The sequence below is a fragment of the Pseudomonas arcuscaelestis genome, from assembly GCF_016881005.1.
GTDB lineage: Bacteria > Pseudomonadota > Gammaproteobacteria > Pseudomonadales > Pseudomonadaceae > Aquipseudomonas > Aquipseudomonas arcuscaelestis.
This window is the reverse complement of sequence record NZ_JACOPV010000004.1, coordinates 230044-285673: the sequence shown is the minus strand read 5'-3', so window position 1 is coordinate 285673 and position 55630 is coordinate 230044. Positions and strand designations below refer to the sequence as shown.

Below are 55630 nucleotides of genomic sequence, written 5' to 3'. Positions count from 1 at the left end.
GGGCTTGCAAGACGAACTGCTGGAGCTGCAACGCAAGCTGAGCAAAACCATTGTTTTCGTCAGCCACGACCTGGATGAAGCACTAAAGCTCGGCAGCCGTATCGCCATCATGAAAGACGGCAAAATCATCCAGTACAGCAAGCCGGAAGAGATCGTTCTGAACCCGGCCGATGAGTACGTGCGGACCTTCGTCGCCCACACCAACCCACTCAACGTACTGTGCGGCCGCAGCCTGATGCGCACGTTGGACAAGTGCAAACGGATCAACGGTTCGGTGTGCCTGGACCCAGGCGGCGACTCCTGGCTGGATCTGGCCGAAGGCAATACCATCAAAGGTGCGCGTCAGGGCGCCAACGGCATGGATCTGCAGAATTGGGCACCGGGTGAGGCGGTAGAGGAACTGGGCCGCAAACCGACCCTGGTGAGTGCCAGCATTGGAATGCGCGAAGCACTGCAGATCCGTTACCAAACCGGTAACAAGCTGGTGCTTCAGGAAGGTAATACCGTGGTGGGAATTCTCGGCGACAGTGAGCTGTATCACGCGTTGCTGGGCAAGAATCTGGGCTGAGGCTATCGCGGGGCAAGCCCGCTCCCACAGGGAGCGGTTTTGCCCCGCGATAGCGGCATCAGCGAACGACGATCCCCTGCTTGGCCATGAAGGCCTTGGCTTCCGGCACGGTGTACTCGCCGAAATGGAAGATACTCGCCGCCAGCACTGCGCTGGCATGTCCTTCGATAATTCCGTCAGCCAGGTGCTGCAGGTTGCCCACACCTCCCGAAGCAATCACCGGAATACCCAAGGCATCGCTGATGGCCCGGGTAACACCCAGGTCAAAGCCATTCTTCATGCCGTCCTGATCCATGCTGGTCAGCAGAATCTCGCCGGCACCCAGGCCTTCCATCTTCATCGCCCACTCAACCGCATCCAGACCGGTCGGTTTGCGACCACCGTGGGTGAAGATTTCCCAGCGCGGGGTTTCACCCGGCCCGGACACTTTCTTGGCGTCGATGGCAACCACAATGCACTGGGAACCAAAGTGCGCGGCAGCTTCGCCGACGAACTCCGGGTTGAACACCGCGGCAGTGTTGATCGAGACCTTGTCGGCACCGGCATTGAGCAGGTTACGGATGTCCTGCACGGTACGCACACCACCGCCTACAGTCAGCGGGATAAACACCTGGCTGGCCATACGCTCAACGGTATGGAGCGTGGTGTCACGGCCATCGACGCTGGCGGTGATGTCGAGAAAGGTGATTTCGTCAGCGCCCTGTTCATCGTAGCGGCGAGCGATTTCAACCGGATCACCGGCATCACGAATGTTCTCGAACTTGACGCCTTTGACTACCCGGCCGTTATCGACATCGAGGCAGGGGATGATGCGCTTAGCCAATGCCATGTGGGAGTCCTCAGCCTTTGTAGCTGTCGCAGAAGGCTTGCGCCTCGGCGACATCCAGGGTGCCTTCGTAGATGGCCCGGCCGGTGATCGCGCCGATGATGCCCGGCGCCTTGGCGTCGAGCAGGGCCTTGATGTCACCCAGGTTGTGGATACCACCGGAAGCAATCACCGGAATCTTGGTAGCCGCGGCCAGTGCCGCCGTGAACGGTACATTGCAGCCCTGCATCATGCCGTCTTTGGCAATGTCGGTGTAGACAATGGCCGAGACGCCGTCGGCTTCGAACCGCTTGGCCAGGTCAATGACTTGCACCGAGCTGACTTCTGCCCAGCCATCGGTGGCAACGAAACCGTCTTTGGCATCCAGGCCGACGATAACCTTGCCTGGAAAGGCGCGGCAGGCTTGGGCGACGAACTCAGGCTCTTTAACGGCCTTGGTGCCGATGATTACGTAGCTGACGCCAGCCTTGACGTAATGCTCGATGGTTTCCAGCGAACGGATACCGCCACCGATCTGGATAGGCAGGTTCGGATAGCGCTTGGCAATGGCAGTTACCACTTCACCGTTGACCGGCTGGCCTTCGAAAGCACCATTGAGGTCAACCAGGTGCAGGCGACGGCAACCACCTTCGACCCACTTGGCGGCCATGCTCACCGGGTCATCGGAAAATACCGTGGAGTCTTCCATGCGGCCTTGGCGCAGACGTACGCAAGCACCGTGTTTAAGATCGATAGCGGGAATAATCAGCATGCTGTTTTCCTTCGTAAAAAGAGCTGCAAGTTGCTAGCTACAAGCTGCAAGCGTGCGCGTCTGTTCTCTTGCAGCTGGTAGCTTTCAGCTGCTTTTTTCTAGCGACCAGAGGTCACTTTCAATACTTTCGAAGCGTTCCTTGAGATGGTTCTGCACATCGAAAATCGCCCGATTGTAGTAATGCGGAGCGATTTTCTTGCTGAACAGGTCCAGAACCTCAGCGACCTCGAACGACCCCAGTTGCAGCTCGAAACGGTCTTCGAGAAAGCGCTTGAGTACATCCAGCGCTTCACGCTCCTGTTCCGGAGCAAGGGTGATAATCGGCGCCTTGGTCTTGGACTTGCTCATTACCAGTGGCCATCCCAGGCGGCGAAGTTCTGCAGCAACTGCAGGCCATGGGTATGGCTTTTCTCCGGGTGGAACTGCACCGCAAAGCGCGAACCTTCAGCCAGCGCTGCAGCGAAATCGACGCCGTAGTGACCACGCCCCACCACCTGCAAGGCCTTGGCCGCAGTGATGTAGTAGCTGTGCACAAAGTAGAAACGTGCAAGGTCAGGAATGTTGTGCCACAGCGGATGATCGATGGCCTGGGTGACTTCGTTCCAGCCCATGTGCGGCACCTTCAGGTGCTCGCCATCTTCATGCAGGTCCTTGCCGAAAAACCGCACATTGCCGGGGAACAGGCCAATGCAATCGACGCCGTCGTTCTCTTCGCTGTGGTCCAGCAGCGCCTGCATACCCACGCAGATGCCGAGAAACGGACGGTCCTGGCTGACTTCGCGCACCAGGCTGTCAAAGCCCAGGCGACGAATTTCAGCCATGCAGTCGCGAATCGCGCCCACACCCGGAAACACCACGCGATCTGCCTCGCGGATTACCGCCGCGTCACTGGTGATCAGTACCTTGCCGGCGCCGACGTGTTCCAGTGCCTTGGCCACCGAGTGCAAGTTGCCCATGCCATAGTCAATAACGGCAACTGTCTGCATTAAAGGCAACCCTTGGTCGACGGCATTTGCCCGGCCATGCGCTCATCCAGCTCGATAGCCATGCGCAGGGCGCGGCCGAAAGCCTTGAACACTGTTTCGATCTGGTGGTGGGTGTTGTGCCCACGCAGGTTGTCGATGTGCAAGGACACGTTGGCGTGGTTGACGAAGCCCTGGAAGAACTCCTGGAACAGGTCGACATCGAAACCGCCTACCGAGGCGCGAGTGAAGGGCACGTGCATTTCCAGGCCAGGACGGCCGGAGAAGTCGATAACCACACGCGACAGCGCTTCATCGAGCGGTACATAGGCGTGGCCATAGCGGCGGATGCCCTTCTTGTCGCCAATGGCCTGATTGAAGGCCTGGCCCAAGGTAATCCCGACGTCTTCGACGGTATGGTGATCGTCGATATGCAGGTCGCCCTTGCACTCGATGTCGAGATCAATCAGCCCATGTCGGGCGATTTGGTCGAGCATGTGTTCAAGGAAAGGCACACCGATATCAAATCGAGCCTTGCCGCTGCCATCCAGGTTAATCGAGGCCTTGATCTGGGTTTCCAGAGTATTGCGCTCGACGGAAGCCTTACGTTCGACCATCACCAGCTCCGCAAAATCATTGGGCGAAAAAGGCGGTCATTATAGGCCTAGAAGCGTCAGGCTTGGAACGAAGAAGACGCGTGGCGGGGAATTTATCGCAGGGCTTGCCCGCTTCTACCGGGTTGCTGTGACCCAGTGGGAGCAGGCGTGCCTCGCGATGAATCGATTAATTGAACAACACAGCCGTCTTTTGCAGCGTCACCCAGATTCCCCAGGCCAGCGGCACCCCGACCGCCAGCCAGGCTGCGGCCACCAACGGCAGGCTACCTGGGGCGGCATGCCACTCCAGAACACGGGCATTGCCGTTGCCCTGGTCATGGCTTAGCGCCTGCTCGGCGGCCAACTGCGCATCGGTCATGAAGTATTTGTCGGCAACCGGGCGTACCAGTGCATTGCAGATAAACCCCAGCACCAGCAAACCGGCCAGAATGTACAAGGTAATGTCGTACACCGCTGCGCGCTCCACGCCCAGGGCTAACTGGTACTCACGCAGGTAAGTGATCAGCACCGGCCCCAACACGCCTGCCGCCGCCCAGGCAGTCAGCAAACGACCATGAATGGCACCGACCATCTGCGTACCGAACAGGTCGGCAAGATAGGCCGGCACGGTGGCAAAGCCGCCGCCGTACATCGACAGGATGATGCAGAACGCCGCCACGAACAGGGCAACGTTGCCCAGATGGCCCATGTTCGGCACCAATGCGTACAGGGCAACGCCAAGGGCAAAGAACGCGAAATAGGTGTTCTTGCGCCCGATATAGTCGGAGAACGAGGCCCAGAAGAAGCGCCCGCCAATATTGAACAGGCTCAAAAGCCCGGTAAACCCGGCCGCGATGGCAGCAATCTGTGCCAGTTGCGTACTGTTGAGTTCGCTGAAGCTCAGATCATTACCGAGCAACTTGCCGGCAAACACTTCCTGCAGCAGCGGCGAGGCCATACCCAGAATGCCAATGCCCGCCGACACGTTCAGGCACAGTACCAGCCAGATCAATACAAACTGCGGGGTTTTCCACGCCACGCTTACGTGCACATGACGGTGGGTGATCATTGCATTGCTGGCTTTGTTCAGCGGTGCTGTCCACCCTTCGGGCTTCCATCCCGTGGGCGGTACGCGATAGGCCAGGGCGCCCCCCATCATGAACACAAAGTAGATCGCTGCCATCACCACGAAGCTTTGCCACACGCCTACGCCTTCGGGGCTGGCGAAATGGTTCATCAAGGCCGCTGCCAATGGAGCACCGACCATGGCGCCACCCCCAAAGCCCATGATCGCCATGCCGGTAGCCATGCCACGCTTGTCCGGAAACCACTTGATCAGGGTCGACACCGGAGAGATATACCCCAGGCCCAGGCCGATACCGCCAATGACACCCGACCCCAACCACATCAGCCACAGCTGATGGGTATAAATGCCAAACGCCGAAATCAGCAGACCACCACACCAGCACAGCGCCGAAACGACGCCGGCCTTGCGTGGCCCGGCGTGTTCCAGCCAGCCACCCCAAATAGCGGCAGAGCAGCCAAGAAACACAAAGAACAGCGTGTAGATCCAGCTCAACATCGAAATCTGCCAGTCACACTCGGCGCTGAACAGGCGCGCAAAGAAGCTCATGTCTGGGGCGCAGGCCAGCGGAGCCGTAATGCCGATGGCCTGCGATAACGGCAACCAGAACACCGAAAAGCCATACGCCATGCCAATGCACAAATGGATGGCCAGCGCGGCGGGCGGTACCAGCCAGCGGTTGAAACCGGGGGCGGCGATAATCCGCTCTTTCGACAAGAAGCCGGGGCTATTGCTGATAGCGCCCGCCGTGATACTGCTACTCATTATTGTGTTCCCCTCGTAGATGGTCAGCTCACGGCTCTCGATCTTGGCCTATCGGCAACTGATCGTTTTTGGCGCTTTTGCCCTACAAAACGCGACATTTCGCCGCAGTGGGCTGTGTGAGCGGCGCAAGAGTAGCATTCGCCTGCGGCTTTGAAAGCACACTGATGCTGTGTTTTGCACTGCAACTGAACTGTCGTTGCCTCCACTGTCGAAACTTTGGTCACGTTAACCTCGGCACCATCTGGGCCTGTTAGCGCTGTAGGAAAATTAAGCATCAACCTTCGACTAGCTCCAGTGACGACAACCACAGCGCTATACTCTGCGGCTAAATTTTAGAATCGGACTACAAGGACTCGCCCATGAAAGCGTTCGGCAAAATCCTGGGGCTAGTGCTTCTCGGGCTGTTGCTGATCATTGTGGCTCTAGGCTTTGCCTTGACCCACCTCTTCGATCCCAACGACTACAAAGACGAGATTCGCCAGCTTGCACGCGACAAAGCCCACGTTGAGCTAACACTCAATGGCGATATTGGATGGAGCCTGTTCCCTTGGCTGGGGCTGGAGCTGCATGAAGCCAGCATCGCTACGCTGAACAACCCGAAAGTCGCATTTGCCGATCTGCAGATGCTTGGCCTGTCGGTGCGCGTCCTGCCCTTGCTGCGCCGCGAAGTGCAAATGAGCGATGTGCGCGTCGAAGGCCTCAACCTGATTCTGAGCCGCGATGAAAACGGCCACGGCAACTGGGAAGACATCGGCAAACCGTTGCCGACGACAGCCACTGCTGCCGCCGACGGCGCCACCCCCGCACCTGCTGGTGAAAGTACCGCCAAGGCCGACAGTAAGGCCGACGCCAACGAGCGTCCGGTCAAACTGGATATCGACAGCCTGACCGTCAACAACGCCCGCGTTCAATACAGTGATGCGCGCAGCGGCCAGACGATCAGCGCTGAAAGCATCCAACTGACCACCGGCGCCGTGCACGAAGGGGTCAATATTCCGCTGAAAATGACCGCTTTCGTAAGCACCGCGCAACCCGCGCTCAAGACCCGTACCGAGCTCAGCGGCGAGCTGCGTTTCGACCGTCGCCTCAAGCGCTATCAGTTCGAAGACATGAAGCTTAGCGGCGAAGCGTCGGGTGAACCTCTGCAAGGCAAGACCCTGACCTATGCAGCCCAAGGCCAGTTGCTGGTCGACCTGGCCGCCAATGTCGCCGAATGGAATGGCCTGAAACTCTCGGCCAACCAGCTGCGCGCCCTGGGCGAACTGAACGTGCGCGATCTGGACAAAACCCCACAACTGACGGGCGGCCTGTCCATCGCCCAGATCGACCTGCGCACCTTCCTCGACAGCATCGGCCGCACCTTGCCCGCTACCGCGGATGCCACGGCGCTGAGCAAGTTCGAGATGGTCACCCGCCTGCAAGGCAGCCCTAACAGCCTGGCGCTGGAAGACCTGGCCGTAAAACTGGATGAAAGCACCTTCAGCGGCCGCCTGGCCGTGGAAGACTTCGCCAAGCAAGCCCTGCGTATCCAACTCAAAGCCGACAAGTTCGATGCCGACCGCTACATGCCGGCCAAGAGCGAGGCTGCCGCCAGCGCCACGGCTGCGCGCCAGGCCGAGGTCAAGAGCAAGGAGCAAAGCGCCCTGGCCAGCGCCGGCAACACCCCGCTGCCCGACGCCCCAACCCAGGTGGCCTGGAGCAGCGACAAACTGTTGCCGGTCGATCGCCTGCGCCAGCTCGACCTGCAGGCAGACCTGAGCTTCGGCCAACTGACGCTGGAAAAGCTGCCCATCGACAATGCCCACCTCAAGACCCAGGGCCAAGGTGGCCTGATCACCCTTGAAACCCTGCGCGGCGGTCTCTACGACGGCGACTTCGAAACCAAGGGCACCCTCGACGTGCGCCCGGCAGTCCCGCAGATAGGCCTCAACACCAAGGTCAATCGGGTACCGGTCGAGCACTTCATCAAGAGCCAGACTGAAACCCCACCGGTCAAAGGTCTGCTGACCCTGAGCAGCAACCTGACTGCCACCGGCAACAGCCAAAAAGCCCTGGTCGACACCCTTAACGGCAATGCCAGCTTCGTTATCAACGATGGCATCCTGGTCAATGCCAACCTTGAACAGCAACTCTGCCAGGCCATCGCCACCCTCAACCGCAAGACGTTGAGCGGCGAGCCACGCGGCAAGGACACACCGTTCCAGGAGCTCAAGGGCAGCCTGGTACTGCGCAATGGCGTAGCCAGCAACCCCGACCTCAAGGTGCGTATTCCGGGCCTTACCGTCAACGGTCATGGCGACCTTGATCTGCGTGTGCTGGGCATGGACTACCGTGTGGGCGTAATTGTCGAAGGCGACAAACGCGACATGCCGGATCCGGCCTGCCAGGTCGGCCAGCGCTATGTCGGCCTGGAGCTGCCACTGCGTTGCCGTGGCCCGCTGGAGCTGGGTGCCAAGGCCTGCCGCCTGGACAAGGAAGGCCTGGGCAAAGTTGCAGCCAAGCTTGCCGGTGACAAAGTCAGCGAAAAACTCAGCGACAAGATCGATGAGAAACTCGGTGACAAGGTCAGCCCTGAACTCAAGGACGCGCTGAAGGGGCTGTTCAAGCGATGAGCCCCGAGCAGTTTTCCAGCGCCGTGCTGGAGTGGTACGACCGCAATGGCCGTCATGACTTGCCCTGGCAACAGGGCATCACCCCTTATCGGGTGTGGGTTTCGGAGATCATGCTGCAGCAGACCCAGGTCAGCACCGTGCTCAACTACTTCGACCGCTTCATGCAAGCGTTGCCGACCGTAGAGGCACTGGCCGCAGCGCCGGAGGATGAGGTGCTGCACCTGTGGACGGGCCTGGGCTATTACACCCGGGCGCGCAACCTGCAGAAGACCGCGAAAATCGTCGTCGAACACTACGGCGGCGAATTTCCGCGCGATGTCGAAAAGCTCACCGACCTGCCTGGCATCGGCTTATCCACAGCCGGGGCCATTGCCAGTATCAGCATGGGCCTGCGTGCGCCGATTCTCGACGGCAACGTCAAACGCGTGCTGGCCCGCTACACCGCTCAGGAAGGCTACCCGGGCGAACCCAAGGTGGCCAAAGTGCTGTGGGCCAACGCCGAACGCTATACCCCGCACGCCAGAGTCAACAACTACACCCAGGCGATGATGGACCTGGGCGCCACCCTGTGTACCCGCAGCAAGCCCAGTTGCCTGCTGTGCCCACTCAAGGTTGGCTGCGAAGCACACTTGTTGGGTCAGGAGATTCGCTACCCGATCCCCAAACCCCGCAAGGAGCTACCACAGCGCCGCACGCTGATGCCGCTACTGGCAAACGGCCAAGGTGCCATCCTGCTTTACCGTCGCCCCTCTACGGGGCTATGGGGCGGCTTGTGGAGTTTGCCGGAGCTGGAGCAGTTGGAACAGCTCGACGACCTCGCAGATCAGCATGGCCTTACCCTTGTCACTCGCCAGGCGCTGGACGGCCTGACTCACACCTTCAGCCATTTCCAGTTGGCCATCGAACCATGGCTGGTCCGGGTCGATGACTCCCGGGCCCACATGGCCGAGCCCGACTGGCTCTGGTATAACCTCGCCACCCCGCCGCGCCTGGGCCTTGCTGCCCCGGTCAAAAAACTGCTTAAACGCGCGGCCGACGTTTTGATTGCAGGAGAGTCGTGATGACCCGCACCGTAATGTGCCGCAAATACAACGAAGAACTTCCAGGCCTGGAGCGTCCACCGTACCCGGGTGCCAAGGGTCAGGACATCTACGAGCACATCTCGCAGAAGGCCTGGGCCGATTGGCAGAAGGAACAAACCATGCTGATCAACGAGAAACGCCTGAACATGATGAACGCCGAGGACCGCAAATTCCTCCAGGGCGAGATGGACAAGTTTTTCTCCGGCCAGGAATACGAAAAGGCCGAAGGCTACGTTCCACCTGCCGAATAACCCCCAAAAATCGTAAGCGACGGAATTAATTTAAAAAATTTTCAAAAAGTGTTTGACCTAAACCTGAAAAAGCCTTTTAATGCGCCCCGTTGCCCAGATAGCTCAGTCGGTAGAGCAGGGGATTGAAAATCCCCGTGTCGGCGGTTCGATTCCGTCTCTGGGCACCACCTTTCGCTTTCAGGTGGTGTCAGCATCATCTGAAACACATAAAAAACCCGCCCTCGAGCGGGTTTTTTATTGCCTGAAATTCCTGCCCCTTTCCTGATTGGCCCAACTCACGCCGCAGCGACAAGCTAAGCGGCGCAACCGGCCTGCGCGCCTCAAGCCCTCAATGTAACAACGGGACGCGCACTCGTCGTTTCAACGCAGCTGAAACTTTAGGTTACCGAGCAAAATTGACCTGAGGCCGATCCGAACGACAAGCTCTGAGACTCGATGTGAAGTGATACAAGGATTTGTCATGCTCAAGGACAAGCCGAAAAAACCCTTGGACGATCAGTGGAACCAGCTTCCAAACGGTGGCGCCTCATGGGCCGGGATTTATCCTCCTCCGGAGCCTGCACCGGGCGAAAATGGGCCGGCTATGCATCTATGGATCAGTGGTTTTTTTGACGACGATGCTAAGGACGACTCGTTGAAGTACAAACTCACCGTTCAACCCGAGCATGAAGCCGCAGTCTTAAGGATTCTTGGTTGGAAAAGTCTCGAAGAGAGTCCAGGCGGAGAATGGTTGCTAACCTGCGAACAAGTAAAAGCGATATCCCTTGTGGTCAACGAGCGATTGCCGACGAATCTAGACATATTCATCGGAGTGCGGGCGTAGAGGTTGCATGCCAGCGAAATCCAGGCAAGACGGCCCCAAAATAGAATGGAGGTCAATGATGTTTCGTACGGTGACTCTAGTGCGGGCGAAAGCCCCCCTCTCTGAAGCATGAGATTCAGCGGGCGCCTGCACCGGGAAACCCCAAGGCTTTTGACCAACATCAGTACCTTCTCGCCGCACCCTCGTATGCTATTTGGTGGAAATTCGAAAAAACCAACAGGCCCACCTACATGAGCGAAGAATCCACAGCCCTGCCTCTGCCCGTGCCGACCCCAGATACTTCGGCCAACACCAGCCCCGCCCCGGCCAAGCCTGCAACCCCACGCCCACGGCGCGCGCGCACCACCCGCAAACCAGCCGTAGCAGCCGCTGAAAGCGAAATCGTCGCGATCAGCCAGCAACCTGCCGCTCTCAAGGTCGCGTCCGCCCCACGCGGCTCCAACGAAGACAGCACCGCAGCGAAGCTACCGGCCAGTTACCCCTACCGCACCCGTATGCGCCGGGGAGAATACGATAAGGCCAAGCACGATTTGCAGATCGAACTGCTCAAGGTACAAAGCTGGGCCAAGGAAACCGGCCAGCGTATCGTCGTGCTGTTCGAAGGCCGGGACGCAGCAGGCAAAGGCGGCACGATCAAGCGCTTCATGGAGCACCTGAACCCGCGCGGTGCACGTATCGTTGCCCTGGAGAAGCCTTCCGAACAGGAAAAGGGCCAGTGGTACTTCCAGCGCTACATCCAGCATTTGCCCACCGCCGGTGAAATGGTCTTCTTCGACCGCTCCTGGTACAACCGCGCCGGTGTCGAGCGGGTGATGGACTTCTGCTCGCCGCTGCAATACCTCGAGTTCATGCGCCAGGCGCCCGACCTGGAGCGCATGCTGTGCAATTCCGGCATTCTGCTGTTCAAGTACTGGTTCTCGGTAAACCGCGAAGAGCAACTGCGCCGCTTCATCTCGCGCCGTGACGACCCGCTCAAGCATTGGAAGCTATCGCCCATCGATATCAAGTCGCTGGACAAGTGGGACGAATACACCGCAGCCAAGGAAGCGATGTTCTTCCACACCGACACCGCCGATGCGCCGTGGACGGTCATCAAGTCCGACGACAAGAAGCGTGCGCGCATCAACTGCATACGCCACTTCCTGCATTCGCTGGACTATCCCGCCAAGGACCTGCGTGTGGCCCACCGGCCCGATCCACTGCTGGTTGAGCGCGCGGCACGGGTACATGCCGAGGAAGACCGTGGCGAGCTGGTACAGCCTGCCTGAGCGAGGCCGTCGGATACACTTGGGTTTCTTTGCCAACTAGGCTTCAATACGCAAAATTTTTTGACTCAGGATTCACCGATGGCCTCTAACAGCAAGCAGCAGAAACGCGCCAAGCGCGCCGCCAACAAGGCTCGTGAAAACCGCATGGTGCGTAGTGGCCAGGCAGTGAAGAGCAGCGGCGAAAGCTCCAGCGCCAGCGTTGAGCAGGTATTCAACAAGGCCATGGACTCGGGCAGCTACACCGCCCTGTTCGAAAAAATGAAGCAAGCCCAGGAAGGTGGGCTTGTTTCGTTGATTTCGGTGTTCCTGGTCGACCCACTGCTGGCCCTGGTACTCAAAGGCCACAAGGAAGAACACGCCACCGACTACATCGTCATGGTCTTCACGGCCTACCGCCAATGGCTGGACGGCGCCGACGAAGCCACCACCATGGCCTGGCTGGAAAGTGACGAGTTTCAGCAAGCCTACATTTCTGCCTCTGAAGCCGTGGCCAAGACCCAGCAGAAAATGTATGGCTAACACTCGGACCTGCTCGCGATAAGGCCGCCACAGGCCTGCGTGCAATGCCCAATAAAAAGGCCGCGATCTTTTCAGATCGCGGCCTTTTTACATTTCAGCTAAATCAGTTGTTCAGCACCGCACGCCCCGCCGCCTCGGCTTTGCGCTTGCGCGCCACCAGCAGGCCTGCCGCTACCACCGCTATGGACAGCAAGCCGGTGGCGACGATTTCGATACGGTGATCCGGACGGATCAGCATCACGGTGAGAATGCCCACGATGAAGGCGATGGTCGCCCAGGTCAGGCCCGGGAACAACCACATCTTGAACGCGATTTTCTCGCCACGCGCCATACGCTGGCGACGCATGCGCAGTTGCGATACTGCGATCACCAGATACACCAGCAAGGCAATAGCGCCGGAGCTTGCCAGCAAGAACTCGAACACCGCAGCAGGGGCCACATAGTTGGCAAACACAGTCAGAAATGCCGCCGCAGTCGACAGCACCACAGCAACGTACGGAGTGCCGCTGGAGGTGGTGCGCTGGGCCATGGCCGGGGCATCACCACGCTTGCTCAGGGAGAAGAGCATGCGCGAAGAAGTGTAAAGCGCCGAGTTCAGGCAGCTGGTTACCGCGATCAAGACAACGATGTCGACGATCAGCTTGGCATTAGGGATGCCCATCAGGTTCAGCACGGTCTGGTACGAACCCACTTCGGCCAAGTCGCTGTGGTTCCATGGCACCAGTGCCACCACCAGGAAGATTGACACGAGATAGAACAGGAAGATCCGCCAGATCACAGAATTGGTGGCCTTGGTGATCTGCTTGCCTGGGTCCTTGGACTCGGCAGCAGCAATAGTGACGATCTCGGTACCCATGAACGAGAACATGGTGGTGAGCATTGCCGCCAGTACCGCGCCGAGGCCGTTAGGCATGAAGCCTTGAGTGTCGAACAGATGGCTAACGCCGCTGACCTGGCTGTTAGGCAGGAAGCCAAACACCGCTGCCAGGCCAAGAATGATGAAGCCAATGATCGCGACCACTTTGAGCAAGGCGAACCAGAACTCGAATTCACCGTAGTTCTTCACGCTGAACAGGTTGGTAGCGGTTAGCAGCAGGGTGATCACCAGGGTAAATACCCAGATACCTACATCAGGGAACCAAGCATGCAGAATGGTTGCGGCGGCGTTGGCCTCCAGCGGGATCACCAGCACCCAGAACCACCAGTACAGCCAACCAATGGTAAAACCAGCCCAATGGCCGATAGCCCTGTCGGCATAGGTGGAAAATGATCCGGTGTCCGGGGAAGCAATGGCCATCTCGGCCAGCATGCGCATCACCAGAATCACCAACGTGCCGGCAGCAGCATAAGCCAGCAATACCGCGGGACCTGCCTGGGCGATGGCATGGCCAGAACCCACGAACAAACCAGCACCGATTACACCAGCAATAGACAGCATGGTGACATGCCGTTGTTTGAGCCCCTGAGCGAGGTCATTGGAATTGTGCGTACCGCTCATAAAACTACCTTTGAAGGGAGTGGCTTTCTACATCCTGATTTCGTCAGGCGCACACTTCGAAAAGCGCGCTACATCCTGTTGGCGGTGGATAAGGCAATAAATGCGCCAGCAGCATGACCGCTCGTAGTCACAACTCCTCAGGCCGCGGAAATCAAGGGTTCCATGCCCTTGCTGCCAAGATATGACCGAAAGGCCATCAAACTACAGCGGAAAAACACGATTACTGAAATACCCACTTACAAATACCCAGGTGCACCAAAATCCATCAGCGGTAACACCTCTCGCACATTTTTTGCGCAAAAAGGCGCAACCCGCAGGCGCAACCATTTGCCGCAGTTACGCGCCAAAGCTGTGCCCAAGGTCAGAAACGACTTTCCAGCACCGGCCAAAACTGGCACCATCGCGCCTTTTTTCATCAAGGCTCCGGCCCTGGAAACGAGGGAAGTGGTCATCGGCGCGACAGTCCGCTGCAGCGATGCGACACTTGCCCTCTTGGCAACTGCTTGCCCCTCCCGACCTTGTTGGCTGTCATTCCGCCGCTATGCTAGCTTGGCGCAGCCAGGAAGGCCGCCAACAAGCAGGAGCGCACCAGAACACATGAGGACCGCACATGGCTGAGGCCACGCCCGCGCTGGAAATCCGCAACCTGCACAAACGCTACGGCGACCAGGAGATCCTCAAGGGCATCTCGCTGACCGCCCGCGATGGCGATGTGATCTCGATCCTGGGATCCTCCGGCTCCGGCAAGTCCACTCTGCTGCGCTGCATCAACCTGCTGGAAAACCCGCACCAGGGTCAGATCCTGGTCGCTGGTGAAGAGCTGCGTTTGAAAGCCGCAAAAAACGGCGACCTGGTAGCCGCCGACAACAAGCAGATCAACCGCCTGCGCAGCGAGATCGGCTTCGTGTTCCAGAATTTCAACCTGTGGCCGCACATGAGCATCCTCGACAACATCATCGAGGCGCCCCGGCGCGTGCTCGGCCAGAGCAAGGCCGAGGCCATCGAGCATGCCGAAGCACTGCTCAATAAAGTAGGTATCCACAACAAGCGCCACAGCTACCCGGCCGAACTTTCCGGCGGTCAGCAGCAGCGCGCAGCCATTGCCCGCACGCTGGCAATGAAACCCAAGGTCATACTGTTCGACGAACCGACCTCGGCGCTGGATCCGGAAATGGTCCAGGAAGTGCTTAACGTTATCCGTGCCCTCGCCGAAGAAGGCCGTACCATGCTACTGGTTACACACGAAATGGGCTTCGCCCGCCAGGTGTCCAGTGAAGTTGTCTTCCTGCACCAAGGGTTGGTCGAAGAGCAGGGAACGCCGCAGCAGGTTTTCGAAAACCCGACCTCGGCGCGCTGTAAACAATTCATGTCCAGCAACCGCTAACGGAGCAACACGCATGCAGAACTATAAGAAATTCCTCCTGGCCGCTGCCGCCACGCTGGTGTTCTCGGCCAATGCCATGGCTGCCGAGAAACTGAAGATGGGCATCGAAGCGGCCTACCCGCCGTTCAACAACAAGGATGCCAGCGGCCAGGTCGTAGGTTTCGACAAAGACATCGGCGACGCCCTGTGCGCCAAGATGAAGGCTGAATGCGAAGTCGTCACCTCCGATTGGGATGGCATCATTCCAGCCCTTAACGCCAAGAAGTTCGACTTCATCGTCTCGTCGCTGTCGATCACCGACGAGCGCAAGCAAGCCGTTGACTTCACCGACCCGTACTACTCGAACAAACAGCAGTTCATCGCCCCGAAAAACGTCGACTTCAAAACCGACGACGCATCGCTCAAAGGCAAGACCCTGGGCACCCAGCGCGCCACCCAGGCAGCAATCTGGCTGGACGATCACGGCGGCATGGACGGCAACTTCAAGGTCAACCTCTACGACACCCAGGAAAACGCCTACCTGGACCTGACCTCGGGTCGTGTAGACGCCCTGCTGGCCGACAAATACGCCAACTACGACTGGCTGAAGTCCGATGCCGGCAAGAACTACGAGTTCAAAGGCGAGCCAGTGAACGAGAGCGACAAGGTCGGTATCGCTGTGCGCAAGGGTGACAACGAACTGCGCAACAAGCTGAACGCTGCACTGAAGGAAATCGTTGCCGACGGCACTTACAAGAAGATCAACGACAAGTACTTCCCTTTCAGCATCTATTGATTCGCCCCGACCGGCGTCGCCCCCGCGGCGATGCCGGTCCCTTGAACAAACCTGCCCATGAATATTGATCTATACGGATTCGGTCCGGCCCTGTTAGCCGGGACGCTGATGACCGTCAAACTTGCGTTGTCAGCCCTGTGTCTGGGTCTGGTATTGGGGCTGCTTGGCGCCCTGGCGAAAACCTCACCGTACAAACCCCTGCAATGGCTGGGCGGCTTCTACTCCACGCTGGTGCGTGGCGTACCCGAACTGCTCTGGGTGTTACTGATTTACTTCGGCACCGTCAGCATGATGAATCAGCTTGGCGAAGCCCTGAATATTCCGGGCCTTGAGCTCAGCGCCTTCTCTGCGGGCGTGATTGCCCTGGGCCTGTGCTTCGGCGCCTATGCCACCGAAGTGTTCCGTGGTGCGATCCTGGCGATCCCCAAGGGCCATCGTGAAGCGGGCCTGGCCCTGGGCCTGTCCAAGGGCCGGATCTTCTCGAAACTCATCCTGCCGCAGATGTGGCGCATCGCCCTTCCCGGCCTTGGCAACCTGTTCATGATTTTGATGAAAGACACCGCGCTGGTATCGGTGATCGGCCTGGAAGAAATCATGCGTCACTCGCAAATCGCAGTGACTGTAAGCAAGCAGCCATTCACCTTCTACATGGTTGCCGCCATCATCTATCTGGGGCTGACCGTACTGGCAATGACCGGCATGCACTTCTTGGAAAAACGCGCCGCACGCGGCTTCGCGAGGGCCAACCAATGAACTGGGAAGTCATTATCAAGTGGCTGCCACGCCTTGCCCAAGGCGCCACACTGACCTTGGAGCTGGTGGCAATCGCTGTCATCGCCGGCCTGATCATTGCTATTCCGCTGGGTATCGCGCGCTCATCGCGGCACTGGTATGTACGCGCCCTGCCTTACGGTTACATCTTCTTCTTCCGTGGTACGCCACTGCTGGTGCAACTGTTCCTGGTGTATTACGGCCTGGCCCAGTTTGAAGCGGTGCGCAACAGTTCCCTCTGGCCTTACTTGCGCGACCCGTTCTGGTGCACGGTGCTAACCATGACCCTGCACACCGCGGCCTACATCGCCGAGATTCTGCGCGGCGCCTTGCAAGCCATTCCTCGCGGCGAAATCGAGGCGGCGCGGGCGCTGGGCATGTCCAAAGCCAAGGCGCTGTTCTACATCATGCTGCCGCGCGCCGCGCGCATCGGCCTGCCGGCGTACAGCAACGAAGTGATCCTGATGCTCAAGGCCAGCGCCCTGGCCAGTACCGTAACCCTGCTGGAACTGACCGGCATGGCGCGAACCATCATCGCCCGCACCTACCTGCCGGTAGAGATCTTCTTCGCAGCGGGGCTGTTCTACCTGCTGATCTCCTTCCTGCTGGTGCAAGGCTTCAAGGTGCTTGAACGCTGGCTGCGCGTCGACGCCTGCCAGGGTCGCTAAACCTGTATAACGGGGCTGATCACAGCCCCGTTCGCTTGACTGCCTATGACCACGCCCCGCCCGCTAACAGATACGCACATGCTTGGCCGCTTCCAGGCCCTGGACAGCTTTCTGCGCGAGCATCAAGCGCTTTGGCGCCCTCGCCCCTTCACCCAGCGGCAATTGCCCTGGGAAAGCGAGCACCCGGCCTTGGCGAACTGGTTAAGGCAACGCTCGTTGAGCGAGGCAGAGGCGGCGCACAACCACCCCGAGCTTTTGCCTGCACCGCAGCCATTCCCGCAGTTGGCGCATGTGGCACGCCAGTTGTCCGAAGTCGGCGAGCTACCTGCCATCGAACTGCACTCAGCAAGCCATCGCCTGAATGTGGATGTGCCTGGTCGCAAGTGGCAGCAGATCGAGGCGTTCGCCAGTCACCTGGCGTTCACCCACGAACCACAACACTGGCTCGACTGGTGCTCCGGCAAAGGCCACCTGGGACGACGGCTACTGCAAGCCGACCGGCAAAAGCTGACCTGCCTGGAATACGACCCTGCGCTGGTGCAAGCCGGCCATGCACTCAGCCAGCATCACGGGCTACCGAGCCAGCACTTGCTCCAAGACGTGATGGCAGACCAAGCCTGCCGCCAGTTGGGCAGCGAACATACGGCGGTGGCCCTGCATGCCTGCGGCGATTTGCATGTGCGCTTGATCAAGCTGGCCAGCCAGCAAGGTTGTCGCCAACTGGCCATTGCCCCGTGCTGCTACAACCGCATTCAGGCCGCGCACTACCAGCCGTTGTCTGGCGCCGCGATTGCCTCGGGGTTGCAGCTTTCAATCGATGATCTTGGCCTGCCACTGAGTGAGACCGTCACCGCCGGCGCGCGGGTACGCCGCCAGCGCGACGAGTCGATGGCCAGGCGCCTGGGCTTTGATCTGCTGCAGCGGCAGCTGCGGGGTGTTGATGAGTACCTGCCGACACCATCGTTACCGGTGAGCTGGCTGCAAAAGCCGTTCGCTGGCTACTGCCAGGAGCTGGCAGCACTCAAAGGCCTGCACATCGACCATACACCAGACTGGGCTAGCTTGCAGGCCCTGGGTTGGCAGCGTTTGGCCGAGGTCCGCAACCTCGAACTGCTGCGCAACCTGTTCCGTCGCCCCCTTGAGCTTTGGCTAGTATTGGACCGCGCCCTGTACTTGCAAGAGCAAGGCTATCGGGTGCAATTGGGGGTGTTCTGCGACCAGCCACTGACCCCGCGCAACCTGATGCTAATGGCCGAACGCCACTGACTGCGACAACTGTGCGCAGCCTGTGGATAAGTCTGTGGGCAACCTTTTGAAAAAACCCTCAAAAACCTTGGATCCAAACGCTTTCAACGATTGGTCGTTTTTTGCTCAGCGGTTTATCGCCAGCAAAAACAGCCATTTGCGCAAAGACCAAAGGCGCGCCTTAAGCCGACATACGCGCGGCCTTGCTGGCACGCGCCTTGTGCATAAGCGTTCCAGCAAATAGCTCTAAGCAGCAAAATCAGGCCAGTTTCAGCATGCTCATACCCGCCAGCAATAGCATCAGGCCCAACCAGCCCCGCCCCGCCAAGCGCTGGCCAAAAAGTGCCCAACCCATGGCCACGGTGGCGAGAATGCCGAAGCCACCCCAAATGGCATAAGCGAGCGACAGTTCAATATCGCGAACAGCCTGGGCCAGCGCGGTAAACGCCGCCAGTACACAAAGAATCGAAACGATCCCCAGGCCGCGCTTGCGAAAACCATCGGAATACTTGAGCAACAGGTTGGCGATAACTTCGAGCACGATCGCCAGGCCAAGCCAGGCGAAGGGAATCCAATTCATGCTTAGCATGGCAGCGCCTCCCTGTTGCGCTCGGCAGGTGCTGGGCGGGTACCGGACTTGATCAGCAAGATACCGGCAATCATCACACCCAGGCCGGCGGCCTTGAGCAAGCCCAGGCTTTCACCCAACCAGGTAACGCTGGCCAAGGTAATAAGCACAATGCCGATGCCTTCCCACAGCGCGTAGGCAACACCTACCGGCACGCGCTTAACGGCCAGCGCGAGGAAGAAATACGACAGACCGATCATGGCGTACATCAAGCCATGACCCAACACCGGGTGCGCAGTAGCGGCGAATTTCATCGAAACGGTGCCAATCACCTCAGCGATGATGGCAATAAACAAATAGATCCAGGAACGCATGATGCCCTCCCACGGGCGAAACAAACCGGGCGCACAAACGGCGACGGGCTACAGACAAAAACCAAGGAACAAGCTGTTTGTCGGGGGAGGCGCTAGAGACCGCCGGTCCAGTGATTTTCACAGGAGGCCAGACGAGAGGTGGGGAGCAGAAACGCTTTACTGTTCAACATAATGAACAACAAATTAGCTCAAGGCATCGCTAAAGTCAAATCGATAGAAAATTACTAATTAAATTTCGCGTCTTTTAAACCGTATTCAGGTGAAAGCCCTTAAAGGTTGCCGAAAGCTTCGTAAATTATATTTTCCAAGGCACAGGGCAAACCCGCCCCCACAGTGTGTGGCGCGTTGCTGTGGGAGCGGCTTGCTCCGCGATCGAGTCAAAACGTCACACCTCACACAAAACAACAATTAATTATTGTATTGCGATAATTTCTAGAAAATAATGCCCACCGCTCAACATCGAACGGAGGCAAAACATGAACAGTAAAACAGTGGCCTATGCGCGCTCGCGCCTTCGAGTGATCGGCGCATTCGCCGCTCTACTCGCCTGGACGACCGCCGTCGTCGAATTTGGCAGCACTGCAATGCTGTGGATTTTCGACAAAGCCCAGATGCAGAGCGCTTACCTGCAAAGCTATGGCGACCAGATGCCATTGCTGCTGGCACCGGACTACCAACCCTCCATCCTGGCCCTAGGCCTGGTGCTGGCCCTGGAGTTGATCCCCAGCAGCCTGTCGGTGCTGGCGTTGTTCTTCACCGGTTTGTTCTTCCTGCGCTTGTCCAAGGGTCAAACCTGGACAGCAGAAAACATCAAACTGCTGTGGTGGGTTGGCCTGCTGTGCATCTGCACACCGATGCTATGGCCGGTTATCGGCACCCTCCAGGGCTTGGCATTTGCCATCGACCTGCCTGCGGGTGAAAGAAGCTTCAGCGTATCGATCGGTGTATCATCCGTGGCGGTTTACGAGATCATGAAAGGGATATTGCTCTGCGCCTTTTCACTCCTCATGCGTGACGCCAAAACCATCAGCGATGAACACAACTGTTATGTCTAGCTTCCCCCTATGCCGATAATCATCCGCCTCGACGTGGTCATGGCCAAAAACAAGATCCGCTCCAAGGATCTGGCCGAAATTATCGGGATTACGGAAGCGAACCTGTCGTTGCTGAAAAACGGCAAAATCAAGGGTTTCAAAATCGAGACCCTGGAGAAGCTCTGTCGCGCGTTGAACTGCCAGCCAGGTGATTTGCTGGAGTTCAGCGAGGAATGATCAAGGAACCAGCAACTCGTGAGCAATTCACTCAAGTGGCGCCCTGCGCTGCTGCTGACTGCCGCCCTGCTCGGCGGCTGCGGCCCTAGTTACACCTATAGATACTCGCCCCCACCCAGCATGATGGGCATGAACTGCATCAACAGCTGCGCCACCGAACGCAACCACTGCAAACAAATGGCGCGCCTGCAGGAAAACAGCGACCTGGCCCTGTACCAGGCCAACCTCAGAAGCTACCAGCACTGCCAGAACGGCAAGAGCAAAAAAGAAGCCCGCAAAAGCTGCTACTACCCCAGCTACCCGTACGGCAGCGGCTCAAGCTACAGCTGCGGCAACGACTACGACAGCTGCTACCAAAGCTGCGGCGGCACCATCCAGCGCATCCTCAACAAAGAATAAACCTGAAGAAAACGGAATTTACAGTGAACAAAACACACAGCCTTGCCTTGCTCACCTTCATCCTCGCTGGCTGCAGCAGCGCCAGCTACACCCCCGACTGGGAAATGCCAAAAATGCAGGTACTGGGCGACAACGGCTTGCCGGCACAGCCTTACATGCACTGCAACAAGCGTGGCTGTCACGACCACAAACCCATGCTTTTCGACCCGACCAAAGCCGAACCAGACGCCACTTCACTGCACCGTGGCTGGTAGGAAAACGGGCCGAAATACCTTTTAGAAACAAGTATTTCAAAGAATCGTGCAGAAGTAGTTTACAGACGCAAACCGATCGCTATAATGACGCCCCTGTGCCGGTATAGCTCAGATGGTAGAGCAACTGACTTGTAATCAGTAGGTCCCGGGTTCGATTCCTGGTGCCGGCACCATACAAGGTTCCAAAGAAAGCTTTCAAAGTCTCTGGAACCCCCGAAAAACCCGCCTTCTGGCGGGTTTTTTCGTTTTGGCATTTCATTAGATTTCGATGCCATTGCTCTCACAGGCAAGCATCTGACCGATCTGCCACTTTTTGTAAAACCTATAGGTCATCCAGCAAAACCTTCACCCGCTGGGGGGCCGCAAGACGTTCGCGTACCGTGGCAAGCAGGGCTTCGCCCTCATCAGCCATCATCACTCGCTTGCGCGGCAGTTGCCCGCGCTCAGCCATGGGCTGCAACGCATAGCACATCCGCTTGAACAAACCCCTACACCAGACGAAGGGCCGCCAAGCAGCCCCTCTCAAGCGGTCACTCCAGCCCCGCATTTTCAATCAACTCAACCCCGCCCTTTACGCTTCAATCCCTCGTTATCAATTCCATCCAACACTGCATCCACCAGCCCTTTTGCCAGGTCTGCCGAATGCAGGGTGGACCAGAGCAGGCCTTTCTTGGGTAGGTCATGAATATGCTCGCAGGCCTGCTGGGCGGTGTCGTAGATGCCTTCGAGCAATAGCGAGACGTGAACCAGTGCATCTTCAGCTTCGATGCCTTCGCGCACGGTAAACAGGGGTGGGTGGCCGGCGTTGCAGGCGCCGAAGGTGGATTCGGCGGTTTTGCCGAAGAGGGACTGCGGGGGATCCGGGACTATTTTTGTCATTGTGAACATCTCTATTGTGGTGGAACTGGCACCACTCGCGACCAAGCAAGTTGGGTGACAGCTGTACGCAGGTTGGTCGACCGAGACAATAGACAAACCCGGCAGGCACGAATGCCTCCCGCGCACAGCCGCCATAAAACGAAGGTGCAGACGAACATCTCGTCAGCATTCGTAGTTGGACGCTGAAACGTCTAATTGTGTGAACGGGCGACCAAACCCGATCGCTGATTTTGCAGCGACCCGGGAAGCCTAACGTTCATCGTCAGGTGAGGCAAGCCGAGGGCGCCAGCCTTGAAATCTCGCGCCCCATCCGTTATAGCTAAAAAGGCATCCATAACCAAAAGAGGCAGAATCAGCCCGTCATGAATGAGATCACACGCATCTTTCGCCCTCAAGGCCCGTTTGCCGTGCTGTTTGGCAAGTCTTGCGGGCCCATCGCTGTTGCTAGTGTTTCGCAGCTCAGCTCTCCGCTTTCGACACTCTTCCACACCCTGTCGATTCCACCCCGCGACATTCTGCTCGCGCATAAACGCAAACGCCCTGTTCCTCCACCTGCCCGCTGACATCTGAATTTTTCGCTTTCCATTGCCCTCGGTTTCACCGTTCAGGGCTGGAGACGCTTTGCATTTTTTTCAGTGTTTTCTGTCAGGAATTTTTATGACTATTCGTGTTGCCATTATCGGCGCAGGTCCTTCCGGCCTAGCGCAGTTGCGTGCCTTTCAATCCGCTCACGCCCAGGGTGCTCCAATGCCCGAGGTGGTTTGTTTCGAAAAGCAGGCCGACTGGGGCGGGATGTGGAACTACACCTGGCGCACCGGGCTGGATGAGCACGGCGAGCCGGTGCACGGCAGTATGTATCGCTACCTGTGGTCGAACGGGCCGAAGGAGTGCCTGGAGTTCGCCGACTACAGTTTTGATGAACATTTCGGACGGCCGATTTCTTCGTATCCGCCGCGTGAGGTGTTGTGGGATTACATTCAGGGCCGGGTGAAAAAGGCCGGCGTGCGCGACTACATTCGTTTCAATACGGCGGTGAAGGCCGTGAGCTTTGATGAGGCCAGCCGTACCTTTACGGTCAACGCCTACGACTACGCTATCGGCCAGGGTATCGAGCAGGTGTTCGATTATGTGGTGGTGGCCAGCGGGCATTTCTCTACCCCGCATGTGCCGGATTTCAGCGGCTTTGAACGGTTTTCCGGGCGCATTCTGCATGCCCACGACTTCCGCGATGCGCTGGAATTCAAAGGCAAGGATGTACTGATTGTCGGCAGCAGCTATTCCGCCGAGGATATCGGCTCGCAGTGCTTCAAGTACGGCGCACGCTCGATCACCAGCGCCTGGCGTACCCAACCGATGGGTTACAAATGGCCCAAGGGCTGGGAAGAGCGACCGCAGCTGCAGCGTGTTGAAGGCGACATGGCGTATTTTGCCGACGGGTCGAGCAAGCGCGTTGATGCGATCATTCTTTGCACCGGCTATCAGCATCACTTCCCGTTCCTGCCGGACGACCTGGCCCTCAACACCGGCAATCGCCTGTGGCCGCTAGGCCTCTATCAAGGTGTGGTGTGGGAGCAGAACCCGCAGTTGATCTACCTTGGCATGCAAGACCTCTGGTACAGCTTCAATCTGTTCGATGCGCAGGCCTGGTTTGCTCGCGATTACATGCTCGGGCGTATCAAGCTGCCGCAGCCATCGGCGATGCAGGCCGACAGTGCCCGCTGGCGTGCCGAGGAAGAAGCGCTGGAAACCACTGCTTCGATGTACGAATTCCAAGGCCGCTATATCAAGCACCTGATCGAACAGACCGACTACCCAAGCTTCGATATCGACGCGGTAAACCGCATTTTCCTGAAATGGAAGTCGGACAAAAAGCAGGACATCATGGGCTATCGCGATAAGTCCTACCGTTCGGTTATCACCGGCACTGCCGCCGTGCCGCACCATACCCGCTGGCTGCAGGCCATGGATGATTCGCTCGGCGAGTACCTGCGCGAAACCGCTGCCAAGGGCGATGTAAAGGCGCTACGTCAGCACTAAGCGAGCGTCGCCTGCAACCAGTCGCAGTAGCGTGCAACGCCCTGCTCTACCGACAAGGTAGGCTCCTGGTAGCCAACCGCCCGTAGCTGCCCAAGGTCGGCGCAGGTGTAGCACTGATATTTGCCACGCAGGTGCTCAGGAAACTCGCTGTATTCAAGAATGCCTTCAAGCAAGGCCATCTCCCGGGAAAGCGGGGGGTGGTCGTGCTGCTCGCGCAAGTGGTTGATAACCGCCATGGCCACGTCGTTGAACGGCTGGGCGCGGCCACTGCCGACGTTGAAGATGCCGCTCAGTTGCGGGTTATCCAAGAAGAACAGGTTAACCTTGACCACGTCTTCCACCGAGACGAAGTCGCGCAGGTGCCCGCCGCTTGGGTAGTCGCCGTAACTGCCGAACAGGCTGACTTTGCCGTGGGCTTGGTATTGGTTGAAGCAGTGAAAGGCCACGGAGGCCATGGCGCCTTTGTGCTGTTCGTGGGGCCCGTACACGTTGAAGTAGCGCAGCCCAACGATCTGGCTGCGTGACACCGGCAGTTGCCGGCGCACGCGCTGGTCGAACAAAAATTTGGAGTAGCCGTATACATTCAATGGCCGCTCACATTCGCGTTGTTCACGAAAGTCGCGCCCAGCGCCGTACACCGCTGCCGATGAGGCGTACAGCATCGGTACTTGCAGGCTTTGTGCAGCGTCGAGCAGGTCGCGGCTGAAGCGGTAGTTGCTGTCCATCATGAATCGGCCGTCGTCCACGACGGTACTGGAGCACGCACCCTGGTGCAGCACGGCCCTGACTTTGCCGAACTGGCCGCACGCAAAGCGCTCAAGAAAGTCGTCTTTGTCCAGGTAATCGGCAATCTCGCAATCGGCGAGGTTGCGAAACTTGTCGCCATCGGTCAGGTCGTCGACAGCAATGATCTCGGTTTCATCGCGTCGATTGAGGGCCTGGACCAGGTTGCTACCAATGAAACCGGCCGCGCCGGTGACGATAATGGTCATGCTTTGTCCCCCTTTGAGGGTGCAGAGCTCTCAGTGTAGGCAACGTTTGCTGCTCAAAAACTAACCAGGGTCAATAGATGCGTTGTTGGCGATAACGCTCGTCGGACTTCTGTTTTGCTGTTGCCGCTGATGCAGCCGTTTATCTCCGACAAGCGTTATTTCGGCTCGCTCTACCAGTACGCCGGTCTGGAACCAGACCCAGGACCAGTAATGCTTAGCCCGCCGCAGACAAGGCCATGTCGCGACGGCGCCCGTAAAGTCGACCGAGGCTTATCGCCCAGTTCAGCAGCGCTACCAGCAGCAGGCTGATCATCATTGCTTCGGTGCCGTTGCTGACGATCAAGTTACCGGCCAACCAAGGGTAGCCGAACACCCCAAGAAAGTAGGCAAGGCTGAACAACAGCAAGGCTTGTGGGGTGAGACCGGCCGGGGCCTGGTTCGCCGCCAGGCCATTGATCACCGAGTAGTTCAGGCCGTATCCGACGCCCAACAGCGCTGCGGCCAGCAGGTAGCCAAGGTTGTCCTGCACACCCCAGCCCAAGGCCAGCACCGCCACAACGATGAACCCGCACAGCAGGCACGAGGCTTGATAGGCGTCACGCTTTACCACCCACCCTGCGATCAACAACCGGCAACTGATTGCCGCGCTCATGAAGCCAATGAAGAACAACGAGTAATCCAGGCCGCGTACCGCCGCATAGGACGTCTGGAAGCTGCCCAGGCCACCGAAGATTGCGCCGCCCAAACCCACCATGACAATCGGCCAACGCGCCTTCGAGCCCAGCACCTCGATGGACGCACGCCGGCTGATGCTGACACGGCTGGAAGCCGGACGCTGCAGGCGCGCCAGGTAGGTGAAAATCAGCAGGCCGACCAGCGCTGCCAGGGCAGCGGTGTAGAACGCGGTCTGTACCGGCAGGCCGAACACACTGGCCAGCTTGCCGACCAAAGGCCCGGAACCGATACCGCTCATCATGCTGCCCGAGAGCAAGGCAAAGCTGTGGGTACGGCGCTGCGCCTCGACGCGTTCGCTGACCAGGATGGGCCCGAGGGTATAGAACGCGCCCCAGCCAAGGCCCAGAACAAGGCCACAGAGCATCAGGCCCATGCCGGTGCCAGGCACCAGGGCAAAGTCCAGGCAGGCCACCACCAGGCAGCACGCTGACAGTGCAATAGCCCGCGCAGACCCAAGACGGTCAGCCAGATGACCGCTGCCCAGCACTGCAACCACGGTACTGAGCATGGCCAGCGAAATGATTTGGCCAGCGTCCTGCTCATTACCGCCACGGGTGCTGACCAGCAACGACAACAAAAACGTCGAGCCATACGACAGCGACAGCAGATAGCTGGCCAGGCACAGCAGGCCAAAGCCCTGGGCGGTGGGTTGAATGCGAGGTGCGGTCATCGCTTGAAATCACTCGGAAACATCTGGAGTGATCTTGTAGCACGGGCGCTGCGCCTGGCAGTTATGCAACTAGCGGAGTTGGGTTCAGCTATCTGCGAACTAACCTGGCTCAGGTCAAGCACGCCGGGAATAAAAGTCTTTTACTGATTTCACGGGTTTTCCGCTTGAGCGCTTGCCCTATCCTTGGAAGGATCTCTCATATCAGTGGAAGATTCATGAAAGCTTCGCTTCCCAGCCGCTATGCCTGTTTGGTCGGCTGTTTGCTGTTTACCTGTATCAGCCTGCCGTTTCTTTCCAACCATGTGTGGCTGTGGCCCTTCACCCTGATCTGTGCGCTGCTCAGCCTGGTTGGCCTCAATGACCTGCGACAAAGCCATCACGCAGTGCGACGCAACTACCCGATTCTCGGCAATATCCGTTACCTGATCGAAACCATTCGCCCGGAAATTCGCCAGTACCTGCTCGAGGGCGATGACGACAAGCTGCCGTTCTCCCGCGCCCAGCGCTCGCTGGTGTACGCACGGGCCAAGAATGAAAGCGCCGAGAAGGCCTTCGGCACGCTCATCGATGTGTACCGCCCCGGCTTTGAGTTCATCAGCCATTCGATGCTGCCTGCAGACACCCCCGACCCCGCTTCGTTTCGCATCGCCATCGGCGGCCCGCAGTGCCGTCAGCCGTACTCGGCGTCAATTTTCAATATCTCGGCAATGAGCTTCGGTGCGCTGAGTGCCAACGCTATTGCCGCGCTCAATCAAGGCGCCAAGAAGGGGCGTTTTGCCCATGACACTGGCGAAGGCAGTATCAGCCCGTATCACCGCGAACACGGTGGTGATCTGATCTGGGAAATTGGCAGTGGCTATTTTGGCTGCCGCACTTCGGCCGGGCGCTTCGACCCTGAGCGTTTCGCCAAACAGGCGCGTGACCCGCAAGTGAAGATGATCGAAATCAAGCTGAGCCAAGGCGCCAAGCCTGGGCATGGCGGGATTCTGCCAGGGCATAAAGTGAGCAGCGAGATTGCGGCCACCCGTGGAGTGACGGTGGGTGAAGACTGCATCTCGCCCGCCGCCCACAGCGCCTTTCGCACTCCAATGGAACTGCTGCAGTTCATTGCCCAATTGCGCGAGTTGTCTGGCGGTAAGCCGGTGGGTTTCAAATTTTGCCTGGGCCACCCGTGGGAGTTCATGGGCATTGCCAAGGCCATGCTGGTGACCGGTATTGTTCCGGACTTTATCGTTGTCGACGGCAAGGAAGGCGGTACGGGCGCCGCACCTCGCGAGTTCAGCGACAACATTGGTGTGCCGATGCGGGAAGGGCTGATGTTTGTCCACAACACCCTGGTGGGCTTGAACCTGCGCGACAAGGTACGCATTGGCGCAGGCGGCAAGATTGTCAGTGCTTTCGACATCGCAAGCGTGCTGGCAATCGGTGCGGACTGGGTCAACTCGGCGCGTGGCTTTATGTTCGCGATTGGCTGCATTCAGTCGCAAAGCTGCCATACCAACAAGTGTCCTACCGGCGTCGCTACTCAAGACCCGCTTCGTCAGCGCGCCCTGGTGGTGCCGGACAAAGCCGAGCGGGTTTACAGCTTTCACCGCAATACCCTGCATGCCCTGGCTGAAATGCTTGCGGCAGCAGGCCTGGACCATCCCTCACAGCTCAAGCCCAAGCATCTGGTACGGCGCATCAGTGCCAGCGAGATCCAGCTGTTTTCCCAGCTGCATGTGTTCCTCAAGCCCGGCGAGTTGCTCAGTGGCTCGATCGAAAGTGAGTTCTATGCACGGATGTGGCGAATGGCGCGCAGCGACAGCTTCGAGCCGGAGACAGGCGAAGTATCGCCAATCAAGCCTGCGGTGCGTCGCAAAGAAAGCATGCCGGCCTAGGGAACTGCTGCGCAGTCCTTCGCGGATCAATCCGCTCCCAGCGCTTTCGGTGAGTGTGGCGCCTGAATGAACAACCCCGGCCTAGGCCGGGGTTGGTGGAGACGCAAGCAGCAATTACAGGATGCTGATTGGGTACTCTACGAACACGCGGACTTCGTTGCCGTCGTCGTTGAGTTCAGCTTCACGCATGCTGTCGGAAGTACGCAGGAACGAGCTACGCAGCTTGATCGACAGATCTTTGGCTGGACCTTCCTGAACCACGTACTTGAACTGGTTGAAGATTTCGCGCTCTGTACCTTCACCGAAGCCGCGGGTGTTGATGTTATCACCACGCACGTAGGCTACACGGTAGGTCAGACCCGGTACGCCGAAGGCGCCGAAGTCCAGGTCGTAGGCAACCTGCCACGAACGCTCGTCTTCGTTGTTGAAGTCGGACCAGTAGGAGTTGGCCAGGTAGATGGTCGAACCACCGTCACCGATACCACCAGCGTTCTGGTAGAAACCGTAGTTGTAGCCGGTGTCACCGGTGCTGCGCTGGTGCGCCAGGGTCAGCGCGTGCGGACCGAAGGCGTAAGTGGCTGCCAGGCTCCAGATGGTGTTGTCGCGACGGTCGTCAGTGGCGAAATCGCGATCCAGCTTGGTCTTGTAGCCGTTGAAGTCCAGGGTCAGGGACTGATCGTCTGCCAGCGGCTGAACGAAGTTGACGCCCAGGTACTGCTTCTTCAATACGTCTTCTACGTCGGAACCGTACAGGGAAGCGGACAGGTTCTCGGTGAACTTGTAGCTACCGCCGAATACGTTGATCGACTTCAGACCACCGCTGTCACGGCCTTCAGCACTTTTACGTGCTTCCTGGGTGAAGCGACCGGCATTCAGCTCCAGGCCCTTGATTTCCTTCGAGGTGATCAGGGTACCGGTGTAGCTCTCTGGCAGCAGGCGGCCATCGTCGTACTGCAGCACTGGCAGTTCCGGCATTTGGTCGCCGTACTTCAGTACGGTGTTGGAAACGCGGAATTTGACCGCAGCGCCACCACGAGCAAGGTTGTGTGGGGAGTTTTGCGGGCCGTCGCCTTCAGCCGGTTTGAAGAAGTCGATACCGGCGCCGCCGTTGCGACCCTTGCCGCCGTCCAGACGCACAGCGTACAGACCGAAAGCGTCTACACCGACACCCACGGTACCTTGGGTGTAGCCGGAAGAGAACTTACCGATGAAAGCCTGACCCCATTCACTCTGGTCGTCGTCGCCATGCTTTTTGTCGCGGTTGATGAAGGCGTTGCGCAGCAGAACACTGGCGCTGCTGTCTTCGATGAAGCCCTTAGCTGCGGCCTGGTCATTGGCCGATGCCTGAGTCGCGGCCATAAGCCCCAGCGCGATCAAGCTGATCCTGGTTTTCAACATTTTATTCTTTTCCTTATTTCTTAGTCGGATACGCGCTGAGACCTACGCCAAAAACCACGCCCCCTGCGTGGGTTGACGCTCGCGGGTCAGAAAATAAAAAACCCGCTTGCGAGTGATCGCAACGGGCCTTTTATTCTGGACTCTTGGTCTATGGGCCTTCAGGCGTTGACCGAATCGTATCCGTGTGCGGATCGGCATGTCAAAATTTCGTGAAACTACCCCGAGTATCGACGCAATTCGTCGCGCTGCGAGGGCCTGAAGTCCCGAATAAGCGACGCAATTATGGAGTCAGCTCAAGGCCTTACTCAAGAAACAATTTGAAATACAAATACTTACAACCGATTAAGAAACAATTAACACAAGCAAATAGCACGCATTATCATTCGCGCAAAATTTCAACCCCTCTTTTTGTCTAATACCTTCAAGCCCTGCGGATGTCCTTAATGCCTGCCCCCTGCCGTCTGGCACCCTTGACCTTGGGTGTCTCCCTGTTTCTCACTTCCGGATTTGCACTGGCCGCCAGCACCACCCTCCCTGAGTTATCGGTTACCGCTGAAAGCGACCGCGAGCGCGATGATCCGCGGGTCAAGGAGGTCAGCACGGCTACGCGTACTTCCACCCCGGCCCGCTATGTTCCCCAGGCCATCGATTCGGTGAAGACCAGCAATGTACTGGACTACGGCACCAATGATCTGGGCAAGGCACTTGGCGGTATACCCAACGTCAGCAACGGTGCCGACACGCGTTTCGACAGCGTGCGCATTCGCGGCTTCGACGCCAGCAACGACTTCTACCTCGACGGTATTCGCGACGACAGCCAGTACGTGCGCGACCTGCACAACATCGAGCGTATCGAGGTGCTCAAGGGCCCTGCCGCCGTGCTTTACGGGCGAGGCAGCCAAGGCGGCATCGTCAACCGCGTAAGCAAGATGCCCGAAGCCGGTCGTCGCTCGTCCATCGAAGCCCAGGGTGGCAGCGAAGACTTGCGCAGTTTGTATGCCGACCTCAGCGCAGACCCATCGGACAACATCAGCCTGCGCCTGAACATGGGCAACCAGGACAACAACAGTTTCCGCCATGGCATCGACGGCAGCCGCCAACTGTTCGCGCCATCCATGAACTGGCAACTGACCCCAGACCTCAACTGGCTGGTGCAGTACGAGTACAGCCGCTACAACCGCACACCTGATCGCGGTATTCCAAGCGTCAATGGTCGCCCGGCCGATGTCAGCCGCAGCACCACCTATGGCGACACCCACCGCGACTTCATCGATGACAAGGCGCAGTCGCTGCGTTCGCGCCTTAACTACCAGCTCAGCGAGAACTGGCAGGTGCGCCATACCCTGGGCCTGTTCAAGCTCAACAGCGACTTCGACAACACCTACCAGACGGGCTACAACGCCAAAACCAACGAGGTTAACCGCCAGCGCTGGCAGCAAGACTTGAACACACGCAACCTGTTCAACACCGTTGAGCTGGAAGGCAACGTCGAGACCTTCGGTTTGCAGCACACCTTGTTGACCGGTATCGAAGTCGGCAACCAGCGCCGCGATCCACTGCTCTACAAGGCGGCCGGTAAAGTGCCGGGCGTAGACCTCGACAACCCCGACCGGAACTTGCAGTACAACGGTCAAATGGTGCTGTCGAGCAACAACCACACCGTGGTCGACAGCCGTGGCCTGTACATCCAGGACCAACTGCGCCTGAACGATCAGTGGCAAGTGCTCGCCGGTGTGCGTTTCGATCAGTTCGAAGTAGAGACCACCAACAAGATCAAGAACCTTTCCGAGAACCAGGACAGCAATAGCACCAGCCCACGGGTGGGCGTGGTCTATTCCCCCTGGAAGGAGCACTCCTTCTACGCCTCGTGGAGCAAAACCTTCTCGCCGGTGGGCGGCGGTTTGATCGGCATTACCCCAGGCGCTGCCGGCAACACCAACGAAACCAGCCCGGAAGAAACGCGGCAGAAAGAAGTCGGGGTTAAAAGCGACTGGCTCGACGAACGCCTGAGCACCACCTTGGCGATTTACGAACTTGAGCTCTACAACCGTCGCACCAGCGACCCGAACATCCCGGACGTTACCTTGCTCACCGGCTTGCAGCGCTCGCGCGGTGTAGAGCTGACGGCTACCGGCAACATCGTTGGCAACTGGTATGTTCGCGGCGGTATCGGCATTCAGGATGCCACCATCGTCAAGGACGAAAATGGTCAGGAAGGCAACCGCGTGAGTAACGTCGCCAAGCGCAATGGCAGCCTGTTCCTGACCTGGAAGCCGGAAATGGGCTGGTACGGCGAAACCGGCCTGACCCTGGTGGGTGAGCGCTTTGCCGACAACCAGAACACCGCGGTGTTGCCAGGTTACGGGCGATGGGACGCCTTGGCCGGGTTCCGCACCAAGGATTGGGACGTGCGCGCGGCATTGAACAACATCGCCGACAAAACCTACTACAGCTCAGCTACCAGCGCCGCGCAGATCCAGTTCGGTGATCCGCGCAGCCTGGTGGTTACTGGCACTTATAGTTTCTAAGAGCAGCGCGGGGTAAGCCCGCGCCGATCGTTTTGTTGGTCAGTTGCCCAGCAGGGCTTCGAGCTCTGCTTCGGTGATCAGGCCGGTTGGGTAACGCGCCAACAACGTACGACGGTGATCGGACTTCCTGCCCCGGATTCTTCCATTTTGTTTCAACCATTGAGCCACTCGCTGCAGCGACTCATGATTCATTGCTGATGAGGGCGAAGCCGGCTCACTTACTGCATTCATTTCGACACGTACTCCCTGGGCCGTGAGCGGCTAACCTACGCAAACTTTGTGACAGAACAGGGTTGCTCTATCTGTTTGAAATACAATGCAAAACAAATACAAGAGGTGTGCCAGCGCACGCACCGATTGTCGAACAAGCATAAAAAAACCCGTCCAAGGACGGGTTCTTTTATAAGCGATGCTTCAACCTTTCGAAGGTGCCGGCTGCTGCTGGGTCAGGCAGTGGATGTTGCCTCCGCCCAACAGCATTTCGCGCCCGGGGATCATCACGATTTCATGATCAGGGAAGACGCGAGCAAGGATCGCTCTAGCCTCGGCATCTGCCGGGTCGTCGAAGCTCGGCGCAATGATGCCGCCGTTGACGATCAGGAAGTTGACGTAGGAGCCCGCCAGGCGAACCGAAGGGTTGCGTTCCTGGCTACCCGCCACCGGATCAACGCCCGCACACTCTTCTTCAGTGGCAAACAGTGGGCCCGGAATCGGCATTTTGTGCACGGTAAAGGCACGCCCCTTGGCATCGCGGCTGTTCTGCAGCACCTCAAGTGCGGCGTGGCAGCGCGCGTAGTTGGGGTCTTGCGGATCATCTGTCCAGGCCAGTAACACTTCGCCAGGACGCACGTAACAACAGAAGTTGTCGACGTGACCGTCGGTTTCATCGTTGTACAGGCCATCTGGCAGCCAGATGATGGTGTCCACCGCCAGGTGGTCACGCAGCACCGCTTCGATCTGCTCACGATTGAGGTGCGGGTTGCGGTTGTGGTTGAGCAGGCACTCTTCGGTGGTGATCAAGGTGCCTTCACCATCAACGTGGATCGAGCCGCCTTCCAGCACAAAGCCTTCGGTGTGATAGCGCTGGCAGCGTTCCATTTCCAGAACCTTGCTGGCCACTTGCTCATCACGGTTCCACGGCGCGTACAGGCCGCCTTCGAAACCACCCCAGGCATTGAAGCCCCAGTCAACGCCACGCACTTCGCCACTGTGATTGATAACGAAAGTCGGGCCGGTGTCCCGGACCCACGCATCGTCGTTGCTGATTTCAACCACACGGATGTTGGGTGCATCCAGGCGCGCGCGCGCGTTGTCGTATTGAGCGGCCGAAACGGCAACGGTTACCGGCTGGAAACGGGCGATGGCCTGGGCCAGCGTCACGTGTGCCGCCTGTACCGGTTTGCCGCCCAGGCGCCAGTTGTCCGGGCGCTCGGGCCACACCATCCATACCTGGGTTTGCGGCGCCCATTCAGCGGGCATGTAGAAGCCATCGGCGCGTGGGGTGCTGGTCAGGGTCTTCATGAGTAAACCTTTGCAGTGTTCGCCGCAGCCACCAGGGCCTGCGGCGAGGTCATTGAATGATCAGGATTCCAGCGCGCCATCGAGGGTTTTCACCGGGCCGTACAGATTCGGACGGCGGTCACGGAAAGTGCCCCAGGCGCTGCGGATGTGCTCCAGTTTGTCCAGGTCGAAAGTATGCACCAGCACGCCCTCTTCGGTCTCGTTGAGCGCTTCGACTTTCTCGCCAAACTGGTTGGCGATGAACGACGAGCCGTAGAAGGTGATGTCGTAGCCGTCCTGTTCTTCATTGCCGATGCGGTTGCTGGCAATCAGCGGCATCAGGTTGGCACCGGCATGGCCTTGCTGCACACGCTGCCAATGGTCACGCGAGGAAATGCTCTTGTCGTGCGGTTCACTACCAATTGCGGTCGGGTAGAACAGCACTTCAGCGCCCAACAACGCCATGCTGCGAGCGCACTCCGGGAACCACTGGTCCCAGCAGATGCCAACGCCGATCTTGGCGTAGCGCGTCTGCCAGACCTTGAAGCCGGTATCGCCCGGGTTGAAGTAGTACTTCTCGTGATAGCCAGGGCCATCCGGGATGTGCGTCTTGCGGTACACGCCCAAGTTACTGCCGTCGGCGTCGATGATCGCGATGCTGTTGAAACGTGCGCGTCCAGCCAATTCGAAAAAGCTGATCGGCAGTACCACCTGCAGTTCCTTGGCCAGTGCCTGGAAGTGTTCGATGGCGGCGTTGGTTTCCACCGGCGTTGCCAGTTGCAGGTAGTCCGGGTTCGGCTTCTGGCAGAAGTACGGGGTTTCGAACAATTCCTGGATGAGGATGATCTGCGCGCCTTTGGCGGCGGCTTCGCGGACCAGCTTTTCAGCGGTAGCCAGGTTGTTCTGGCGATCCCAGGAGCACGCCATCTGGGTGGCGGCGACGGTAACGGTGCGGCTCATGAAAACCTCTCGGAGGATAACTGGGCCGACTGAGCATGCAGGCGACCGATGACTGTGTACAGGAATGATGGATAACTTTATATCCGATAAATATCGGCTTTAGAAGCCATAAAGCGAAAATTACAGGCATAAAAAAGCCGCTTAAACCGATAACAATCGGCTTAAGCGGCTTTTATTGGCGTGCTAGAGCGCTTCCGACAGTACCCTGTCGATGCTATCGACAAAGAAGTCCACGCTCTGGCGCGTGGTGCACATCGGCGGTTTGATCTTGAGAATGTTCAAGTAGTCGCCCGTCGGCTGCATGAATATCCCCAGGTCGCGCAGGCGGTTGCACAAGGTGGTGGTTTCCTCTGTGGCCGGTTCCAGGGTGGTGCGGTCACGCACCAGCTCCAGGCCCAGGTAAAAGCCTGAACCATGGACTGCACCCGCTAACGGATGTTTATCGACCAACCCTTGCAAACGCGCCTTGAAGTGCCGGCCAACGTCACGGGCGTTATCCCACAGGCCTTCTTCATCCATCACATCAAGTACGGCAATGCCGATCCGGCAACTGACAGGGCTGCCACCGGCAGACGAGAAGAAGTAGCCCTGCGCTTCCAGCGCTTCGGCAATTTCTCGACGGGTGATCACCACGCCCAATGGTTGGCCGTTGCCCATGCCCTTGGCCATGGTGATGATGTCCGGCACCACACCCTGTTGCTCAAAGCCCCAGAAATATTCGCCAAGTCGACCGTAGCCAACCTGTACTTCATCGGCAATGCACACCCCTCCGGCCGCACGGACTTTGGCATAGGCCTGCTCCAGGTAACCCGCAGGCAACGAAATACCCCCCGCATTGCCATAAACCGGCTCGCAGATAAAACCGGCCAATTGGCGCTGCGCAGCCGCTACCGCCTCAAGTTTTGCATCAACATCGCGCAGATAGTCAGCGCTGCTGTCCTCACCGCGATACGCGCCGCGGTAGGTGTTCGGGGCGATCACCGGGTGCACCCATTCAGGACGCGTACTCAACGCCAAAGGGTTGTCAGCGATGGACGTCGAAATCGCATCGGTGGCCACCGACCAGCCGTGATAAGCCTCCAGCACACTGAGCATGTCGCGCCCACCGCTGTAGGCCCACGCCAGGCGAATCGCCAGATCATTGGCCTCGGTGCCGCTGTTGACCAGAAATACCCGGTCCATCGAGTCTGGCGCCAGCGCCAGCAAGCGCTCGGAGAACTCGGCGATGGCGGCGTAATGAAAGCGTGAGTTGGTGTTCACCAGCGACCACTGACGCGCGGCCTCGCTGGCCATGCGCGGGTGACCGTGGCCGAGTACGGCAACGTTGTTGAGCATGTCCAGGTAGGAGCGTCCCTGCATGTCGATCAGGTAATTGCGCCAGCCACGTTCGATATGCGGTGGTTGCTCGTAGTAATGCTTTTGCGAGCGGGCAAAGCTGGCATCGCGCCGCGCCAGCAATTGCTGCGCATCCACCAGCGGCTCAGCCTCGCATGCAAAGCCCAGCAACGCCTGAGGGGACGGGCACAAGGCTTTCCAAGCCGCCGCTCGCGACGGCTCGACGAATGGCGGTGGGCACAGGCCCGGCACGCGGCACAGCTGAATACTCAAGAGCCCGTCACTGCGACCCAGGTGTTGCCCTTGGCTGATTTGTGCTCCGGTTTCAGGTGCATCGACCAGCCCCCGCAACCACAGGCTGCATTGCTCACCTTGCAGGCAGCCCTGGCCATCGTCGGTCGCCAGCCACACCCCCGCCCACGGCGCCTGTACTTCATTCACCGGAGCCTGCAACTCAACGTGCAACGCGAAAGTGCGGGGTTCCTGCGGGTTGTCGATATGGGTTTGCGAAAGGCGGTATTGGCCGTGAAGCGAACAGGCGGCCCCATTTGCACCCGCCTGCTCACGCAGCAATTGCTGGTCGAAGCCCGGTTGTTCCCAGTTACCTGCCTGAAAGTGACTGCTCAACACGCCCAGGTCCACCGCGGTGACACTACTGCCTTGCAAGCCGGGCAGCAGCTCACCACTCGCGCTCAGCTCCAGGTCCGGCAGATCGCCACCGGCTACCTGCGCAATGGCAGCCTCCATCAGCTCGAATGGCACGCTGGTAGCAACCTCGAATATTTCCCACTCGTGACTGAGGTTGTCGCGAATATAAGCATTGTCCGGGTCGACACTCAGTTGCTGCTCGCTGCTGAGCACCAACACGCCAGCGCGCGCGACCACCATTGGCCAAAGGGCCTTGAGCTCGGCGTCGGTCAGCGGGTTTAGCGCATGGTAGGCCTGGACGGCAGGCAGAATGCGCAGCGGATCACCCTCGGCGTGGTGCAGCAGGGCCGCACAGGTTACCGACAGATCGGCAATCCGCCAGGTGTGCACCAGGTCGCCGAAATCGATAACCCCTTGCAGTTGCCACTGACGCTGCTCGTCACGTTGCCACACAGCGTTGTCATCGGTGATATCGAGGTGTACCGCCTGCATGGGCAATTGTCCGGTCAGCGGCTGCAGGCGTTTTTGCGCCTTGTCCGTGGCCTCCAACAATTGCGCTTTGCGGGCGCCCTCGGTGAGTACCGGCGACAGGTGCGCGATCAGCTCAATGGCGTGCCGTGGATCCCATTGCAGTGTACGTTCGAGCCCAGGATGGGTGAAATCCGCCAAGGCCTGGTCGATACGTGCGCAAAGCTCGCCAAGCTCGGCGATCAACTGCGCCGGCATGAATTTAAGACGGGTGAGTGACTGACCTTCTATGTAGTCGAGCAAACGCACGCGCAGTGCCTGACCGGCCTGATCGAGCGTCAATAACTGCGCACCGCTCTTTGCTGGCATGACGGCCGGCACTGGCAGGCCGCGCTCATGCAGATAGCTCAGGGCCGCGTGCTGGGCCTCAAGCTCAACAACGGTATAATCGCCGTGGCAGATTTTCAGCACATAGCGCCCTTGGGGGCTATCGACACGAAAGTTCAGGTCTTGCTGGCTGCCCAGAGGGTGTAATGAGCCACTCAGCCCATAGTGTTCCTGCAACAGTTGTAGCGCTTGTTGCTCGCTGACATCGGGACAAGGCTGGCTAGCGCGGTGGAGCAAGGTACTGAGCGGCATGTTGGGACCTCATTTTTTTGCTGCTTATATCGCCACTGCTTTTGCCGATAAGCAAGTACGGCAGGGAAAAAGCGATGAACAACGAGGCGTTCCAAAGTACCCTACGGTAAAGACGTATCTGCCTTGCGCTATTTGCCACCCGCCGCAAGCTAGGCTTGGGTAGAACTTCATCTGTTTCATCAAAGGTCATTGGACATGCGCATACTCATAACCGGCGGAGCCGGGTTCATCGGTTCGGCCCTGATTCGGCATCTGATCCAGACGACAGAGCATGAGGTCCTGAACCTCGACAAGCTGACCTATGCTGGCAATCTGGAGTCGTTGACCAGTATTGCGACCAATACCCGCTATGAGTTTGTCCAGGCAGACATCGCCGACCAGCCAACCGTCAGTGCCGTGCTTGAGCGCTTCAAGCCCGATGCGATCATGCACCTGGCCGCAGAATCGCACGTTGACCGCTCCATCGATGGGCCATCGGATTTCATCCACACCAACATCGTCGGCACCTATAGCCTGCTGGAAGCCGCGCGCGCCTACTGGCTCAAACTGCCAGCACCAGAACGTGCAGCGTTTCGCTTCCACCATATTTCTACCGATGAAGTGTATGGCGACCTGCACGGCGTCGATGACCTGTTCACCGAAACCACGCCCTACGCGCCAAGCTCGCCGTACTCGGCCAGCAAGGCGGCGTCCGACCATCTGGTCCGCGCCTGGCAGCGCACGTACGGCCTGCCGGTGCTGATTACCAACTGCTCGAACAACTATGGTCCGTTCCACTTCCCGGAAAAGCTGATTCCGCTGGTGATTCTCAATGCCTTGGCGGGCAAGCCGCTGCCTGTCTACGGCAATGGCCTGCAGGTACGTGACTGGCTGTTCGTCGAGGACCATGCCCGGGCCTTGTTCAAGGTGGTCACCGAAGGCCAGGTTGGCGAAACCTACAACATTGGCGGCCACAACGAGCAAAAGAACATCGATGTGGTTCGCGGTATCTGTGCCCTGCTCGAAGAGCTGGCGCCACAGCGCCCGACCGGCGTTGCCCACTACGCCGACCTGATCACCTTCGTTCAGGATCGCCCGGGCCACGACCTGCGTTATGCCATTGACGCCAGCAAGATCGAGCGCGAGTTGGGTTGGGTACCTGAAGAAACATTCGAAAGCGGCCTGCGCAAGACCGTGCAGTGGTACCTGGACAACCTGGAATGGTGTCAGCGGGTACAAGACGGCAGCTATCAAGGACAACGACTGGGCGTCAGTGACTACAAGGATCTAATTGCATGACAAAAGGTATTGTTCTGGCAGGAGGCTCTGGCACTCGCCTGCACCCAATCACCCTGGGTGTTTCCAAGCAACTGCTGCCCATCTATGACAAGCCGATGATCTACTACCCGCTTTCGGTGCTGATGCTGGCCGGTATCCGGGAAGTTCTGCTCATCTCTACCCCAACCGACTTGCCTCACTACAAGCAATTGCTGGGTGACGGCAGCCAGTTTGGTATCGAACTGAGTTATGCCGAACAGCCTTCACCAGATGGCCTGGCCCAGGCATTTTTGATTGGTGAAGCGTTTATTGGCGACGATTCGGTCTGCCTGATCCTGGGCGACAACATTTTCCACGGCCAGGGCTTCACCGAACAACTTCTCCGCGCGATCAAACAGCCGACCGGCGCCACGGTATTCGGCTACCTGGTAAAAGACCCCGAGCGCTTCGGCGTGGTCGACTTCGATGAAAACGGTTGTGCCCTATCGATCGAAGAAAAACCCGCCAAACCGAAGTCGCCCTATGCCGTGACTGGGCTGTATTTCTACGACAACGATGTGGTGAAAATCGCCAAGAACGTCAAACCTTCGCCGCGCGGCGAGCTGGAAATCACCGACGTCAACAATGCCTATCTGCAACGCGGCGACCTGCGCGTCGAGCGTTTCGGGCGTGGCTTTGCCTGGCTCGATACCGGTACGCACGACAGTCTGCTGGAAGCCTCGCAGTACGTGCAGACCATCGAGCACCGTCAGGGCTTGAAGGTTGCCTGCCTTGAGGAAATCTCTTACCAGCAAGGCTGGATCGACCGCTCACAATTGCTGGAACGCGCCAAGGCATTTGGCAAGACCGGCTACGGACAATATCTCTACGGTTTGGCTGAAGAACGCTAATGAATGTAATCAACACCGATCTGCCCGGCGTACTTATCCTCGAACCGAAAGTGTTCGGTGATAGCCGAGGCTTTTTCTACGAGAGCTTCAACGCCAGAACGTTTCAAGAACTAACCGGCGTAACCACGACCTTTGTTCAGGACAACCACTCCAAGTCGCAGAAAGGCGTGCTTCGTGGCTTGCATTACCAACTGAAAAACACTCAAGGCAAGTTGGTTCGCGTCACCCACGGCGAAGTATTGGATGTGGCGGTCGATGTGCGCCGCAGCTCTCCCCACTTCGGAAAGTGGGTGGGCGTGAAACTGTCTGCTGAAAATCGTCGCCAGCTTTGGGTGCCGGAAGGCTTCGCCCACGGCTTCGTCGTGCTCAGCTACAGTGCCGAGTTTCTCTACAAGACCACCGACTATTACAACCCGCAAGCCGAATGCTGCATTCGCTGGGATGACCCGGACCTGGCCATCGACTGGCAGCTGACTTCGGCGCCCATCCTGTCCGCCAAGGATCAGGTCGGTAAATCGCTGAAAGAGCTAGAACTGCTGCCATGACTGCACGTCGACCCACCATCCTGATCAGTGGCCAGCACGGCCAGGTGTCCCGTGAACTGCAACTGCGCCTGAGCGACCTCGGCCAATTGCTCGTTTTGGGTCGTGAGCAACTCGACCTGGCCCGGCCTGAAGGAATTCGTGAACGGGTACAAGCACTCAAGCCAGACCTGATCATCAACGCTGCGGCTCATACAGCAGTCGATCAGGCTGAAAGCGAGCCGGAGCTGGCTTTCGCGATCAATGCGCGAGCACCGGGCATCTTCGCCGAGGAAGCCGCGAAACTGGGTATCCCACTGATCCACTACTCCACCGACTACGTGTTCGACGGAAGTAAGGACAGCCCCTACAACGAAGACGACCAGCCCAACCCGTTGGGTGTCTACGGGCGCAGCAAACTGGCGGGCGAACAGGCCATCAGCGCTGTCGACGGCCAGCACCTGATCCTGCGAACCAGTTGGGTCTACTCGCGGCACGGGCGCAACTTTCTGCTGACCATGCAGCGTCTGCTGCAGGAAAAGCCTGAACTGAGCATTGTCGCGGACCAGATCGGTGCACCGACCTGGGCCGGTACCATTGCCTTGAGCACCCGCGCCCTGATCGAACGCTGGCTGGCAGGCGAAGCTGGCGCCTGGGGCACGTACCACCTGACTGCACAGGGTGAAACCTCCTGGTTCGGTTTTGCCCAGGCTATCGGCGAGCAACTCAAGGCCCAGGGCCTGCCCTGCGCCAAGCTGATACCTATTCCGTCCAGTGACTACCCTACGCCGGCCGCGCGGCCATTGAACTCGCGCCTTGACTGCAGTCGCCTGCAGCAACAGTGGCAGGTCAGCCAAGCGCACTGGCAGCAAGCGCTGATCGACTGCCTGAAGTAGCGCATAATGCGCCAGAGCTTTCTGGCGCATAAACGATGATCAAGATTCCACCTCTTCCCCGCCGCCCGCGATGGCGCAGCCTGGCATTGCTGGCCGTGTGCCTGGCACCGTTGCTGTGGCCCTTGCAGCACCTGGCCAAGCAGTACTATGAAGGCGAACTGGCCGGGCAGAACCGCCAGACCCTCGACCTGTACGTCGCTAACCTGCTCGGTACGCTGCATCGTTATGAAACGCTGCCTCAGATTCTTGGCGACCTCCCCGCCCTGCGCGCAGTGCTGGCCGATCCATTGCGCCTGGAAACGCTGACCAACGCCAACCGTCTACTCAAGGACATCGCCACTCAGACTGGTGCCGAAGTCATGTACCTGATGGACGCCAAGGGCAATACCCTGGCGGCTTCGAACTGGGACAAACATGACAGTTTTATCGGTCGCAATTTTGCTTTCCGGCCCTACTACTCAGAAGCCATCAAGGGAAAGCTGGGACGCTTCTTCGGACAGGGCACCACTTCAGCCAAACGTGGGTATTTCTTCGCCGCTGCGGTGCGCGACCGCGAAGAAATCATCGGCGCCCTGGTGGTTAAGGTAGACCTGGACCACACCGAAACCCTGTGGGGCAAGACACCGGAGCAACTGCTGCTCACCGACCATAACGGCGTGGTGATCCTTACCTCGCGTCCCGACTGGCGCTTTCGTGCCACCCGGCCTCTTACTGATGCCGAACGCGAAGCCATCGCCGCCATCCAGCCCTACCCGACTAAATCCCCGCAGCCACTGAACCTTGTTCCCGAGTCTTGGCTGATCCAGACCCAGCCCATCGAAGAAACGGGCTGGCAGGTGAGCATTCTTGCACCGCGAACCCTCATCGATCGCTCGGTCAACACCGTGGTTGCCATCGGTGGTGCTGGCCTGCTGGTGCTGATGCTGTTGTTGGGCCTGATCATGCAGCGCCGACGTCACTATATGGACCGCATCGATTTCGAGGCCCATGCGCGCCAGGAGCTGGAAAAGCGCGTAATTGAACGCACCGCTGACCTGGAAGGCCTCAACAGTCGACTCAAAAACGAGGTACTGGAGCGTGAGCAGGCGCAACAGGAACTTGTGCGCGCCCAGGATGAGCTGGTCCAGGCCGGCAAGCTCTCGGTGCTGGGTACTATGTCGGCAAGCATCAGTCACGAGCTGAACCAGCCCTTGGCCGCGATCCGCAGCTATGCGGAGAACGCCGAAATTCTTCTCGACCACCAGCGCACCGACGATGCGCGCAGCAACCTCAAGCTGATCAGTGAGCTGACTGGACGCATGGCTTCGATCATTGCTCACCTGCGGGCCTTCGCCCGGCGCGACCGCCATGCACCGGAAAGCGTCGCCTTGCAGCCTGCACTCGATGATGCCCTGGCGCTGCTGGCCAAGCGTCGGCGGGCCATGGCGGTAGAACTTGTGCGCGACCTGCCCGAGGCAACCTTGTGGGTCCAGGCCGGTGAAACACGCCTGCGCCAGGTGCTGGGTAATCTGTTGGCCAACGCCCTCGATGCCCTCACTGAAAAAGCCAACCCGCGCAGGCTCATCCTCAGTGCCGAACAGCGTGATGGCAACGTCTACCTGTACATTCGCGACAATGGCCCGGGTTTTTCCAGCGAAGCGTTGGCCCGGGCGCGCGAACCGTTCTTCACTACCAAGACGCGTACCCAAGGCCTTGGCCTGGGCCTGGCGATCTGCGATACCTTGATGCGTGCGCTGGGCGGCGAGTTGCTGCTTGCCAACCACCCCGAAGGTGGCGCTTTGCTCACCTTGCAACTACGCATCGCCAAGCCTGGCGCAACCTTGCCCACCTCAGAGGACCCATCGGCATGACAACCGAGCCGCTCATTGACAGCCGCGTACAGGTAATTCTGGTCGACGACGACCCGCACCTGCGCCAGGCCCTGAGCCAGACCCTGGATCTTGCCGGTCTTAAAGTCCTGCCCCTGAGCGATGCGCAGAACCTGGCTGGACGCATAGAGCACGACTGGCCCGGCGTGCTGGTCAGCGATATCCGCATGCCCGGCATCGACGGCCTGGAACTGCTGCAACAGGTACACGCACAAGACCCGGAGCTTCCGGTCCTGCTTATTACCGGTCATGGCGACGTGCCCCTGGCCGTGCAGGCCATGCGTGCCGGCGCCTATGACTTTCTCGAAAAACCCTTCGCCAGCGACGCCCTGCTCGACAGTGTGCGTCGCGCCCTGGCCCTACGCCGCCTGGTTCTGGACAACCGCAGCCTGCGCCTGGCGCTGAGCGACCGACAGCAACTGAGCACGCGCCTGGTTGGCCATTCGGCGCCCATGTTGCGCCTGCGCGAACAGATCGGCGCGCTGGCCGGAACCCGCGCCGACGTGCTGATTCTGGGCGAAACCGGCGCGGGCAAAGAGGTGGTCGCCCGTGCCCTGCATGATTTGTCGAGCCGACGAGACGGCCCGTTCGTGGCCATCAACGCAGGGGCACTGGCCGAATCAGTGGTCGAAAGCGAGCTGTTCGGCCATGAGCCGGGCGCGTTCACGGGTGCGCAAAAGCGCCGCATCGGCAAATTCGAGTTCGCCAATGGCGGTACGCTGTTCCTCGATGAAATCGAAAGCATGAGCCTGGATGTGCAGGTAAAGCTCCTGCGCCTACTGCAAGAGCGGGTGGTTGAACGCCTGGGCGGCAACCAGCAGATCCCGTTGGATATCCGTATCATTGCCGCCACCAAGGAAGACCTGCGCCAAGCGGCCGATCAGGGTCGCTTCCGTGCCGACCTTTATTACCGCTTGAACGTTGCGCCACTGCGTATTCCACCGTTGCGTGAGCGCGGCGATGATATCCTGGTGCTGTTCCAGCATTTTGCCGATGCTGCCAGCGAGCGCCATGGCTTACCGGCGCATACCTTGCAGCCGGCCCAGCGGGCACTGCTACTGCGGCACAACTGGCCCGGCAACGTGCGTGAGCTGCAGAACGCCGCGGAGCGCTTTGCCCTGGGGCTGGAACTGGCCTTGGATGGCGACGCCCCAGCAGCGGACCCTCAACAATCAGTCATTGTCGGCAGCGGCAACCTCAGTGATCAGGTCGAGCAGTTCGAACGCTCGTTGATCGCCGCCGAACTGGCTCAACCACACAGCTCCATGCGCAGCCTCGCCGAGGCGTTGGGCATTCCGCGCAAAACCTTGCATGACAAGCTGCGCAAACATGGCTTGAGCTTCGCCGACAGCTCTACCAGCACCGACGAGATGGAGGACCCGCGTCCATGACTACGGACAGCCAATACCTTGAAGCCGTACTGCACGGTGACATTCCCCTGACCCGCGAGATGGGCATGCGGGTACTCGACTGGCAGCAGCATCAACTGCGCCTGCAGTTACCGCTGGAGGCCAACGTCAATCACAAGAGCACCATGTTCGGCGGCAGTCTGTATTGCGCGGCGGTACTGGTCGGTTGGGGCTGGTTGCACCTGCGTCTGCGCGAGGCGGGCATTGACGATGGGCATATCGTCATTCAGGAAGGCCAGATCAGTTATCCACTGCCGGTGACCGGTGCGGCCATTGCGCTATGCCAGGCACCAGAGGAAAAAGTCTGGGAGCGCTTCATTACCACCTACCAGCGCCGCGGCCGCGCGCGACTCAACCTGCACACCAAGGTCAGCAATGCTGGAAGTGATGAGGCCGCCGTGCTGTTCAGCGGCCAGTACGTGCTACATCGCTGAGGCCAGTTGCAACAGCTGGCCGCGCCACGGGGCCGCGGCGGGTAGCGCCAGGAAGAAGGGATTGAGCAGCGATTCGCGCGGCGGATAATCGAAGGTTTTGCCATCCAGGCCCAGCACTTCACCGCCCGCACCTTCCAGCACACCTTGCGCTGCGGCAGTGTCCCACTGCGATGTCGGCGCCAGACGCGGGTAGCAGTCGGCCGCACCCTCGGCCAGCAAACAGAACTTCAGCGAGCTGCCAATATTTGCCAGCTCCAACTCACCTACTGCGGTACTCAGGCCCGCCAGCAAGGCTTCTTGCTGTGGACTGGAATGGCGGCGACTGGCGACCACGGTAAAAGCGCTGCCAGGCGCAGGTGCCAGCCGCACGTTGATGGCGCGAGGCTTGCCATCAGTTTCTTCAAGCCAGGCGCCCAGGCCATTACCGCCATAGTAACAATGGCCATTGGTGGGAATCGCCACGACGCCGAACACCACCCGTCCCTCCTCGATAAGGGCAATGTTGACGGTGAACTCCTCGGTTCCGGCAATAAATTCCTTGGTGCCGTCGAGCGGGTCAACCAGCCACCAGCGCTGCCACTGCTGGCGCTCACTGAAAGGAATATCGCAATCTTCCTCGGACAACACCGGAATGTCCGGCGCCAATGCTTGCAGGCCCTTGGCAATAACGTCGTGGGCGGCCAGGTCGGCAGCGGTGACCGGTGATTCATCGGCTTTGGCCGTTACTGCCACATCTGCACGCCAAAACGGCAAAATTGCTTCGCCCGCCTCACGCGCCAGGCTCACCACCTGTTGCATCAAGTGCTGGTCACTCATGCACCGAACACTCCGCGCTGGGTCAGCAGATCTCGCACCAGGTACAACGCAGCCAGGGCGCGGCCTTCGGAAAACTGAGGATGCTGCGCCAGGGCAGACAATTCACGCAGGTTGATCTTGTCGACACGCATCGGCTCAGGCTCATCGCCTTCCAGGCGTTCTTCATACAAATCCGTGGCCAGCACTACCTGAATTTTCTGGCTCATGTAGCCCGGCGATAACGAAAGTTCGGTCAAATGCTCAAGCTGCCGGGCGCCAAAGCCGGCTTCTTCCTTGAGCTCACGGTCGGCCGCCGCCAACACATCCTCACCCGGCTCGATCAGGCCCTTGGGCAAGGACAACTCGTATTCGTCAGTACCGCCGCAATACTCTTCGACCAGGACGGCATGCTCGGCATCGAGCATAGCCACGATCATTACCGCGCCATAACCATTGCCGCGCCCCACAAGTCGCTCATAGGTGCGCTCGTTGCCGTTTGCAAAGCGCAACTGCACAGCTTCAACTCGAAACAAACGGCTGCTGGCGACAATCTCGCGGGAGAGGACGGTGGGTTTCTGGCGCATGAGGCGGCTCCTTGGCGTGAACGGGTTACTATACCGTGGCTTGCCTAGCCACCGCTGCCCTGACTGCCCGAGAATTTCATATGCCCGTTTTAGCCTGGTCCACCATCGACACTGTCTTGCTGGACATGGACGGCACCTTGCTGGATTTGCATTTCGATAACCATTTCTGGCTCGAACACCTGCCCCAGCGCTATGCCGAGCTGCATGGCATTAGCCGGGCGATGGCCGAACTGGAAATGCAGCCGCTGTTTGAGCAGCACGCAGGCTCGCTGAACTGGTACTGCCTGGACTTCTGGAGCCGTGAGCTTAACCTTTCGGTGCGCGACCTCAAGCTGGAGACCGCCCATCTGATCGCCCTGCGTCCAGATGCCGATACGTTTCTGCAGGCGATCAAGCAGGCCGGCAAACGGGTAATCCTGATTACCAACGCCCACCGCGATTCACTGTCGTTGAAGCTGGAAAAGGTGGAGCTTGCGCCCTATTTCGAGCGCCTGATCAGCTCTCATGACTACGGTTTCCCCAAGGAAAACCCGCAATTCTGGGATGCCCTGCACAACGACATCGGCTTTGAACCAGGCCGCAGCCTGTTCATCGACGACACCTTGTCGATTTTACGCAGTGCCCGCGACTTCGGCGTGGCGCACCTGCTTGCGGTGCGCCAACCGGACAGCCGTAAAGGGCCGCGTGATACCGAAGAGTTCGCTGCGGTAGAAGACTACCGAGCGCTACTCGAAGGGCTTTGATTACTCGGGAATGCGCAGCGACTGGCCCGGGTAGATTTTATCCGGGTGCTTGAGCATCGGTTTGTTGGCTTCGAAGATCTTGTTGTACAGATTGGCGTTGCCATATACCGCCAGCGAGATCGCGCTGAGGGTGTCGCCTTTTTTCACCACGACAAAGCGCGCAGCGGCAACAACCGGTCCGGTTACGGTGATCTGATCGTCCACTGTGGCAACCCCTGCAATATTGCCCAGGGCCAGGAGAATTTTCTCTTTCTCTTCCTGGCTGGCGACTTCACCCGTCACCGTCACCTTGTCGCCATCGACGGTTGCCTTGATGTTCGGGTTGCCGAGGCCCACCTCTTCCACGTGCTTTTGCAACTGGTCGCTGGCATTGGCATTACCTGGGGTCAGCAGGTCGATGATTTTCTCGCCGGCCTCTTTGATAAAACTGAAAATGCTCATACCGCTCTCCTTGGTGATGAATCTCGGAGCCTGGAGTCTAGGACAGGTTAGAATGCTTCGCCTGCTTTGCGCCAAGGAGCGACGATGGACATCAAACAACTCAAATTCCTCATCGCCCTGGATGAAACCCGTCACTTTGGCCAGGCAGCTGCCCGCTGCCATGTAACGCAGCCGACACTGTCCATGCGTCTACGCAACCTGGAACAAGAACTGGACCTGGCCCTGGTCAACCGTGGCCAGCGCTTCGAAGGCTTTACCGCCCAAGGTGACCGAGTATTGGCCTGGGCACGCACCGTGATTGCTGCCTACGATGGCTTGTACGCAGAAGCCGCAGCCTGCCGCGGTCATCTGGTGGGAAACCTGCGTCTGGGTGTGGTCCCGCTGTCGAGCTTCGATCCCTTGCCGTTGCTGCAACGCCTGCACCAACGCCATCCGGACTTGAACTTCGAACTCAGCGCGCTGAGCTCCGAACAGATCCTTGAACAACTCACCAGCAACCGTCTGGACCTGGGTGTGTCCTACCTGGAGCGCCTGGACCACGAGCGCTTTCTGTCGCAGCCCCTGGGTGAAACCCGTATGGGCCTGTTGTATGACCCAGATCATTTTTGCTTCGACGAGCAACCTTTAAGCTGGCAAGCACTGACCGAATTGCCGCTGGGCCTACTGACAGCCGGCATGCATTTTCGCCAGTCAATCGATCACAACTTCCACAGCCGCGGCTTGAAGCCTCGGTTGCTGCTACAGACCGATGCCGTCCATCAGTTGGTTCAAGCGGTGCGTGGCGGACTGTGCTGCGCGATCATGCCTTTGTCGGCAGGTCTGGAAGTGTTTACCGAACGGTTGCGCCTGCAACCGATCGAACAGGCCAATACCCTCGCGCCATTGGGCCTGATCATGCGGCGTACAGCGCCGCGCTCGGCCCTGGCAGAAGCCTGTCTGGCCGAATTCCAAGCATTGCAAAGTGATGCCTGATCGACGCTGTCTATCAAAACATCAGCAATAGCGATTAGACGGTAACCGAGCGCAAGCCTAGGCTTAAATCAGACTAGCCGCCGGTACCTCTAATGAGTACAAAACCTCCGGCCTGCGCGGCGTCGGTACTCCTGACTGCGCCCGCGGCCAGCAACCGCTATGACTACAACTACCTGACCGATTACAGCCAGGCCAGCACAGCGCTGGCTGAAGAGGTAGCCCTGGGCATTGCCTACAACGGCATCAACCAGGCGGTGATGCTGGTAAGCCCTACGGACCTTGAAGATTTCATCGTCGGTTTCAGCCTCGGCAACGGCATCATCACTTCGCTCGATGACATCTACGACCTTAAGCTCAAGGGCCAAGGCGCCGCCATCAGTGCCGAAGTAGAAATCTCCAGCCGTGCCTTCTGGAACCTGAAGAACCAGCGCCGGCAACTTGCCGGTACCAGTGGCTGTGGCCTGTGCGGGGTCGAAGCACTGGAGCAAGCCTTGCCGCAGCTCGACGCCCTGCCTGGAGCGCCCCTGCCGCCCGTGCACTGGCTCGAAGGCCTGCGCCAGCGCATGGACGACTTCCAACCCCTGGGCCAGCACTGCGGCGCCGTGCATGCGGCATTGTTCATGAACAGCCAGGGTGAATTGTTGCTGGGCCGCGAAGACATTGGCCGGCACAACGCGCTCGACAAGCTCATTGGCGCCCTGTTGCGCCAGCAGATCAGCCCTGAAGGCGGGCTGGCCATTGTCACTAGCCGCTGCAGCCTGGAATTGATCCAGAAAGTCTTGCGTGCGGGCATCCAGACCCTGGTCAGCCTGTCGTCACCCACCGGCCTGGCCTTGCAGTGGGCGCGTCGTCACAACCTCAACCTGATCCATATTCCCAAACACAGTGCGCCACGGGTATACAGCCCCGTGCTGGAGAATTGACCGTGAGCCTGCATCACCAAGCCGATCAGAAGCCCGTCCCGCGCTACAAACCCTACAACGGCGCCGCAGGCGGCTGGGGTGCGCTGCGCAGTGTGGCCCAGGCCTGGATTGGCAGTGACAATGCCCTGAAAAATATTCGCGCTCTGCTCAAAACCAACCAGAACGGTGGTTTCGATTGCCCGGGCTGCGCCTGGGGCGACTCGCCGGAAAGCGGCATGGTGAAGTTCTGTGAGAACGGCGCCAAGGCGGTGAACTGGGAAGCCACCAAACGCCGTGTCGATGCCGCCTTCTTCGCCCGTCACAGTGTGACCTCGCTGCTCGCCCAGAGTGACTATTGGCTGGAGTACCAGGGCCGACTGACCGAGCCGATGGTTTATGAACCGAGCACAGACCGCTATCGCCCGATTGAGTGGGATGCAGCCTTCGCCCTGATTGCCAGCCACTTGCAGAACCTCGCCAGCCCAGACCAGGCCGAGTTCTATACCTCTGGCCGGGCCAGCAACGAGGCGGCCTACTTGTATCAGCTGTTTGTGCGCGCCTATGGCACCAACAACTTTCCCGACTGCTCGAACATGTGCCACGAGGCCAGTGGCGTGGCGCTGGGCCAAAGTGTCGGGGTCGGCAAAGGTACGGTCACGTTTGACGACTTCGAACACGCCGAGGCGATTTTTGTCTGGGGCCAGAACCCCGGCACCAACCATCCACGCATGCTTGAGCCACTGCGCGAAGCGGTCAAGCGCGGCGCTCAGGTGGTGTGCATCAATCCCCTCAAGGAACGTGGCCTGGAGCGTTTCCAGCACCCTCAACACCCGCTGGAAATGCTCACCAACGGTGACCGCCCAACCAACACCGCCTATTTCCGTCCGGCCCTGGGTGGCGACATGGCTGTGCTGCGCGGCATGGCCAAGTTTCTCCTGCAATGGGAACGTGAAGCGCAGGCGATCAACGCGCCAGCCATTTTCGATCACGCGTTTCTCAATCAACACACCCAAGGCGTGCTCGATTATCTGCAAGCGGTGGATGGCACCTCCTGGGCGCATATCGAGGCTCAGTCCGGCTTGAGCCTGGCCGAAATCGAACAGGCCGCGCGGATGTACTGCAAGGCCAATAAAGTCATCATGTGCTGGGCCATGGGCATCACCCAGCACCGCCATTCAGTGGCAACCATCCAGGAAATCGCCAACCTGATGCTGCTGCGTGGCAACCTTGGTGTACCTGGCGCCGGCCTGTGCCCCGTGCGCGGCCACAGTAACGTGCAGGGTGACCGGACCATGGGCATCAACGAGCGCCCACCGGTTAGCCTGCTCGATGCCCTGGAGCGACGCTTCAAGTTCAAAGTGCCACGGCACAATGGTCACAACACCGTAGAAGCCATTGCAGCCATGCTCGCGGGCCGGGCCAAAGTATTTATCGGGCTAGGTGGCAACTTTGCCCAGGCGACACCCGATACCGAACGCACTGCGCAAGCCTTGCGCAATTGCGACCTGACGGTGCAGATCAGCACCAAGCTCAACCGTAGCCACTTGGTACACGGCAAGCAGGCACTGATCCTGCCGTGCCTGGGACGCACCGACATCGACCAGCAAAGCCAAGGCCCACAAGCCGTTACGGTCGAAGATTCGTTCAGCATGGTGCATACCTCCAACGGTCAACTGCAGCCCCTGTCACGGCAAATGCGCTCAGAGCCTGCGGTGGTCGCCGGTATCGCTGCAGCCACCCTGGGTGCCAAGCCGGTGGACTGGAACTGGCTGGTGGCCGATTACGCCCGTATTCGCGACCTGATCAGCGATACCATTCCGGGGTTCAACGACTTCAACCAACGCCTGGAACATCCCGGTGGCTTTTATCTGGGTAACAGTGCCGGGCAACGGCAGTGGAAGACCGCCAGCGGTCTGGCCAACTTCAAGGCCAACCAACTGCCCGATGACCTGCTGCACGCGTGCGTTCGTGCAACCGGACAAGTGCCGGACCTGATCATGCAATCGATGCGTTCGCACGATCAGTACAACACCACCATTTATGGCCTCGATGACCGCTACCGTGGGGTCAAGGGCCAACGCAACGTGCTGTTCGCCAACGAGGCCGACATCATTCGCCTGGGCTTCCACCCTGGGCAAAAGGCCGATATCGTTTCGCTCTGGAGCGATGGCCGAGAGCGTCGAGTCAAGGGCTTTACCTTGTTGGCTTTCGATATCCCGGCGGGTCAGGCGGCGGCGTATTATCCAGAGGTCAACCCGCTGGTGCCGCTGGAAAGCGTCGGCGACGGCAGCCACACACCAACCTCCAAATTTGTCGCAATCAAACTGGAAGCTGCCAGCGACAATACCCGCATCCTCTGACAGAATCTTCTGTACGAAACGCACAAAAAAAGGCCCTGGCAGCGATGCCGGGGCCTTGTCTCAAGTAAGCTCAGACAGCGCAAAATCGAGAAAGTTTCATAGTGAAAACAGTAACTTAGAGAATTGTGTACAACTCGTGTTACTCGTCGGATTTTCGTTGCCAGCCCCTCTTTCCAGCCTCAGGATCGCCTCGTCATCCTTATGAGGCTCTCTTGATGAAGTACTCCTCGATTCTGTTGTTGTCTCTTGGCCTGCTTAGTGGCGTTGCCTCGGCAGGTGGCACCACCGAAGCCGGTATTGGCGGCGCATTGGGCGGGGTACTGGGCTCTGTGGTCGGTAACTCGATCGGCGGCAGCACCGGCTCAACTATTGGCGCCGGCCTTGGCGGCGCGGCAGGCAGTGCGGTGGGTGCCAACAAGCACAGTCGTGGCGAAGCAGCGATTGGCGGTGCCCTGGGTGCAGCCGGTGGTAACGCTATCGGTCGTAACGTCGGTGGTACCAACGGTGGTTACATCGGTGCAGCCGCAGGTGGCGGTGCAGGTGGCGCCCTCGGTAACTACATGGGCAAGAAGAGCGACGAAGAAGATCGTCACTACAGTAACAACCGCGGCTACGACGACCGTCGTCACTACCGCGACCGTGGCCATCACTACGGCCATCGCAAGCACAAGAAGCACTGGCGCCACCGCTAATCGCGCAAGGGCTTAAGCCAATCTCTTAGTCCCTGCCGTCACCGGCAGGGACTGCGAAGCGCCCCCCGCGTTACCGCCCAAGCTGTTCGCGCCGATCTGCCTCTCACACTGTGGTCCTCTTGCACCCAGTAATACCCCTACCTTACCTAAGACTTAGGGGCTACCCCGATTCTGGCAGCAGTAGCCTGTAGCTATCATCGACCATTCCCAATCAGCCAATGGACGCAGGGAATGCGCATCGATTCTGCAACGCCGATCCGACTGCTCATTGCCAGAAGAAGCTGAGATGCCAGCCGGCAAACGCGTCCCTGCGCTTAACGAACGCCAGTTCCTTGAGCTTCAGTCGCTGGTCGAGCGCGCCTGCGGCGTGATCCTGCTTCCTGCACGCCAAGCAGTCATTGCTGCGCGCCTGGCCAGGCGCCTGCGCCATTTTCAGTTGCCCGGCTTTAGCCAATACCTGCACGTGCTTGCACAGCCTGACCAGAGTGCTGAGCGCCAGCGGGTGGTCGAACTGCTGGTCCCGAAAGAAACCTATTTTTTCCGCGAACACCCGCACTTCGAGTTTCTCGCCGACTGGCTAAGCAAGTCCGCCGCGCCTGTGCGCCTGTGGAGCGCCGCATGCTCGTCGGGGGAAGAAGCCTACAGCTTGGCCATGATCGCCAGCGAAACTGTCCGTAGCGAAAACTGGAGCGTTCTGGGCAGCGATATAAGCCCCCTCATGCTCAAGCTTGCCCGCGAAGGCATCTACGACATTGCCCAGGCGCGTTACTTCCCCCCAGGCTGGCTGCAGCGCTATTGCCAATATGGCATCGGCGCAACGGTCGGGCGATTGCAAGTGCAAGCGGCATTGCGCGAGCGAGTCAGCTGGCGGCAGATCAATCTGCTGCAGCCAATGCCTGACGACCTGGGGGTTTTCGACGTCATATTTCTACGCAATTTACTGAGCTATTTCAGCCAGGATGACAAGCAACTGGTCGTCCAGCGCTTGCTAACCCGGCTGCGTCCGGGTGGACTGCTATTAATCGGGCACAGCGAAAACATCCACGGGTTTGATTTACCAATACGGCTGATACTGCCCTCGGTATTCGAGCGCCTATGTTGACCGGCGCCGCCGTCACCAACGCCAGACCTACGATATCAATCGCTCTCCTGCACGGCAGCGCTCATACGGACCGAGCAAACCTGCCGCTCCCCAACTCTTGCGAAACAGGTTCGACCCCATGCTTTGCCGAATTCTACTTGCCGACGACTCGCCGCTTTTTCGAGCTGGCCTGCGTGCACTGCTCGAACAAAAAAAACACTACGCCGTGGTCGGTGATGCAGGCGATGGCACGACAGCTGTCGCGCTGGCGGAAAAGCTCAAGCCTGATGTGATTCTGTTGGACTTGACCGCCGACACCCTGGACAGCGAACAGATACTGCGCGAGTTGAACCTGCTCGCGCCGAGCTGTCACGTACTGATGCTTTCAACACGTTCGGAACTGGATTTCGTCATGCGTTGCCTGCAGCTCGGCGCCCATGGATTTCTGCTCAAGAGCGCTTCGGTGCAAGAGCTTGAGCAAGCACTGCTGGCACTGAAAAACGGTGGCCAGTACCTGTCGGCCGCGGTGCTGCCGATGGTGATCGGGCAGGCCGTCAAACACAGCCGAAAACGCATGCCCGGCAACAGCGCAATGCAGCTGACTATACGCCAGCTGGAAGTGCTGAGGCTCATCGCCCGTGGTGAAAGCACCCGCTCGATTGCCGACGGCCTGGGTCTGAGCGTAAAAACCATCGAAGCGCACCGCTCACAAATCATGCACCGACTACAGATTCACGACGTTCCGGGCCTGGTGTTGTTTGCCGTACGCGAAGGCATCATCCGCCTGAACGACTGAGCCGGTGGTTCAGCCGCGCACACTCAGCATTGCAAACTCAGCAGCGCCGCCTGCAGGGCGTCAGGCAACGGCACCGGGCGCCCCGAGGCGCGCTCGACAAACACCTGCACAACCTTACCCGCAGCACACGGCTGCGCGTCGCCGACCCGGAACAGACCCAACTGGTACTCCACCGAGCTTCCGGCTACGCGTGCCACGCGTAGGCCAACCTCAAGCGTGTCGGGAAACGCCGGCAAGGCAAAGAAGTCCGCCGCCGAGCTGACCACAAAACCCAGCACCTCCCCCTCCTGCGGGTCCAGGCCCGCCTGCTGCAGGAGAAAGGCCTGGATGGTCGTATCGAAGTAGCCGTACACCGTCGCACCCGCGATATGACCGTTAAGGTCGCTGTCTTGCCAGCGGGTAAGAATGGGGTGCAGGTGTGGGTAGTCGTGGCGCTGGGGAGTATCGGACATAGCTAGCCTGAGGATAGATGCAGATAAAGGAAGCTTCCCACAATCGCATCGCAACTCCTATTGTCGCAATCAACAATAGTTCGCATCGCATGGCCTGAGTAAATGACGACAGAACGCAAAAAGCCGCCCCGAGGGGCGGCTTCTTGTTTCACGCAGACGTGAACTTAGAGCTGTGGGCCAGCGGCCTTGATGGCGTCGGAAACTTCAAACTTCTTGAAGTTCTCGATGAACAAGTTGGCCAGGGCCTTGGCTGCTTCATCGTAAGCGGCCTGGTCAGCCCAGGTGTTGCGTGGGTTGAGCAGAACGGTTTCAACGCCAGGAACGAGTTTTGGCACGTCCAGGTTGATGATGTCCAGGTGCTCGGTTTCAGCCCCCACCAGCGCGCCGCTCTGGATCGCTGCGATCACTGCACGGGTGGTCGGAATGTTGAAACGCTTGCCAACGCCGTAGCCACCACCGGTCCAGCCGGTGTTGACCAGGTAGACCTTGGAGCCAAAGCCACGGATACGCTTGATCAGCAGTTCTGCGTACTCGCCAGCCGGACGCGGGAAGAA

At 59.0% G+C, this 55630-nt stretch carries 56 protein-coding genes, 2 tRNA genes and 1 pseudogene (2 of these 59 running past the window's edge); 35 read left to right on the top strand and 24 right to left on the bottom strand.

The genetic code is table 11. The features are described 5' to 3' along the window. Window positions 1-568, top strand: partial view of a choline ABC transporter ATP-binding protein gene (choV, locus tag H8F21_RS07685; RefSeq protein WP_203584187.1) — the 3' end only. It extends 611 nt beyond the left edge of the window; 568 of the gene's 1179 nt are visible here — the last part of the coding sequence; its start codon lies off the left edge, out of view; it ends in the stop codon at window positions 566-568. A 58-nt stretch (window positions 569-626) separates the two neighbouring features. Here choV and hisF read toward each other — a convergent pair whose 3' ends face one another. The 6 genes from hisF to H8F21_RS07655 all read right to left on the bottom strand — a co-directional run bounded on the left by hisF (window position 627) and on the right by H8F21_RS07655 (window position 5552). After that, complete coding sequence (hisF, locus tag H8F21_RS07680) at window positions 627-1397, bottom strand: imidazole glycerol phosphate synthase subunit HisF (protein ID WP_136474103.1); 771 nt, start codon at window positions 1395-1397, stop codon at window positions 627-629. A 10-nt stretch (window positions 1398-1407) separates the two neighbouring features. Further along, window positions 1408-2145 carry a 1-(5-phosphoribosyl)-5-[(5-phosphoribosylamino)methylideneamino]imidazole-4-carboxamide isomerase gene (gene hisA / locus H8F21_RS07675; RefSeq protein WP_203479945.1) on the bottom strand — a complete coding sequence of 246 codons (738 nt, stop codon included), beginning with the start codon at window positions 2143-2145 and terminating at the stop codon, window positions 1408-1410. Window positions 2146-2229: 84 nt separating this feature from the next. Further along, window positions 2230-2493, bottom strand: a complete 264-nt coding sequence (locus H8F21_RS07670) for a DUF2164 domain-containing protein (protein ID WP_136474101.1) — start codon at window positions 2491-2493, stop codon at window positions 2230-2232. Further along, window positions 2493-3131, bottom strand: coding sequence for an imidazole glycerol phosphate synthase subunit HisH (gene hisH, locus H8F21_RS07665; RefSeq protein ID WP_136474100.1), 639 nt, complete (start codon window positions 3129-3131; stop codon window positions 2493-2495). The genes H8F21_RS07670 and hisH overlap by 1 nt, the downstream gene beginning before the upstream one ends. Then, window positions 3131-3724: an imidazoleglycerol-phosphate dehydratase HisB gene (gene hisB, locus H8F21_RS07660; protein ID WP_136474099.1), complete on the bottom strand. Its 594-nt coding sequence runs from the start codon at window positions 3722-3724 to the stop codon at window positions 3131-3133. The genes hisH and hisB overlap by 1 nt, the downstream gene beginning before the upstream one ends. A 166-nt stretch (window positions 3725-3890) precedes the next feature. Further along, window positions 3891-5552 carry an OFA family MFS transporter gene (locus H8F21_RS07655; protein WP_203479946.1) on the bottom strand — a complete coding sequence of 554 codons (1662 nt, stop codon included), beginning with the start codon at window positions 5550-5552 and terminating at the stop codon, window positions 3891-3893. 359 nt (window positions 5553-5911) lie between these two features. Here H8F21_RS07655 and H8F21_RS07650 point away from each other — a divergent pair, with 359 nt between their 5' ends. The 7 genes from H8F21_RS07650 to H8F21_RS07620 all read left to right on the top strand — a co-directional run bounded on the left by H8F21_RS07650 (window position 5912) and on the right by H8F21_RS07620 (window position 12107). Beyond that, window positions 5912-8164, top strand: coding sequence for an AsmA family protein (locus H8F21_RS07650; protein ID WP_203479947.1), 2253 nt, complete (start codon window positions 5912-5914; stop codon window positions 8162-8164). Beyond that, window positions 8161-9225, top strand: a complete 1065-nt coding sequence (gene mutY, locus H8F21_RS07645) for an A/G-specific adenine glycosylase (protein ID WP_203479948.1) — start codon at window positions 8161-8163, stop codon at window positions 9223-9225. Before H8F21_RS07650 ends, mutY begins: the two co-directional genes overlap by 4 nt. Then, window positions 9225-9497, top strand: a complete 273-nt coding sequence (locus H8F21_RS07640; protein ID WP_136474095.1) for an oxidative damage protection protein — start codon at window positions 9225-9227, stop codon at window positions 9495-9497. The genes mutY and H8F21_RS07640 overlap by 1 nt, the downstream gene beginning before the upstream one ends. A 91-nt stretch (window positions 9498-9588) precedes the next feature. Beyond that, a tRNA-Phe gene (locus H8F21_RS07635) sits at window positions 9589-9664 on the top strand. A 293-nt stretch (window positions 9665-9957) separates the two neighbouring features. Next, window positions 9958-10320 carry a pyocin S6 family toxin immunity protein gene (locus H8F21_RS07630; protein ID WP_328824442.1) on the top strand — a complete coding sequence of 121 codons (363 nt, stop codon included), beginning with the start codon at window positions 9958-9960 and terminating at the stop codon, window positions 10318-10320. A 230-nt stretch (window positions 10321-10550) separates the two neighbouring features. Continuing rightward, window positions 10551-11588: a polyphosphate kinase 2 gene (gene ppk2 / locus H8F21_RS07625; protein WP_211202065.1), complete on the top strand. Its 1038-nt coding sequence runs from the start codon at window positions 10551-10553 to the stop codon at window positions 11586-11588. A gap of 78 nt (window positions 11589-11666) precedes the next feature. After that, on the top strand, window positions 11667-12107 hold the full coding sequence (locus H8F21_RS07620; protein WP_203479949.1) for a hypothetical protein: 441 nt from the start codon (window positions 11667-11669) through the stop codon (window positions 12105-12107). Between the two features lie 103 nt (window positions 12108-12210). Here H8F21_RS07620 and gabP read toward each other — a convergent pair whose 3' ends face one another. Further along, window positions 12211-13605, bottom strand: a complete 1395-nt coding sequence (gabP, locus tag H8F21_RS07615; protein WP_203482595.1) for a GABA permease — start codon at window positions 13603-13605, stop codon at window positions 12211-12213. 236 nt (window positions 13606-13841) lie between these two features. Then, complete coding sequence (locus H8F21_RS07610) at window positions 13842-14021, bottom strand: hypothetical protein (RefSeq protein ID WP_203482596.1); 180 nt, start codon at window positions 14019-14021, stop codon at window positions 13842-13844. A 194-nt stretch (window positions 14022-14215) separates the two neighbouring features. On the opposite strand from H8F21_RS07610, the gene H8F21_RS07605 reads away from it, so the two are divergent. Genes H8F21_RS07605 through H8F21_RS07585 form a run of 5 tightly spaced genes read left to right on the top strand, consistent with a single transcriptional unit; the run spans window position 14216 to window position 18469 of the window. Then, window positions 14216-14989 (top strand): ABC transporter ATP-binding protein, encoded by a 774-nt coding sequence (locus H8F21_RS07605; protein ID WP_136474087.1) that lies wholly within the window; start codon window positions 14216-14218, stop codon window positions 14987-14989. Between the two features lie 13 nt (window positions 14990-15002). Then, window positions 15003-15764 carry an ABC transporter substrate-binding protein gene (locus H8F21_RS07600; RefSeq protein ID WP_136474086.1) on the top strand — a complete coding sequence of 254 codons (762 nt, stop codon included), beginning with the start codon at window positions 15003-15005 and terminating at the stop codon, window positions 15762-15764. Window positions 15765-15821: 57 nt separating this feature from the next. Continuing rightward, window positions 15822-16517, top strand: coding sequence for an ABC transporter permease (locus tag H8F21_RS07595; RefSeq protein WP_203482598.1), 696 nt, complete (start codon window positions 15822-15824; stop codon window positions 16515-16517). Then, window positions 16514-17203 (top strand): ABC transporter permease, encoded by a 690-nt coding sequence (locus H8F21_RS07590; RefSeq protein ID WP_203482600.1) that lies wholly within the window; start codon window positions 16514-16516, stop codon window positions 17201-17203. The genes H8F21_RS07595 and H8F21_RS07590 overlap by 4 nt, the downstream gene beginning before the upstream one ends. A 45-nt stretch (window positions 17204-17248) precedes the next feature. Then, window positions 17249-18469: a methyltransferase gene (locus H8F21_RS07585; protein ID WP_203482601.1), complete on the top strand. Its 1221-nt coding sequence runs from the start codon at window positions 17249-17251 to the stop codon at window positions 18467-18469. 238 nt (window positions 18470-18707) lie between these two features. Here the strand turns inward: H8F21_RS07585 and mdtI are convergent, their stop codons facing one another. Further along, on the bottom strand, window positions 18708-19037 hold the full coding sequence (gene mdtI / locus H8F21_RS07580; protein ID WP_203584186.1) for a multidrug/spermidine efflux SMR transporter subunit MdtI: 330 nt from the start codon (window positions 19035-19037) through the stop codon (window positions 18708-18710). Continuing rightward, on the bottom strand, window positions 19031-19390 hold the full coding sequence (gene mdtJ, locus H8F21_RS07575; protein WP_136474081.1) for a multidrug/spermidine efflux SMR transporter subunit MdtJ: 360 nt from the start codon (window positions 19388-19390) through the stop codon (window positions 19031-19033). Before mdtJ ends, mdtI begins: the two co-directional genes overlap by 7 nt. A gap of 476 nt (window positions 19391-19866) precedes the next feature. On the opposite strand from mdtJ, the gene H8F21_RS07570 reads away from it, so the two are divergent. From H8F21_RS07570 to H8F21_RS07550, 5 genes are all read left to right on the top strand, one after another. Next, complete coding sequence (locus H8F21_RS07570) at window positions 19867-20445, top strand: hypothetical protein (protein WP_203482603.1); 579 nt, start codon at window positions 19867-19869, stop codon at window positions 20443-20445. Window positions 20446-20454: 9 nt separating this feature from the next. Then, the gene (locus H8F21_RS07565) at window positions 20455-20661 is read left to right on the top strand and encodes a helix-turn-helix domain-containing protein (protein ID WP_038605723.1); all 207 of its coding nucleotides are present in this window, start codon (window positions 20455-20457) and stop codon (window positions 20659-20661) included. An 18-nt stretch (window positions 20662-20679) separates the two neighbouring features. Beyond that, window positions 20680-21060 carry a hypothetical protein gene (locus H8F21_RS07560; protein WP_203482604.1) on the top strand — a complete coding sequence of 127 codons (381 nt, stop codon included), beginning with the start codon at window positions 20680-20682 and terminating at the stop codon, window positions 21058-21060. Between the two features lie 23 nt (window positions 21061-21083). Further along, window positions 21084-21314, top strand: coding sequence for a hypothetical protein (locus H8F21_RS07555; protein ID WP_203482605.1), 231 nt, complete (start codon window positions 21084-21086; stop codon window positions 21312-21314). Between the two features lie 97 nt (window positions 21315-21411). Next, a tRNA-Thr gene (locus tag H8F21_RS07550) sits at window positions 21412-21487 on the top strand. Window positions 21488-21636: 149 nt separating this feature from the next. Here the strand turns inward: H8F21_RS07550 and H8F21_RS07545 are convergent. Then, a pseudogene (locus tag H8F21_RS07545) lies at window positions 21637-21777 on the bottom strand (type II toxin-antitoxin system RelB/DinJ family antitoxin); the annotation flags it as partial. 95 nt (window positions 21778-21872) lie between these two features. Next, window positions 21873-22193 (bottom strand): DUF3077 domain-containing protein, encoded by a 321-nt coding sequence (locus H8F21_RS07540; protein WP_203482606.1) that lies wholly within the window; start codon window positions 22191-22193, stop codon window positions 21873-21875. 657 nt (window positions 22194-22850) lie between these two features. Here H8F21_RS07540 and H8F21_RS07535 point away from each other — a divergent pair. Then, window positions 22851-24230 (top strand): flavin-containing monooxygenase, encoded by a 1380-nt coding sequence (locus tag H8F21_RS07535; RefSeq protein ID WP_203482607.1) that lies wholly within the window; start codon window positions 22851-22853, stop codon window positions 24228-24230. On the opposite strand, the gene rfaD is transcribed toward H8F21_RS07535, so the two are convergent. Both rfaD and H8F21_RS07525 read right to left on the bottom strand, forming a co-directional pair. After that, window positions 24227-25222 (bottom strand): ADP-glyceromanno-heptose 6-epimerase, encoded by a 996-nt coding sequence (gene rfaD, locus H8F21_RS07530; RefSeq protein WP_136474075.1) that lies wholly within the window; start codon window positions 25220-25222, stop codon window positions 24227-24229. The two genes, H8F21_RS07535 and rfaD, sit on opposite strands and share 4 nt — an antisense overlap. A gap of 214 nt (window positions 25223-25436) precedes the next feature. Further along, window positions 25437-26627, bottom strand: a complete 1191-nt coding sequence (locus H8F21_RS07525) for an MFS transporter (RefSeq protein WP_203584185.1) — start codon at window positions 26625-26627, stop codon at window positions 25437-25439. 215 nt (window positions 26628-26842) lie between these two features. On the opposite strand from H8F21_RS07525, the gene H8F21_RS07520 reads away from it, so the two are divergent. Then, window positions 26843-28507, top strand: a complete 1665-nt coding sequence (locus H8F21_RS07520; RefSeq protein WP_203482610.1) for an FMN-binding glutamate synthase family protein — start codon at window positions 26843-26845, stop codon at window positions 28505-28507. 114 nt (window positions 28508-28621) lie between these two features. Here H8F21_RS07520 and H8F21_RS07515 read toward each other — a convergent pair whose 3' ends face one another. Then, window positions 28622-29905, bottom strand: coding sequence for an OprD family porin (locus tag H8F21_RS07515; protein ID WP_203482612.1), 1284 nt, complete (start codon window positions 29903-29905; stop codon window positions 28622-28624). A gap of 443 nt (window positions 29906-30348) precedes the next feature. Between H8F21_RS07515 and H8F21_RS07510 the strand changes: the two genes are divergently transcribed. Then, window positions 30349-32433: a TonB-dependent receptor gene (locus H8F21_RS07510; RefSeq protein ID WP_203482614.1), complete on the top strand. Its 2085-nt coding sequence runs from the start codon at window positions 30349-30351 to the stop codon at window positions 32431-32433. 39 nt (window positions 32434-32472) lie between these two features. Here H8F21_RS07510 and H8F21_RS07505 read toward each other — a convergent pair whose 3' ends face one another. The 4 genes from H8F21_RS07505 to H8F21_RS07490 all read right to left on the bottom strand — a co-directional run bounded on the left by H8F21_RS07505 (window position 32473) and on the right by H8F21_RS07490 (window position 37983). Continuing rightward, complete coding sequence (locus H8F21_RS07505; RefSeq protein ID WP_203482617.1) at window positions 32473-32664, bottom strand: hypothetical protein; 192 nt, start codon at window positions 32662-32664, stop codon at window positions 32473-32475. Window positions 32665-32847: 183 nt separating this feature from the next. Continuing rightward, window positions 32848-33954, bottom strand: a complete 1107-nt coding sequence (gene aguA, locus H8F21_RS07500; RefSeq protein WP_203584184.1) for an agmatine deiminase — start codon at window positions 33952-33954, stop codon at window positions 32848-32850. A 60-nt stretch (window positions 33955-34014) separates the two neighbouring features. Then, window positions 34015-34893: an N-carbamoylputrescine amidase gene (gene aguB, locus H8F21_RS07495; RefSeq protein WP_203482618.1), complete on the bottom strand. Its 879-nt coding sequence runs from the start codon at window positions 34891-34893 to the stop codon at window positions 34015-34017. A 183-nt stretch (window positions 34894-35076) separates the two neighbouring features. Further along, window positions 35077-37983, bottom strand: coding sequence for an aminotransferase (locus H8F21_RS07490; RefSeq protein ID WP_203482619.1), 2907 nt, complete (start codon window positions 37981-37983; stop codon window positions 35077-35079). A gap of 195 nt (window positions 37984-38178) precedes the next feature. On the opposite strand from H8F21_RS07490, the gene rfbB reads away from it, so the two are divergent. The 7 genes from rfbB to H8F21_RS07455 are packed head-to-tail and all read left to right on the top strand — an operon-like array spanning window position 38179 to window position 45258. Next, entirely contained in the window at window positions 38179-39261 is a 1083-nt protein-coding gene (rfbB, locus tag H8F21_RS07485; protein WP_203482620.1) for a dTDP-glucose 4,6-dehydratase, read from the top strand. Next, window positions 39258-40130: a glucose-1-phosphate thymidylyltransferase RfbA gene (gene rfbA, locus H8F21_RS07480; protein WP_203482621.1), complete on the top strand. Its 873-nt coding sequence runs from the start codon at window positions 39258-39260 to the stop codon at window positions 40128-40130. Before rfbB ends, rfbA begins: the two co-directional genes overlap by 4 nt. Further along, a complete protein-coding gene (gene rfbC, locus H8F21_RS07475) occupies window positions 40130-40675 on the top strand; it encodes a dTDP-4-dehydrorhamnose 3,5-epimerase (RefSeq protein WP_203482622.1) in 546 nt (181 codons plus the stop codon). Before rfbA ends, rfbC begins: the two co-directional genes overlap by 1 nt. Next, a complete protein-coding gene (gene rfbD, locus H8F21_RS07470) occupies window positions 40672-41547 on the top strand; it encodes a dTDP-4-dehydrorhamnose reductase (RefSeq protein WP_203482623.1) in 876 nt (291 codons plus the stop codon). The genes rfbC and rfbD overlap by 4 nt, the downstream gene beginning before the upstream one ends. A gap of 35 nt (window positions 41548-41582) precedes the next feature. Then, on the top strand, window positions 41583-43397 hold the full coding sequence (locus tag H8F21_RS07465; RefSeq protein ID WP_203482625.1) for a sensor histidine kinase: 1815 nt from the start codon (window positions 41583-41585) through the stop codon (window positions 43395-43397). Then, window positions 43394-44806 (top strand): sigma-54-dependent transcriptional regulator, encoded by a 1413-nt coding sequence (locus H8F21_RS07460; protein ID WP_203482627.1) that lies wholly within the window; start codon window positions 43394-43396, stop codon window positions 44804-44806. The genes H8F21_RS07465 and H8F21_RS07460 overlap by 4 nt, the downstream gene beginning before the upstream one ends. Continuing rightward, entirely contained in the window at window positions 44803-45258 is a 456-nt protein-coding gene (locus H8F21_RS07455) for a YiiD C-terminal domain-containing protein (protein ID WP_203482628.1), read from the top strand. Before H8F21_RS07460 ends, H8F21_RS07455 begins: the two co-directional genes overlap by 4 nt. On the opposite strand, the gene cysQ is transcribed toward H8F21_RS07455, so the two are convergent. Beyond that, window positions 45247-46074, bottom strand: coding sequence for a 3'(2'),5'-bisphosphate nucleotidase CysQ (cysQ, locus tag H8F21_RS07450; protein ID WP_203584183.1), 828 nt, complete (start codon window positions 46072-46074; stop codon window positions 45247-45249). The two genes, H8F21_RS07455 and cysQ, sit on opposite strands and share 12 nt — an antisense overlap. Next, complete coding sequence (gene nudE / locus H8F21_RS07445) at window positions 46071-46637, bottom strand: ADP compounds hydrolase NudE (RefSeq protein ID WP_136474058.1); 567 nt, start codon at window positions 46635-46637, stop codon at window positions 46071-46073. The genes cysQ and nudE overlap by 4 nt, the downstream gene beginning before the upstream one ends. An 80-nt stretch (window positions 46638-46717) precedes the next feature. Between nudE and yrfG the strand changes: the two genes are divergently transcribed. Further along, window positions 46718-47380, top strand: coding sequence for a GMP/IMP nucleotidase (yrfG, locus tag H8F21_RS07440; protein ID WP_203482631.1), 663 nt, complete (start codon window positions 46718-46720; stop codon window positions 47378-47380). On the opposite strand, the gene lysM is transcribed toward yrfG, so the two are convergent. Beyond that, window positions 47381-47821, bottom strand: a complete 441-nt coding sequence (lysM, locus tag H8F21_RS07435) for a peptidoglycan-binding protein LysM (protein WP_136474056.1) — start codon at window positions 47819-47821, stop codon at window positions 47381-47383. An 84-nt stretch (window positions 47822-47905) separates the two neighbouring features. Here lysM and H8F21_RS07430 point away from each other — a divergent pair, with 84 nt between their 5' ends. The 6 genes from H8F21_RS07430 to H8F21_RS07405 all read left to right on the top strand — a co-directional run bounded on the left by H8F21_RS07430 (window position 47906) and on the right by H8F21_RS07405 (window position 54624). Next, a complete protein-coding gene (locus tag H8F21_RS07430; protein WP_203482632.1) occupies window positions 47906-48793 on the top strand; it encodes a LysR family transcriptional regulator in 888 nt (295 codons plus the stop codon). A 92-nt stretch (window positions 48794-48885) separates the two neighbouring features. Beyond that, a complete protein-coding gene (gene fdhD / locus H8F21_RS07425; RefSeq protein ID WP_203482633.1) occupies window positions 48886-49716 on the top strand; it encodes a formate dehydrogenase accessory sulfurtransferase FdhD in 831 nt (276 codons plus the stop codon). Between the two features lie 2 nt (window positions 49717-49718). Continuing rightward, on the top strand, window positions 49719-52055 hold the full coding sequence (locus H8F21_RS07420; protein ID WP_203584182.1) for an FdhF/YdeP family oxidoreductase: 2337 nt from the start codon (window positions 49719-49721) through the stop codon (window positions 52053-52055). 212 nt (window positions 52056-52267) lie between these two features. Then, on the top strand, window positions 52268-52747 hold the full coding sequence (locus H8F21_RS07415; RefSeq protein WP_203543853.1) for a glycine zipper domain-containing protein: 480 nt from the start codon (window positions 52268-52270) through the stop codon (window positions 52745-52747). A 286-nt stretch (window positions 52748-53033) separates the two neighbouring features. After that, a complete protein-coding gene (locus H8F21_RS07410) occupies window positions 53034-53849 on the top strand; it encodes a CheR family methyltransferase (protein ID WP_203584181.1) in 816 nt (271 codons plus the stop codon). A 118-nt stretch (window positions 53850-53967) separates the two neighbouring features. Continuing rightward, complete coding sequence (locus H8F21_RS07405; protein ID WP_203584180.1) at window positions 53968-54624, top strand: response regulator; 657 nt, start codon at window positions 53968-53970, stop codon at window positions 54622-54624. Between the two features lie 23 nt (window positions 54625-54647). Here H8F21_RS07405 and H8F21_RS07400 read toward each other — a convergent pair whose 3' ends face one another. Both H8F21_RS07400 and H8F21_RS07395 read right to left on the bottom strand, forming a co-directional pair. After that, on the bottom strand, window positions 54648-55076 hold the full coding sequence (locus H8F21_RS07400; RefSeq protein ID WP_203480923.1) for an acyl-CoA thioesterase: 429 nt from the start codon (window positions 55074-55076) through the stop codon (window positions 54648-54650). A gap of 164 nt (window positions 55077-55240) precedes the next feature. Further along, a protein-coding gene (locus H8F21_RS07395) for a phosphoenolpyruvate carboxykinase (RefSeq protein ID WP_203480924.1) crosses the window boundary here: on the bottom strand, window positions 55241-55630 show its 3' portion. The gene runs 1152 nt beyond the window's last position; the window shows 390 of its 1542 coding nt (coding positions 1153-1542); the start codon falls outside the window, past its right edge — the gene reads right to left on this strand; its stop codon occupies window positions 55241-55243.

Excerpts from the sequence above, each read along its gene's own strand:
- hisF (WP_136474103.1), bottom strand. The coding sequence starts at position 1,397 with ATGGCATTGGCTAAGCGCATCATCCCCTGCCTCGATGTCGATAACGGC.
- hisA (WP_203479945.1), bottom strand. The coding sequence starts at position 2,145 with ATGCTGATTATTCCCGCTATCGATCTTAAACACGGTGCTTGCGTACGT.
- H8F21_RS07670 (WP_136474101.1), bottom strand. The coding sequence starts at position 2,493 with ATGAGCAAGTCCAAGACCAAGGCGCCGATTATCACCCTTGCTCCGGAA.
- hisH (WP_136474100.1), bottom strand. The coding sequence starts at position 3,131 with ATGCAGACAGTTGCCGTTATTGACTATGGCATGGGCAACTTGCACTCG.
- hisB (WP_136474099.1), bottom strand. The coding sequence starts at position 3,724 with ATGGTCGAACGTAAGGCTTCCGTCGAGCGCAATACTCTGGAAACCCAG.
- H8F21_RS07655 (WP_203479946.1), bottom strand. The coding sequence starts at position 5,552 with ATGAGTAGCAGTATCACGGCGGGCGCTATCAGCAATAGCCCCGGCTTC.
- H8F21_RS07650 (WP_203479947.1), top strand. The coding sequence starts at position 5,912 with ATGAAAGCGTTCGGCAAAATCCTGGGGCTAGTGCTTCTCGGGCTGTTG.
- mutY (WP_203479948.1), top strand. The coding sequence starts at position 8,161 with ATGAGCCCCGAGCAGTTTTCCAGCGCCGTGCTGGAGTGGTACGACCGC.
- H8F21_RS07640 (WP_136474095.1), top strand. The coding sequence starts at position 9,225 with ATGACCCGCACCGTAATGTGCCGCAAATACAACGAAGAACTTCCAGGC.
- H8F21_RS07630 (WP_328824442.1), top strand. The coding sequence starts at position 9,958 with ATGCTCAAGGACAAGCCGAAAAAACCCTTGGACGATCAGTGGAACCAG.
- ppk2 (WP_211202065.1), top strand. The coding sequence starts at position 10,551 with ATGAGCGAAGAATCCACAGCCCTGCCTCTGCCCGTGCCGACCCCAGAT.
- H8F21_RS07620 (WP_203479949.1), top strand. The coding sequence starts at position 11,667 with ATGGCCTCTAACAGCAAGCAGCAGAAACGCGCCAAGCGCGCCGCCAAC.
- gabP (WP_203482595.1), bottom strand. The coding sequence starts at position 13,605 with ATGAGCGGTACGCACAATTCCAATGACCTCGCTCAGGGGCTCAAACAA.
- H8F21_RS07610 (WP_203482596.1), bottom strand. The coding sequence starts at position 14,021 with ATGAAAAAAGGCGCGATGGTGCCAGTTTTGGCCGGTGCTGGAAAGTCG.
- H8F21_RS07605 (WP_136474087.1), top strand. The coding sequence starts at position 14,216 with ATGGCTGAGGCCACGCCCGCGCTGGAAATCCGCAACCTGCACAAACGC.
- H8F21_RS07600 (WP_136474086.1), top strand. The coding sequence starts at position 15,003 with ATGCAGAACTATAAGAAATTCCTCCTGGCCGCTGCCGCCACGCTGGTG.
- H8F21_RS07595 (WP_203482598.1), top strand. The coding sequence starts at position 15,822 with ATGAATATTGATCTATACGGATTCGGTCCGGCCCTGTTAGCCGGGACG.
- H8F21_RS07590 (WP_203482600.1), top strand. The coding sequence starts at position 16,514 with ATGAACTGGGAAGTCATTATCAAGTGGCTGCCACGCCTTGCCCAAGGC.
- H8F21_RS07585 (WP_203482601.1), top strand. The coding sequence starts at position 17,249 with ATGACCACGCCCCGCCCGCTAACAGATACGCACATGCTTGGCCGCTTC.
- mdtI (WP_203584186.1), bottom strand. The coding sequence starts at position 19,037 with ATGCTAAGCATGAATTGGATTCCCTTCGCCTGGCTTGGCCTGGCGATC.
- mdtJ (WP_136474081.1), bottom strand. The coding sequence starts at position 19,390 with ATGCGTTCCTGGATCTATTTGTTTATTGCCATCATCGCTGAGGTGATT.
- H8F21_RS07570 (WP_203482603.1), top strand. The coding sequence starts at position 19,867 with ATGAACAGTAAAACAGTGGCCTATGCGCGCTCGCGCCTTCGAGTGATC.
- H8F21_RS07565 (WP_038605723.1), top strand. The coding sequence starts at position 20,455 with ATGCCGATAATCATCCGCCTCGACGTGGTCATGGCCAAAAACAAGATC.
- H8F21_RS07540 (WP_203482606.1), bottom strand. The coding sequence starts at position 22,193 with ATGACAAAAATAGTCCCGGATCCCCCGCAGTCCCTCTTCGGCAAAACC.
- H8F21_RS07535 (WP_203482607.1), top strand. The coding sequence starts at position 22,851 with ATGACTATTCGTGTTGCCATTATCGGCGCAGGTCCTTCCGGCCTAGCG.
- rfaD (WP_136474075.1), bottom strand. The coding sequence starts at position 25,222 with ATGACCATTATCGTCACCGGCGCGGCCGGTTTCATTGGTAGCAACCTG.
- H8F21_RS07525 (WP_203584185.1), bottom strand. The coding sequence starts at position 26,627 with ATGACCGCACCTCGCATTCAACCCACCGCCCAGGGCTTTGGCCTGCTG.
- H8F21_RS07520 (WP_203482610.1), top strand. The coding sequence starts at position 26,843 with ATGAAAGCTTCGCTTCCCAGCCGCTATGCCTGTTTGGTCGGCTGTTTG.
- H8F21_RS07515 (WP_203482612.1), bottom strand. The coding sequence starts at position 29,905 with ATGTTGAAAACCAGGATCAGCTTGATCGCGCTGGGGCTTATGGCCGCG.
- H8F21_RS07510 (WP_203482614.1), top strand. The coding sequence starts at position 30,349 with ATGCCTGCCCCCTGCCGTCTGGCACCCTTGACCTTGGGTGTCTCCCTG.
- H8F21_RS07505 (WP_203482617.1), bottom strand. The coding sequence starts at position 32,664 with ATGAATGCAGTAAGTGAGCCGGCTTCGCCCTCATCAGCAATGAATCAT.
- aguA (WP_203584184.1), bottom strand. The coding sequence starts at position 33,954 with ATGAAGACCCTGACCAGCACCCCACGCGCCGATGGCTTCTACATGCCC.
- aguB (WP_203482618.1), bottom strand. The coding sequence starts at position 34,893 with ATGAGCCGCACCGTTACCGTCGCCGCCACCCAGATGGCGTGCTCCTGG.
- H8F21_RS07490 (WP_203482619.1), bottom strand. The coding sequence starts at position 37,983 with ATGCCGCTCAGTACCTTGCTCCACCGCGCTAGCCAGCCTTGTCCCGAT.
- rfbB (WP_203482620.1), top strand. The coding sequence starts at position 38,179 with ATGCGCATACTCATAACCGGCGGAGCCGGGTTCATCGGTTCGGCCCTG.
- rfbA (WP_203482621.1), top strand. The coding sequence starts at position 39,258 with ATGACAAAAGGTATTGTTCTGGCAGGAGGCTCTGGCACTCGCCTGCAC.
- rfbC (WP_203482622.1), top strand. The coding sequence starts at position 40,130 with ATGAATGTAATCAACACCGATCTGCCCGGCGTACTTATCCTCGAACCG.
- rfbD (WP_203482623.1), top strand. The coding sequence starts at position 40,672 with ATGACTGCACGTCGACCCACCATCCTGATCAGTGGCCAGCACGGCCAG.
- H8F21_RS07465 (WP_203482625.1), top strand. The coding sequence starts at position 41,583 with ATGATCAAGATTCCACCTCTTCCCCGCCGCCCGCGATGGCGCAGCCTG.
- H8F21_RS07460 (WP_203482627.1), top strand. The coding sequence starts at position 43,394 with ATGACAACCGAGCCGCTCATTGACAGCCGCGTACAGGTAATTCTGGTC.
- H8F21_RS07455 (WP_203482628.1), top strand. The coding sequence starts at position 44,803 with ATGACTACGGACAGCCAATACCTTGAAGCCGTACTGCACGGTGACATT.
- cysQ (WP_203584183.1), bottom strand. The coding sequence starts at position 46,074 with ATGAGTGACCAGCACTTGATGCAACAGGTGGTGAGCCTGGCGCGTGAG.
- nudE (WP_136474058.1), bottom strand. The coding sequence starts at position 46,637 with ATGCGCCAGAAACCCACCGTCCTCTCCCGCGAGATTGTCGCCAGCAGC.
- yrfG (WP_203482631.1), top strand. The coding sequence starts at position 46,718 with ATGCCCGTTTTAGCCTGGTCCACCATCGACACTGTCTTGCTGGACATG.
- lysM (WP_136474056.1), bottom strand. The coding sequence starts at position 47,821 with ATGAGCATTTTCAGTTTTATCAAAGAGGCCGGCGAGAAAATCATCGAC.
- H8F21_RS07430 (WP_203482632.1), top strand. The coding sequence starts at position 47,906 with ATGGACATCAAACAACTCAAATTCCTCATCGCCCTGGATGAAACCCGT.
- fdhD (WP_203482633.1), top strand. The coding sequence starts at position 48,886 with ATGAGTACAAAACCTCCGGCCTGCGCGGCGTCGGTACTCCTGACTGCG.
- H8F21_RS07410 (WP_203584181.1), top strand. The coding sequence starts at position 53,034 with ATGCCAGCCGGCAAACGCGTCCCTGCGCTTAACGAACGCCAGTTCCTT.
- H8F21_RS07405 (WP_203584180.1), top strand. The coding sequence starts at position 53,968 with ATGCTTTGCCGAATTCTACTTGCCGACGACTCGCCGCTTTTTCGAGCT.
- H8F21_RS07400 (WP_203480923.1), bottom strand. The coding sequence starts at position 55,076 with ATGTCCGATACTCCCCAGCGCCACGACTACCCACACCTGCACCCCATT.